The sequence below is a fragment of the Polyangium jinanense genome, assembly GCF_028435265.1.
Taxonomy (GTDB): Bacteria; Myxococcota_A; Polyangia; order Polyangiales; family Polyangiaceae; genus Polyangium; species Polyangium jinanense.
Window position 1 is genome coordinate 115,343 of the sequence record NZ_JAGTJK010000004.1, and the last position, 56,384, is coordinate 171,726.

51 protein-coding genes (2 of these 51 running past the window's edge) are annotated in these 56,384 nt (G+C 69.0%); 35 read left to right on the forward strand and 16 right to left on the reverse strand.

What is annotated here, in order from left to right; all coding sequences use genetic code 11:
- Together KEG38_RS11395 and KEG38_RS11400 are read right to left on the reverse strand one after the other, a co-directional pair.
- A protein-coding gene (locus KEG38_RS11395) for a B12-binding domain-containing radical SAM protein (protein WP_272419368.1) crosses the window boundary here: on the reverse strand, window positions 1-587 show its 5' end (the start). The gene continues 895 nt to the left of window position 1, outside the view; 587 of the gene's 1,482 nt are visible here — the first part of the coding sequence; it begins with the start codon at window positions 585-587; its stop codon lies beyond the left edge, outside the window.
- An 82-nt stretch (window positions 588-669) separates the two neighbouring features.
- A complete protein-coding gene (locus KEG38_RS11400) occupies window positions 670-3,051 on the reverse strand; it encodes a DNA internalization-related competence protein ComEC/Rec2 (protein WP_272419369.1) in 2,382 nt (793 codons plus the stop codon).
- A gap of 316 nt (window positions 3,052-3,367) precedes the next feature.
- Here KEG38_RS11400 and KEG38_RS11405 point away from each other — a divergent pair, with 316 nt between their 5' ends.
- From KEG38_RS11405 to KEG38_RS11435, 7 genes are all read left to right on the forward strand, one after another.
- Window positions 3,368-4,585 carry a S1 family peptidase gene (locus KEG38_RS11405; RefSeq protein WP_272419370.1) on the forward strand — a complete coding sequence of 406 codons (1,218 nt, stop codon included), beginning with the start codon at window positions 3,368-3,370 and terminating at the stop codon, window positions 4,583-4,585.
- Window positions 4,582-5,439, forward strand: coding sequence for an ABC transporter substrate-binding protein (locus KEG38_RS11410; RefSeq protein ID WP_272419371.1), 858 nt, complete (start codon window positions 4,582-4,584; stop codon window positions 5,437-5,439). The genes KEG38_RS11405 and KEG38_RS11410 overlap by 4 nt, the downstream gene beginning before the upstream one ends.
- A complete protein-coding gene (locus KEG38_RS11415; RefSeq protein ID WP_272419372.1) occupies window positions 5,436-6,197 on the forward strand; it encodes a TlyA family RNA methyltransferase in 762 nt (253 codons plus the stop codon). Before KEG38_RS11410 ends, KEG38_RS11415 begins: the two co-directional genes overlap by 4 nt.
- Before the next feature lie 110 nt (window positions 6,198-6,307).
- A complete protein-coding gene (locus tag KEG38_RS11420; protein ID WP_272419373.1) occupies window positions 6,308-7,522 on the forward strand; it encodes an ABC transporter substrate-binding protein in 1,215 nt (404 codons plus the stop codon).
- Window positions 7,523-7,543: 21 nt separating this feature from the next.
- On the forward strand, window positions 7,544-8,431 hold the full coding sequence (locus KEG38_RS11425; protein ID WP_272419374.1) for a branched-chain amino acid ABC transporter permease: 888 nt from the start codon (window positions 7,544-7,546) through the stop codon (window positions 8,429-8,431).
- 51 nt (window positions 8,432-8,482) lie between these two features.
- Window positions 8,483-9,061: a hypothetical protein gene (locus tag KEG38_RS11430; protein WP_272419375.1), complete on the forward strand. Its 579-nt coding sequence runs from the start codon at window positions 8,483-8,485 to the stop codon at window positions 9,059-9,061.
- Window positions 9,062-9,270: 209 nt separating this feature from the next.
- Window positions 9,271-10,305: a DUF4397 domain-containing protein gene (locus KEG38_RS11435; RefSeq protein ID WP_272419377.1), complete on the forward strand. Its 1,035-nt coding sequence runs from the start codon at window positions 9,271-9,273 to the stop codon at window positions 10,303-10,305.
- A gap of 97 nt (window positions 10,306-10,402) precedes the next feature.
- Here the strand turns inward: KEG38_RS11435 and sdhB are convergent, their stop codons facing one another.
- Genes sdhB through KEG38_RS11450 form a run of 3 tightly spaced genes read right to left on the reverse strand, consistent with a single transcriptional unit; the run spans window position 10,403 to window position 14,029 of the window.
- Window positions 10,403-11,191, reverse strand: a complete 789-nt coding sequence (sdhB, locus tag KEG38_RS11440) for a succinate dehydrogenase iron-sulfur subunit (RefSeq protein WP_272419378.1) — start codon at window positions 11,189-11,191, stop codon at window positions 10,403-10,405.
- Between the two features lie 2 nt (window positions 11,192-11,193).
- On the reverse strand, window positions 11,194-13,230 hold the full coding sequence (sdhA, locus tag KEG38_RS11445) for a succinate dehydrogenase flavoprotein subunit (protein ID WP_272419379.1): 2,037 nt from the start codon (window positions 13,228-13,230) through the stop codon (window positions 11,194-11,196).
- A gap of 13 nt (window positions 13,231-13,243) precedes the next feature.
- Window positions 13,244-14,029 (reverse strand): succinate dehydrogenase/fumarate reductase transmembrane subunit, encoded by a 786-nt coding sequence (locus tag KEG38_RS11450; RefSeq protein ID WP_272419380.1) that lies wholly within the window; start codon window positions 14,027-14,029, stop codon window positions 13,244-13,246.
- A gap of 62 nt (window positions 14,030-14,091) precedes the next feature.
- On the opposite strand from KEG38_RS11450, the gene KEG38_RS11455 reads away from it, so the two are divergent.
- The 7 genes from KEG38_RS11455 (at window position 14,092) to KEG38_RS11485 (ending at window position 21,918) form a co-directional block, all read left to right on the forward strand.
- Window positions 14,092-15,873, forward strand: a complete 1,782-nt coding sequence (locus tag KEG38_RS11455) for a type 1 periplasmic-binding domain-containing protein (RefSeq protein ID WP_272419381.1) — start codon at window positions 14,092-14,094, stop codon at window positions 15,871-15,873.
- A gap of 159 nt (window positions 15,874-16,032) precedes the next feature.
- Complete coding sequence (locus KEG38_RS11460) at window positions 16,033-17,532, forward strand: methyl-accepting chemotaxis protein (RefSeq protein WP_272419382.1); 1,500 nt, start codon at window positions 16,033-16,035, stop codon at window positions 17,530-17,532.
- Between the two features lie 62 nt (window positions 17,533-17,594).
- Window positions 17,595-18,797, forward strand: a complete 1,203-nt coding sequence (locus KEG38_RS11465) for a hypothetical protein (protein ID WP_272419383.1) — start codon at window positions 17,595-17,597, stop codon at window positions 18,795-18,797.
- An 11-nt stretch (window positions 18,798-18,808) separates the two neighbouring features.
- A complete protein-coding gene (gene tsaE / locus KEG38_RS11470) occupies window positions 18,809-19,291 on the forward strand; it encodes a tRNA (adenosine(37)-N6)-threonylcarbamoyltransferase complex ATPase subunit type 1 TsaE (protein ID WP_272419384.1) in 483 nt (160 codons plus the stop codon).
- A 35-nt stretch (window positions 19,292-19,326) separates the two neighbouring features.
- The gene (locus KEG38_RS11475; protein ID WP_272419385.1) at window positions 19,327-20,118 is read left to right on the forward strand and encodes an MlaE family ABC transporter permease; all 792 of its coding nucleotides are present in this window, start codon (window positions 19,327-19,329) and stop codon (window positions 20,116-20,118) included.
- A 2-nt stretch (window positions 20,119-20,120) separates the two neighbouring features.
- The gene (locus KEG38_RS11480) at window positions 20,121-20,813 is read left to right on the forward strand and encodes a class I SAM-dependent methyltransferase (RefSeq protein WP_272419386.1); all 693 of its coding nucleotides are present in this window, start codon (window positions 20,121-20,123) and stop codon (window positions 20,811-20,813) included.
- A 52-nt stretch (window positions 20,814-20,865) separates the two neighbouring features.
- Complete coding sequence (locus KEG38_RS11485; RefSeq protein ID WP_272419387.1) at window positions 20,866-21,918, forward strand: SMP-30/gluconolactonase/LRE family protein; 1,053 nt, start codon at window positions 20,866-20,868, stop codon at window positions 21,916-21,918.
- 7 nt (window positions 21,919-21,925) lie between these two features.
- Here KEG38_RS11485 and KEG38_RS11490 read toward each other — a convergent pair whose 3' ends face one another.
- Window positions 21,926-23,776, reverse strand: a complete 1,851-nt coding sequence (locus KEG38_RS11490) for an OPT family oligopeptide transporter (RefSeq protein WP_272419388.1) — start codon at window positions 23,774-23,776, stop codon at window positions 21,926-21,928.
- Window positions 23,777-23,887: 111 nt separating this feature from the next.
- On the opposite strand from KEG38_RS11490, the gene KEG38_RS11495 reads away from it, so the two are divergent.
- The 5 genes from KEG38_RS11495 (at window position 23,888) to KEG38_RS11515 (ending at window position 30,236) form a co-directional block, all read left to right on the forward strand.
- Window positions 23,888-24,610, forward strand: coding sequence for a hypothetical protein (locus KEG38_RS11495; RefSeq protein WP_272419389.1), 723 nt, complete (start codon window positions 23,888-23,890; stop codon window positions 24,608-24,610).
- 55 nt (window positions 24,611-24,665) lie between these two features.
- Window positions 24,666-26,288: a vWA domain-containing protein gene (locus KEG38_RS11500; RefSeq protein ID WP_272419390.1), complete on the forward strand. Its 1,623-nt coding sequence runs from the start codon at window positions 24,666-24,668 to the stop codon at window positions 26,286-26,288.
- 134 nt (window positions 26,289-26,422) lie between these two features.
- A complete protein-coding gene (locus KEG38_RS55485) occupies window positions 26,423-27,223 on the forward strand; it encodes an energy transducer TonB (protein ID WP_272419391.1) in 801 nt (266 codons plus the stop codon).
- A 328-nt stretch (window positions 27,224-27,551) separates the two neighbouring features.
- Window positions 27,552-28,961 carry an FHA and sigma-54 interaction domain-containing protein gene (locus KEG38_RS11510; RefSeq protein WP_272419392.1) on the forward strand — a complete coding sequence of 470 codons (1,410 nt, stop codon included), beginning with the start codon at window positions 27,552-27,554 and terminating at the stop codon, window positions 28,959-28,961.
- Window positions 28,962-29,516: 555 nt separating this feature from the next.
- A complete protein-coding gene (locus KEG38_RS11515) occupies window positions 29,517-30,236 on the forward strand; it encodes a hypothetical protein (protein WP_272419393.1) in 720 nt (239 codons plus the stop codon).
- 39 nt (window positions 30,237-30,275) lie between these two features.
- On the opposite strand, the gene KEG38_RS11520 is transcribed toward KEG38_RS11515, so the two are convergent.
- The 3 genes from KEG38_RS11520 to KEG38_RS11530 all read right to left on the reverse strand — a co-directional run bounded on the left by KEG38_RS11520 (window position 30,276) and on the right by KEG38_RS11530 (window position 32,446).
- Entirely contained in the window at window positions 30,276-30,689 is a 414-nt protein-coding gene (locus tag KEG38_RS11520) for a hypothetical protein (RefSeq protein ID WP_272419394.1), read from the reverse strand.
- Window positions 30,690-31,383: 694 nt separating this feature from the next.
- Window positions 31,384-31,680 (reverse strand): hypothetical protein, encoded by a 297-nt coding sequence (locus KEG38_RS11525; protein ID WP_272419395.1) that lies wholly within the window; start codon window positions 31,678-31,680, stop codon window positions 31,384-31,386.
- A gap of 457 nt (window positions 31,681-32,137) precedes the next feature.
- Window positions 32,138-32,446: a hypothetical protein gene (locus KEG38_RS11530; RefSeq protein WP_272419396.1), complete on the reverse strand. Its 309-nt coding sequence runs from the start codon at window positions 32,444-32,446 to the stop codon at window positions 32,138-32,140.
- A gap of 708 nt (window positions 32,447-33,154) precedes the next feature.
- On the opposite strand from KEG38_RS11530, the gene KEG38_RS11535 reads away from it, so the two are divergent.
- The 4 genes from KEG38_RS11535 (at window position 33,155) to KEG38_RS11550 (ending at window position 36,279) form a co-directional block, all read left to right on the forward strand.
- Complete coding sequence (locus tag KEG38_RS11535) at window positions 33,155-34,309, forward strand: NHL repeat-containing protein (RefSeq protein WP_272419397.1); 1,155 nt, start codon at window positions 33,155-33,157, stop codon at window positions 34,307-34,309.
- A gap of 205 nt (window positions 34,310-34,514) precedes the next feature.
- Window positions 34,515-35,006 (forward strand): flavin reductase family protein, encoded by a 492-nt coding sequence (locus KEG38_RS11540; RefSeq protein WP_272419398.1) that lies wholly within the window; start codon window positions 34,515-34,517, stop codon window positions 35,004-35,006.
- A 173-nt stretch (window positions 35,007-35,179) separates the two neighbouring features.
- Window positions 35,180-36,076: a universal stress protein gene (locus KEG38_RS11545; RefSeq protein ID WP_272419399.1), complete on the forward strand. Its 897-nt coding sequence runs from the start codon at window positions 35,180-35,182 to the stop codon at window positions 36,074-36,076.
- An 80-nt stretch (window positions 36,077-36,156) separates the two neighbouring features.
- A complete protein-coding gene (locus KEG38_RS11550) occupies window positions 36,157-36,279 on the forward strand; it encodes a hypothetical protein (protein ID WP_271929603.1) in 123 nt (40 codons plus the stop codon).
- Between the two features lie 33 nt (window positions 36,280-36,312).
- Here the strand turns inward: KEG38_RS11550 and KEG38_RS11555 are convergent, their stop codons facing one another.
- Window positions 36,313-37,143, reverse strand: coding sequence for a hypothetical protein (locus KEG38_RS11555; RefSeq protein ID WP_272419400.1), 831 nt, complete (start codon window positions 37,141-37,143; stop codon window positions 36,313-36,315).
- Between the two features lie 201 nt (window positions 37,144-37,344).
- Here KEG38_RS11555 and KEG38_RS11560 point away from each other — a divergent pair, with 201 nt between their 5' ends.
- Window positions 37,345-38,985, forward strand: a complete 1,641-nt coding sequence (locus tag KEG38_RS11560) for an ATP-binding protein (protein ID WP_272419401.1) — start codon at window positions 37,345-37,347, stop codon at window positions 38,983-38,985.
- Between the two features lie 9 nt (window positions 38,986-38,994).
- On the opposite strand, the gene KEG38_RS11565 is transcribed toward KEG38_RS11560, so the two are convergent.
- Window positions 38,995-40,215: a beta/alpha barrel domain-containing protein gene (locus KEG38_RS11565; RefSeq protein WP_272419402.1), complete on the reverse strand. Its 1,221-nt coding sequence runs from the start codon at window positions 40,213-40,215 to the stop codon at window positions 38,995-38,997.
- Between the two features lie 428 nt (window positions 40,216-40,643).
- Here KEG38_RS11565 and KEG38_RS11570 point away from each other — a divergent pair, with 428 nt between their 5' ends.
- Window positions 40,644-41,180, forward strand: a complete 537-nt coding sequence (locus KEG38_RS11570; protein WP_272419403.1) for a hypothetical protein — start codon at window positions 40,644-40,646, stop codon at window positions 41,178-41,180.
- A gap of 212 nt (window positions 41,181-41,392) precedes the next feature.
- On the opposite strand, the gene KEG38_RS11575 is transcribed toward KEG38_RS11570, so the two are convergent.
- Window positions 41,393-42,349, reverse strand: coding sequence for an AraC family transcriptional regulator (locus KEG38_RS11575; RefSeq protein ID WP_272419404.1), 957 nt, complete (start codon window positions 42,347-42,349; stop codon window positions 41,393-41,395).
- Window positions 42,350-42,513: 164 nt separating this feature from the next.
- On the opposite strand from KEG38_RS11575, the gene KEG38_RS11580 reads away from it, so the two are divergent.
- Entirely contained in the window at window positions 42,514-43,611 is a 1,098-nt protein-coding gene (locus KEG38_RS11580) for a Gfo/Idh/MocA family protein (protein ID WP_272419405.1), read from the forward strand.
- Here the strand turns inward: KEG38_RS11580 and KEG38_RS11585 are convergent.
- Window positions 43,608-44,591, reverse strand: coding sequence for an ArsA family ATPase (locus KEG38_RS11585; protein WP_272419406.1), 984 nt, complete (start codon window positions 44,589-44,591; stop codon window positions 43,608-43,610). The two genes, KEG38_RS11580 and KEG38_RS11585, sit on opposite strands and share 4 nt — an antisense overlap.
- Before the next feature lie 100 nt (window positions 44,592-44,691).
- Between KEG38_RS11585 and KEG38_RS11590 the strand changes: the two genes are divergently transcribed.
- The 4 genes from KEG38_RS11590 (at window position 44,692) to KEG38_RS11605 (ending at window position 48,784) form a co-directional block, all read left to right on the forward strand.
- Complete coding sequence (locus KEG38_RS11590) at window positions 44,692-45,468, forward strand: phosphoadenosine phosphosulfate reductase family protein (RefSeq protein ID WP_272419407.1); 777 nt, start codon at window positions 44,692-44,694, stop codon at window positions 45,466-45,468.
- 199 nt (window positions 45,469-45,667) lie between these two features.
- Window positions 45,668-46,327, forward strand: coding sequence for an HAD family hydrolase (locus KEG38_RS11595; RefSeq protein WP_272419408.1), 660 nt, complete (start codon window positions 45,668-45,670; stop codon window positions 46,325-46,327).
- A 34-nt stretch (window positions 46,328-46,361) separates the two neighbouring features.
- Window positions 46,362-47,987, forward strand: a complete 1,626-nt coding sequence (gene larAH / locus KEG38_RS11600) for an NPN-dependent hydroxyacid isomerase, LarAH14/15/16 family (RefSeq protein WP_272419409.1) — start codon at window positions 46,362-46,364, stop codon at window positions 47,985-47,987.
- Window positions 47,988-48,112: 125 nt separating this feature from the next.
- The gene (locus tag KEG38_RS11605; RefSeq protein ID WP_272419410.1) at window positions 48,113-48,784 is read left to right on the forward strand and encodes an HAD family hydrolase; all 672 of its coding nucleotides are present in this window, start codon (window positions 48,113-48,115) and stop codon (window positions 48,782-48,784) included.
- Between the two features lie 23 nt (window positions 48,785-48,807).
- Here the strand turns inward: KEG38_RS11605 and KEG38_RS11610 are convergent, their stop codons facing one another.
- Together KEG38_RS11610 and KEG38_RS11615 are read right to left on the reverse strand one after the other, a co-directional pair.
- Window positions 48,808-49,857 (reverse strand): aldo/keto reductase, encoded by a 1,050-nt coding sequence (locus KEG38_RS11610; RefSeq protein ID WP_272419411.1) that lies wholly within the window; start codon window positions 49,855-49,857, stop codon window positions 48,808-48,810.
- 55 nt (window positions 49,858-49,912) lie between these two features.
- On the reverse strand, window positions 49,913-50,545 hold the full coding sequence (locus KEG38_RS11615; RefSeq protein WP_272419413.1) for a hypothetical protein: 633 nt from the start codon (window positions 50,543-50,545) through the stop codon (window positions 49,913-49,915).
- A gap of 96 nt (window positions 50,546-50,641) precedes the next feature.
- On the opposite strand from KEG38_RS11615, the gene KEG38_RS55490 reads away from it, so the two are divergent.
- From KEG38_RS55490 to KEG38_RS11630, 3 genes are all read left to right on the forward strand, one after another.
- Window positions 50,642-51,904, forward strand: a complete 1,263-nt coding sequence (locus KEG38_RS55490) for an aKG-HExxH-type peptide beta-hydroxylase (protein WP_272419414.1) — start codon at window positions 50,642-50,644, stop codon at window positions 51,902-51,904.
- A gap of 8 nt (window positions 51,905-51,912) precedes the next feature.
- Window positions 51,913-52,392 (forward strand): hypothetical protein, encoded by a 480-nt coding sequence (locus KEG38_RS11625; RefSeq protein WP_272419415.1) that lies wholly within the window; start codon window positions 51,913-51,915, stop codon window positions 52,390-52,392.
- 63 nt (window positions 52,393-52,455) lie between these two features.
- Window positions 52,456-53,310 (forward strand): hypothetical protein, encoded by an 855-nt coding sequence (locus tag KEG38_RS11630; RefSeq protein ID WP_272419416.1) that lies wholly within the window; start codon window positions 52,456-52,458, stop codon window positions 53,308-53,310.
- Between the two features lie 33 nt (window positions 53,311-53,343).
- Here KEG38_RS11630 and purB read toward each other — a convergent pair whose 3' ends face one another.
- Window positions 53,344-54,645 carry an adenylosuccinate lyase gene (gene purB / locus KEG38_RS11635; RefSeq protein ID WP_272419417.1) on the reverse strand — a complete coding sequence of 434 codons (1,302 nt, stop codon included), beginning with the start codon at window positions 54,643-54,645 and terminating at the stop codon, window positions 53,344-53,346.
- Between the two features lie 131 nt (window positions 54,646-54,776).
- Between purB and KEG38_RS11640 the strand changes: the two genes are divergently transcribed.
- Complete coding sequence (locus KEG38_RS11640) at window positions 54,777-56,264, forward strand: serine/threonine protein kinase (RefSeq protein ID WP_272419418.1); 1,488 nt, start codon at window positions 54,777-54,779, stop codon at window positions 56,262-56,264.
- Window positions 56,236-56,384, forward strand: the beginning of a protein-coding gene (locus KEG38_RS11645) for a tetratricopeptide repeat protein (protein ID WP_272419419.1). Its footprint extends 808 nt past the window's final position; only the first 149 of its 957 coding nucleotides appear in the window; it begins with the start codon at window positions 56,236-56,238; the stop codon falls past the right edge of the window. The genes KEG38_RS11640 and KEG38_RS11645 overlap by 29 nt, the downstream gene beginning before the upstream one ends.

Genomic DNA, 56,384 nt, shown 5'->3' on the forward strand with positions numbered 1-56,384 from the left:
CCGGGCATGGAGGCGCCGTGGCGCGAGGGGACGAAGACGTGCGGGGTCTTCGCGAGCGCATCGAGCGCGGCCTCGCGCGAGGGCGTGTCGCGCAGGATTCGAAGAACCTCGACCGCGAGCGTGTCGGCTTCGCCCATGACGATGGCGTCGGCGAAGGCCGCGAGCGGCAGCGGGTTCGAGTTCGTCAGCGGGCCACCCGCGAGGATGAAGGGATCCCGCGACGAACGCTCTTCGCGGAGCGGCTTGATCCCCGAGGCTTCGAGCAGGCGCACGACGCCCGCGGTTTCGAGCTCGTAGGCGACGCTCATGGCGATCACGGGGTAGTCGCGGAGCGGGCGGAGCGACTCGTACGTGAGGGGGACGGCGCGCGGGCCGTGCTCGTCGTCGGGCAGGAACGCGCGATCCGCGGCCATGTCGGGCTCGTGCTGGATCGACTTGTAGACCTGCAAGAAGCCGAGCGAGCTCATGCCCGTGCGGTAGGGCGACGGGTAGGCGAGCGCGACGCGCCAGGGCGCGTGTTTGTCGAGGCGTCCGACCTCCTCGGCGAGGCGCCGCCGGATGGTCGCCACGGTGACGTCACGTGACATTCGGAAAGAGACTCCTTCAGCAGGCCCGGTGGCGCAAGCGATCCCAGCCGATTTCATCACGGAAACACCCGAGATCCCCGCGTCAGCGGGCGGAGGGGCGTGAGAGGTGCACGGCCTCGCCGTTGGTCTCCCAGACGACGTCGCCGCCCCGGTCGGTCCGGGCGATGGTGATGGCGCGCGCGCCGAGCGAGGCGAGGACGCCGGGGTCGGGGTGGCCGTAGCGGTTGCGCACGCCGGAGCAGACGAGGGCCACGCTCGGGCGAACGGCGTCGAGGAAGGGCGGCGTCGTCGAGGTGCGGCTGCCGTGGTGGCCGAGCTTGAGGAGATCGGCGCGGAGCGCGGCAGGGTGTTTTTGGATGAGCGCGCGCTCGGCTGCGGCCTCGGCGTCGCCGACGAGAAGCGCGGCGTGGCTACCGTAGGTGATGCGCAGGACGAAGGAGTTGTCGTTCGCGCTCTCGTCGGGGACGAACCCGGGGCAGGGGGCGAGGACTTCGACGGTCGCGCCGCCGATCACGTGTTTGCCGCAGAGCGTGTCGGGCCTGCGAATGGGAATGTTACGGTGGCGTAGGTTCGCGAGCATCGCGGCGTACGTCGGTCCGGCGCCGTGGTCCTCGCCCTGGCCCGTGTCCCAGAGCTCGCCGACGTCGATCGCGGGGAGCGTGGAGATGAGCCCGCCGAAGTGATCCGGGTGCGGGTGCGAGAGGACGACGATGTCGACGCGTTCTTTGCGGAGCGCGCGCAAGACGGGGAGCACGACACGCGCGCCCGTGTCGACGGGGCTTCCCATGAAGCCGCCGCCGTCGATGAGCATGGTTTTTCCGTCGGGCAGATCGACGAGGATCGAATCGCCCTGGCCCACGTCGAGGGCGCGCACGCGCAGCAGTCCTTTTGAGCTCCCAGCATATGCAGCGCACTGCTCCAGCACGAGGAGCGCGGCAAACCCGAGCGCGAGGGCGGTGCCGCGGCGAAGAGCGTCCTTTGCGAGGGCCGCCGCGAGCGCGGCGATGGCCACGGCCGCGAGCTGCGAAGGCGTGGGCGGCGGGAAGGTGACGATCCCGCCGAGATCACTCGTCACGCGGGCGACCGCGCGCACGGCGATGAGCGCGCCCGAGCCGAGGAGCGCCGCGCCACGCTCGACCGGAGGTGCCCATGCGAGCGCGGCGTGCAGGAGGCACACGGGCAGCGCCGCGAGCTCGCCGATCGGCGCGGCGACGAGGTTCGCGAGGATGCCGAGCAGCGGCAAGGAAGGCGTCATCATCGCGAGGAACGGCGTGCAGCCGACCATCGCGGCGAGCGTCGTGGCGATGGGGCGGAGCACGGCGCGGACGGGCGCGGGGCCACGCACGAGCCGTTCCGCGATGGGTCGATCGAGCCCGAGCAGACCCGCCGTCGCCGCGGCGGACAGGACGAACGACGGGTCGCTGCCGACGAGCGGGTCGAGGATCGCCGCGAGGAGGAGCGATCCGCCGAACGCGCGCACGCCGCTCGGGCGACGGCCGAGCGCGCGCACGAGCATCACGACGGAGAGCATGCCGGCGGCGCGTAGAGCCGAGCCGCTGCCGCCCGCGAAGTCTGCGTAGAGCCACGACGTGGGGATCGCGAAGGCCGCGGAGAGGCGACCGACGTCGAAGCGCGCCGAGAGCGGCGTGACGCGCAGGAGCAAAGCGCGCGCGGCGGCCGCGAGGCCCGCGACGGCGAGGACGAGGTGCGTGCCGGAGACCGCGAGCAGGTGGGACAAACCGCTGCGGCGGAAGGCTTCGTTGTCGGCCTCGTGAAGATCCGTCTCGCCGAGGACGAGGGCGCGCGCGAGCGGCTCGGCTTCGGGGTGGAACGTCGCCTCGATGCGGCGGCGCACGTGGGCGCGGGCGCGATCGATCCAGGTGGTGATGCCCTGGCCGCGAGAGACGCGTTCCAGATCGACGAGACCCCCCGACGCGGCGACGCCGCTCCGCGCGATGGAGGGACGCGGGTCGGGAAGGCTCTCGTTCAGGAAGAGATGGACCGGGGCGAGGTCCGCGACGAGACGCACGCGATCGCCACGCGCGAGATCCTCGGGCGCGCCGTGGAGCCGCGCGCGGAGCGGCTCGGCGAGCGAACCCCGTTCGCAGGCAGCCTCGAAAAACTCGACCTCGATGCGAGCCTGGCCGCGTTCTTCTTCCGGAGGCGTGGGTTCACGCTGCACCACCGGCGAACGCAGCACGATGGCTTCTCCTTCGCATCGACCTGGGGGCCCGAGCGCCTCGGTCACGCGCGCGTGCAAGGCCGCGGCCTCGTCGATCGCCGCGCGGGCACGCAGCGCGCCGAACGCAAGCACCAGCGCGAGGCCCACGAGCGCCCACCGTTCGAGGTGACGGCGCAAGAGGAAGAGCGAGATCACGGCCGCAAGCGCGGCGGGAAGTGGCGCGCGTGCCAGGGCGGAACCCGCCGCGAGCGCGAGAGCGGTGAGCAGCAGCTTGTCGGTCACGTACCGCGATGCAGCAATCGCCGGGCCGCCCTCGAATCGGCCGGAATTCCGCGCGATCGCTCACCCAAAACCCTGGCGCCGCCATGGCGGGCCCCGGCGCCCGCCACCTTGGCGAAGGCGCGTCACGCGCCCTCTCCCCTACGTGATGCAATCGGATTGCAGGATTCCGCGCCGCGTAAAACGCACGTGTCGCGCTGCATCGACGCACAGAGAACGCGTGCGCGTCCGGAGTCGCCTTCCTACAATGGCGCCTCCTTCGCGCGTGCTCTCCCGATGCATCGTGGTGCACGCGCCTGCCGCTCCCTGGAGGTCGCCGATGTCCCCGTGTCCGCCCCGCGCTCGTTTTGCCTTGTTGTTTGGCGCTCTCGCGCTCATCGCCGGCTGCGGCGACGTGTCGCAACCTGCGCCCGAGGGCGCCGTCGGAGAAGCGGAGCTCGACATCAGCGGCGGCTATGCGGATGACAAGGACACCGCGGTCGTCGGGATTTACGCGACGAACCTCGGCGGCATCTGCACCGGCTCGCTTCTCGCGCCGAACCTGGTGCTCACGGCGCGCCACTGTGTGTCGCAGATCAACAACAACGAAGGCACCGTCGAGTGCGGCGTCACCAAGTTCGCTCCCCCCGCCGCGCCGAGCAGCTACCTCGTCACGACCGGCCCCGAGCTCTCCCAGGATCCCTCCGTTTACCGGGCCACGAAGGAGGTCGTGCTCCTTCCCGCAGGCGACGACTTCTGCGGTCAGGACCAGGCGATCCTGATCCTCGCGGAGAACATCCCCGAGGCGGAAGCGAAGCCGCTCGTGCCCCGCGTCGACGAGCCGCTCGTCAACGGCGAAAAATACTCCGCGATCGGGTTCGGCGCGACGGACGGCGCGGGCAACGGCGCGGGCGCGCGTCGCCGCCGCGACGACCTCACCGTCACCTGCGTCGCCGACGAGTGCCCCGATTTCCAGGTCAAAACGACCGAGTGGATGGGCAACGCCGGCGTCTGCCAGGGTGACTCCGGCGGACCCGCGATCGACGCGAAAAACCGCGTGATCGGCGTGACCTCGCGCGGCGGCTTCAACTGCTCGACCCCGATCTACGGCTACGTGAAGGCGTGGGATCAGTGGATCAAGGACACGGCGATCAAGGCCGCGGAGATGGGCGGTTATCCCGTCCCGGCGTGGGCGAACGGCGCCCCCACGAACCCCGACTACTCGTACACGCCCGGCGACGCCTGCAATGAGCCCTCCGACTGCGCCTCGGGCCGCTGCGTGAACGACGGCAACGAGCAGTACTGCACGCGCCTCTGCAACGAGCAGGCGCCGTGCCCCGAGGGCTGGTACTGCGACAGCGACAGCAACGGCCAGGGTGTCTGCTTCAAGAAAGAAGGCTCGGCGTCGGGCGGCTGGGGCGAGGAGGAGGAGGGCCCGCAGCTCTCGAACGAGAGCTCCTGCAGCGTGAACGCCGATCCGACGAAGCCCGTGCCCTGGCGCGGCGGCATCTTCGCGCTCGCGCTCGTCGCGCTCGGTCTGCGGCGCCGCACGCGGTGAAGCGCCGCTCGTTCCATCTCGCGCTCGTCGCGCTCGCCTTCTCCGCGTGCTCACGCGGCTCCGGCAAGGACAAACCTCTTCGCGTCGTGTCGCTCTCGCCGAGCACGACGGAGACGATGTTCGCGATCGGGGCCGGAGGCTTGCTCGTCGGGCGCTCGCGGTACTGCGACTACCCGAAAGAAGCCGAGGCACTGCCCGTCGTCGGTGGCTACGCCGATCCGAACGTCGAGGCGATCGTCGCGCTCGCGCCCACGCTCGTCGTCGGCGCGCGTGGCCCCGCCGGGCCCGTGCTCGAAGAGGGGCTGCGCGCGCACGGCATCGACACGTTTTTCCCCGAGACCGAGTCGCTCGACGGCATCACGCGCATGATCGAAAAGCTCGGCCGCCGCGTGGGCCACGAGGCCGAGGCGAAACGTGTCGCGCAAGGCATCGAGGACAAACGCAAGGCGCTCGCCGCGCTCGTCGCCGGAAGGCCCAAGAAGCGCGTGCTGTTCGTGTTCGACGCGTCGCCCATCGTCGTCGCCGGCCCCGGCAGTTTTCCCGACGAGCTCGTGCGCCTCGCGGGCGGCGAGAACGTCATCACCCGCGGCGGCGCCTACCCGACGATCGGACTCGAGCATCTGCTCGCGCTCGATCCGGATGTCCTGCTCGACGGCGCCTCCGACATGCGCTCCACCAAGACGCTGCGCGAACGCGTCGAGAACGCCCCCGGCTGGCGCGAGCTCCGCGCCGTCCAGAAAGGCCAGATCCGCGTCGTCGGCTCTGACGTCTTGCGCCCCGGCCCCCGCATCGGTGATGGACTCTTCGCCGTCGCCCGCGCCATCCACGGCGAGGACCTCGCGCCACCCCCATGACCCGTTCGCCCGCCCGCGTCCGCGCCGATGCCCTCCTCGTCACCCTCGGCCTCGCCGAGAGCCGCGCCCAAGCGCAGGCCCTCATCATGGCCGGCAAGGTGACTTGTAGCGATGCGCGCGTGGACAAACCCGGCTCGCTCCTCGCGCCGGACGCACCTCTCCGCGTCGCCTCCCCGCCGCGCTTCGTCTCCCGCGGCGGCGACAAGCTCGACCACGCGCTCACGTTCTTCGTCGACAAGGGCCTCGACGTTGCCGGCCGCCGTTGCCTCGACGTCGGCGCCTCCACGGGCGGCTTCACCGATTGCCTGCTCCAGCGCGGCGCCGCGCTCGTCGTGGCCGTCGACGTCGGCTACGGACAGCTCGCCGAGAAGCTCCGTGCCGATCCACGCGTCGACGTCCGCGAGCGCGTGAACGCGCGCGAGCTCAGTCGCAGCGACTTGCCCGCGGGCGTCGACCTCGTCGTCGTCGACGCCTCGTTCATCGGCATCGGCAAGCTCATCGGCGCGATCGCGGCTTTGCTCGAGCCGGGCGCGGATCTCGTCGCCCTCGTAAAGCCGCAGTTCGAGGCGGGTCGGGAGGCTGTCTCGCGCGGACGGGGCGTCATCCGGGATGAAGAGACGCGGCAGGCCGCGATCGCCGCGGCGCGTCGGGCTGTCGAGGAGGGCGGGTTCGAGGTCGTTGCCGAGGTCGACAGTGCGGTTGCCGGCCCAAAAGGCAACGTGGAGCGGTTCGTCTGGGCGCGCCGTCGCGCCGGCTGATCCCGAGGCCGCGCGTGCTCGGGGCTGACGACATGCGGCGATGATGGTACTCATCGGCGCGGCACGGGCATCGCGCGGTTTTCGCGGCCCTTGCCGGCGAGGAGAGGTCGATGCTCGGACGACGGCGTTGGGTGATGGCGATCGTGGCCCTCGGCGTGAGCGCGCTGGGGCTGGCCGCGTGTTCCACCCAGAAAGACGCGCCGCAGAAGGATGCCGCGGGCAAGGATCCGAGCGTCCCCGCGGCGGCCGAGCCCTGGAAGGTCGGCGCGTACCTGAGCCTGTCGGGCGCCGAGACGCAGTTCGGCATCGAGACCAAGGAAGGCATCGAGCTCGCGGTCGACGAGGTGAACAAGAAGGGCGGCGTGAAGGGCCGGCCCGTGAAGGTCCTCTACGAGGACAACAAGTCGAACCCGCAGGAGACGAACAACAAGGTCCTGCAGCTCATCACGCGGGACAAGGTCGTCGCGCTGCTCGGCGAGGTCGCCTCCTCGCGCTCCACGATCGGCGGCATCGTCGCGAACAAGCACAAGATCCCGATGATCACGTCCTCGGCGACGGCGCCCGAGGTCACGCAGATCGGGCCCTTCGTCTTCCGCGTCTGCTTCACGGACGACACGCAGGGCCAGATGGGCGCCGAGTTCGTGGTGAAGACCATGGGCAAGAAGCGCATCGGGATCCTCTACGCTTCCGACGACGTCTACTCGTCGGGCCTCGCCGCGCAGTTCCGCGACGCGGCGAAGAAGCTCGGCGGCGAGATCGTCGTGGAGAAGAGCTTCATCAAGACCGAGACGAACTTCACCACGTACATCAACGAGATCCGCGACGCGAAGCCGGAGCTCGTCTACGCGCCGATCTACTACAACGCGATGGTCCCGATCGCGCGGCAGGCGAAGGCCGCGGGCATGCCGGGCAGCATGTTCGTCGGCGGCGACGGCTGGGACGCCGAGACGTTGCTCCAAGACGCGGGCGAGGAGATGGAGGGCGCGTACTTCACGAACCACTACGCGCCCGACGTCCCCTGGCCGAACGCGCAGATCTTCCTCAAGGCCTACAAGGAGCGCTTCAAGCGTGATCCGTCGAGCCTCTCGTCGCTCGGCTACGACTCGGCGCTGCTCCTCTTCGACGCCATGGGCCGCGCCAAGGGCGACACGCCCGAGGCCATCCGCGACGCGATCGCCGAGACCAAGAACTTCCAGGGCGCGACGGGCACGATCACCATCGACCCGAACCGCAACGCGGACAAATCCATCGTGATCGTGCAGATCAAGAACAAGAAGTTCACCTACTTCGCGACGGTGAACGACAAGGCGGCTGCGAAGCCCTGAGGCGAGAGGTCGGGTGATTCCATGGCCATGAAGATCCTCAACGCCCTGATCACGGGCCTCGCGCAGGGGTCGATGATCGCGCTCGTGGCCCTCGGCTACACGATGGTCTACGGCATCCTGAAGCTCATCAACTTCGCCCACAGCGAGGTCTTCATGATGGGCGCCTTCCTCGGCTTCTTCGGGATCACGGCGCTCGGGGGCAAGGACTCTCCGCTCGTCGCCGGCGTCGGCGGGACGCTGCTCGCCATGGTGTTCGCAGGTCTGCTCGGCATGCTCGTCGAGCGCATCGCCTACGCCCCGCTCCGCACGCGCGGCAAGGGCAAGGCGAACACCCGCATCACCCCGCTCGTCACGGCGCTCGGCATGAGCGTCCTGCTCCAGAACCTCGCCCAGCTCCTCTTCACCGCGCAGTACCGCGGCTACCCGCAGCTTTTGCCGATCGAGGACACGCGCAAGGTCATCTTCATCTCGGCCTTCTCCGTGATGGTCGCGCTCCAGTTCCTCGTGCACAAAACCTGGATGGGCAAGGCGATGCGCGCGCTCAGCGTGAACATCGAGGCCGCGCGCCTCATGGGCATCCGCACGAGCCGCGTCATTTCGATCACGTTCATCACGGGCTCGGTCCTCGCCGCGCTCGGCGCCGTTCTCTACTGCCTCGATCAGTCGCAGGTCTACCCCACGATGGGCGTCGTCATCGGCACGCGCGCCTTCGTCGCGGCCGTCATCGGCGGCATCGGCAACATCCCGGGCGCGATGCTCGGCGGCCTGCTCATCGGCATCATCGGCGAGATGACCAAGCTCACGGCGTACTCCGGCCTGCAGGATGTCCTGGTCTTCACGGCTCTCATCGCCGTCCTGCTCGTCAAGCCGACGGGGCTGCTCGGAAAAGCCTCGATCGAGAAGGTTTGATGCGCGTCAGGCCCTGACCGACGGGCCGCTTGCGTACTATCCTTGGCCCTGATGATGCGGCGCTTGATCCTCGCCTCCGTCTTCGTGCTCGGCGCCTGCGCGCCAGGCGCTCCGGCCAACTGGGTCCGCGGCGGCGCGATGCTCGACGTGCCCCGCGCACGCTGGGTCGTCGGCACCGCCGTCGTCGACGTCTTCCCCGACGGCCGCGTGACGCTCAACGAAACCGAGGAGCTCACCGTCGACCGCGGCGGGCGCGTCTACGATCCGAACAACGACCCCGTCGCGCTCCTCGAGCCCGGCGGCAAGCTCGTCGGCCCCGGCGACAAACTCCTCGGCAACGTCGGCATCCTGCACGCCTCGCAGGGCGACGAGCCGCACGCGTGGCTCAGCGTCATGCCCACGGGTGAGGTCGTCCGCTACGAGGACGACGGCGGACGCAGCTCGCTCGGCGTCTGGATCGGCTGCAACCAGACCTATCTGCAGCACCAGACGTGCACGCTCGTCAGCCATCTGCTCACGCCGCGCATCGTCGCGCAGTCGCGCAACGCGAATACGCTCATGCCGAATGGCCTGGGATATGGCCCCGGCGGTTATATGCCCGGCATGGGCTTCGGTTTGCCCTACCGTTGATCGCCCAGTTTTCCCGCCTGGAACGTCATCGTTCCGCGCAATCATCCGCGCCCCTGGGCCATCGAATCCGGCGCACGGGTGGAGTCCGGCAGACGTTGGGCTGACCCATCCTCCCAGGACGAACCTGCGACGCAGGCCTGGGAGGCGTGTGGGCATCGGGGGGGTTGTCGGCGCAGGCGGGCGACGCCTCCGGATCAATGGAGGTTCGGATGAACGTTCGTAACATGGTCCTCGCCTCGACTCTGGTGCTGGTCGGCGTGGTCGCCGCGCAGGCCTGCGGCGGGAGCGACGAGGGCGGCGGTGGGACGGGCGGGACCGCGGGCGCGGGCGGTGGAACCGGCGGGACCGCGGGCGCAGGCGGTGGAACCGGCGGAACCGGGGGCACGGGCGGGACCGGCGGGACCGGCGGTGCGGGCGGCGCGGGCGGGGCCGGCGGCATGGGCGGCGCGGGGGGCGCTGGCGGCGCGGGCAGCGGCGACGCGGGCGTGAAGATGATGCCGAGCCTGCGGTTCTCCCACCTCTCGCCGGACGCGTCGGCGGTCGACGTGTGCCTCTTGCCGGCGGGCGGCGCGAACGAGGGCGCCTTCGGTCCGATCTTCAAGCAGCGCTTCAACGACGCTGACGGCATCCGGTTCGGCGAGGTCTCCAAGTACGTCGACGTGCCCGAGGGCGACTACACGCTGCGCGTCGTCGCGCCTGGCGCGCTGAACTGCGACACCGCGCTCCCGGGCACGCAGGACGTCCCCGGGATCGAGGCACGCGGGGGCGAACTCGCCACGGTCGCGGCCGTCGGTCAGCTCGACGCGCCGGCGGGCGTGCACAAGTTCGGCGCGCTGCGCTTCCTGGACGACACGGAGCCGGCGTCGGGGAAGACGCGCGTGCGTTTCATCCACGCCTCGCCGGACACGGACGACCTCGACATCGGCACCGTCGACACGCAGGGCACGTTCGCGCCGCTCTTCACGGGCGTCGGGTATGGCTCGACGGGCCAGTCGAAGACGGGCAACTACGTGACAGGGGCGCCGTTCGACAAGGCCACGATCGCGACGCGCGTCGCGGGCCAGCAGGCGAACCTCTTCACGATCGCGGGCGTGATCATCGAGGCGGACCGCGTCGTCACGATCTTCGCGATCGGCAACCGCGCCGGCCAGCCCGAGCTGCTCCGGCTCCTGGTTTGTCAGGATGAATCACCCCACGCCCAGGGCGCGCCCGGCATGGCGACCTGCCACCTGCTGACGCCGTGAGGCCGGCCTAGCCCCCTCTCCCGCGAGGGAGAGGGGGTTGGGGGTGAGGGAATCGTTCCGCGGGAGAGGGTGAGGGGAGAGGGGAGAGGGCGTCGCTCTACTTGAGCAGCCACCCGAACAGGAGCCGCTTCGTCGCATCTCGCGACACCTGCGCGATCGAATCGACGAGCGGAATCTCCTTCGGACAAACCTCCACGCAGTTCTGCGCCTTCCCGCAGTCCTGCACGCCGCCTTCGCCCATGACCGTCTCCAGCCGCGCGTTCTTGTGCAGCGCGCCCGACGGATGCATGTTGAACAGCCGCACGAGGTTCAGCGCGAACGGCCCGACGAACTGCGTCGAATCGTTGTACTGCGGGCACGCCTCGACGCAGCACCCGCACGTCATGCAGCGCGAAAGCGGATAACGCTCCTGCTGCGCCTCGGGGCTCTCGCGTGGACCCGGGCCGAGCTCGTGCGTCCCGTCGATGTCGATCCACGCTTTGACCTTCTTCATGTCCTGGAACATGCGCTCGCGGTCGACGATCAGGTCACGCACGAGCGGGAACTTCGTCATCGGCTCGACCGTGATCGTCTCGCCGTTCGGCGCGATCTGGTCCACGAGCGCCGAGCACGCCTGACGCACGCGCCCGTTGATCACCATCGTGCAGGCGCCGCAGACCTCTTCGAGGCACGACGACTCCCACACGACCGGCGCGACGTCTTTCCCGTCGACCGTGCGCGGCTCCTTCTGCACCTGCTGCAGCGCGCTGATCACGTTCATCTGCGGCAGGTAGGGGACCTTGAACTCCTCCCACCGCTTCGTCTCCGGGAGATCGGGACCGTCCTGGCGCTTGACGCGCAGATGCACGAGACGCCCGGTGCCCTTCGTCGTGTCGCTGTTCGCCATGGTCAAACGCTCTTCTGCTGCTCCGAGGCAGCCGGTTGCTGGATCTTCCCGGTCGCGGCGGCGCTCGCGGCGCCGGCCTGCTCGTACTTGCGCTCGCGCGGGGCGACGAGGCTCGCGTCGACGGCGTCGGTCACGTGGATCGACTGCCCGGCGCACGTGTAGTCGAACTCCCGCAGGTACTTCACGGCGCCCTTCTGCTCGTGCTTCGCGAGCGTCGTGCGCATCCAGTCCGCGTCGTTCCGCTTCGGGAACGCGGGCTTGTAGTGCGCGCCGCGCGACTCGTCGCGGTTCTTCGCGCCCTGCGCGATCACGCGGGCGAGCACCAGCATGTTCTCGAGGTGCCGCACGAACTGCGCGCCCTGGTTCGCGCGCTGCGAGCCGTCCGGACAGGCGACCTTCTTCACCCGCTCGTCGAGCTCCGAGAGCTTGCCGAGGACCTGCTCGAGCGTCGCGTTCTCGCGCTCGATCGTCACGTCGCGCAGCATCATGTCGCCGAGCTCTTGGTGGAGCTTGTACGGATTCTCGGCGTTCTTTTCGTCCTGGTTCTGCTTGAGGATGCGCGTGTAGTCGTCCTGGCAGCGCTTCTCGGCCTTCTCGAAGATCGACTTCGGCAGGTCGAACGCGCTCTTCGCGAGGCTCTTCTGGTAGCTCGCGACCGACGGGCCCGTGACCATGCCGCCGTAGATGCACGAGAGCAGCGAGTTCGCGCCGAGCCGGTTCGCGCCGTGGTACTGGTACTCGACCTCGCCCACCGCGTAGAGCCCGGGGATGCTCGTCGCGTGGTTGCGCGGCGAGCCCGCCTTCAGCGATCCACGCGCGTCCTTCTCGAAGTCGACCCACAGGCCGCCCATCGAGTAGTGCACGGCGGGGAAGACCTTCATCGGGTTGTGATACGGGTCGGTCCCCGCGAACTTCTCGTAGATCTCGAGGATGCCCGCGAGCTTCGCGCGGAGGAACTTCTCGTCCTTGTGCGTGAGGTCGAGGTAAACCTCGTTCTCGTTGCGACCGGTCTTCGGGTTGAAGACGCCGCGCTTCTCGTGGAAACACGTCTTGAAGATCGCGCGTGACGCGATGTCGCGGGGCACGAGGTTGCCGTAGCCCGGGTACATGCGCTCGAGGATGTAGTCGCGCTCCTTCTCGGGGATCTCCTTCGGATTGCGCTGATCCTTCGCGTCCTTCGGCACCCACACGCGGCCGCCCTCGCCGCGCGCGCTCTCCGAGATGAGGCGGAGTTTGTCCGCGCCCGGGATCGCCGTCGGGTGCACCTGGATGAACTCGCCGTTCGCGTAGACCGCGCCCTGCTGGTAGACCGACGAGGCCGCGGTCCCGGTGCAGATCACGCTCATCGTCGAGCGGCCGAAGATGATGCCGCAGCCTCCCGTGGCGAGCACGACGGCGTCGCCCTGGAAGTACTTGATCTGCATCGTCTTGAGGTCCTGCGCGATGCAGCCGACGCACGTGCCGCTGTCGTCGAGCACGGCCTGCAAGAAGTCCCAGAACTCGAACTTGCGGACCATCTTCTCGCCCGGGATCGACACGCCGTGCTCGTCGACGACGTCGGCGATCTCGTAGCGGCGCACCTGCTCGTCGAGGGCGTAGAGGAGCTGCTGCCCCGTCGTCGCGCCCGCGAACGCCGTGCGGTGGAAGAGCGTGCCGCCGAAGCGACGGAAGTCGAGCAGGCCTTCGGGCGTGCGGTTGAAAGGCACGCCCATGCGGTCGAGCATGAACACGATGCCCGGCGCCGCCTCGGCCATGCCCTTGACGGGCGGCTGGTTCGCCAGGAAGTCGCCGCCGTAGGCCGTCTCTTCGAGGTGGATCTGCGGGCTGTCGCCTTCGCCCTTGGTGTTGACGGAGGCGTTGATGCCGCCCTGCGCGCACACCGAGTGCGAGCGCTTCACCGGGACGAGCGAGATCAGGTCCACCGGGACCTTCGCCTCGCAGAGCTTGATCACCGTCATGAGGCCCGCGAGGCCTCCGCCGACGACGACCACCCTTCGAACCTTGCCCCCTTCGCTCCGGATCGTGCTTTTCGCAGCCATGGTGCTTGAAACCTCAATCGATGACCGGCCCGACGGAGGCGGGCTTCTGCGTTTGCTGGAGGATGTCGACGCACGTGCGCGCGTCCGAGCCCCCCTTCTTGCCGAAGATCTTGTCCTGCACGGAGGAGCCCGTGGCGAAGTAGATCGCCGTGTTCGCGCCGAGCAGGAAGATCGCGACGCCGAGCACCCCGAAGACGGCCGCAGCCATCTGCTGCGAGCGGCGCGACACCGTCACGCCCCACGAGAAGCAGAAGCCCCAGAGCCCGTTCGCGAAGTGAAAGACGCTCGCCGCGATGCCGAGCACGTAGAGCAGCCCCACGACCGGGATGCCCTTCACCGTCGCCGACATGTTCTGGCAGAGCGCGGGGTAGAACTGCTCGGGCGCGAGCTTGCCCGCGAGCTTCTTGCCCCAGTACTCGTAGAGGTGGAACGCGATGAACGCGAAGGCCATGAGGCCCGTGACGCGCTGGAGCGTGAAGGCCCAGTTGCGCGTGGTCTTGTACTTCGAGACGTTGTACTTCGCGTCGAGCGCGAGCTTGATCCCGTAGCCCGCGTGGAAGAGCAGCGGCAGGAGGATCAGTCCCCACTCCGCCACCGCGAGGTACGGCGTGTGCGTGATCTCCGAGACCGCCTTGTCAAAGGGCTCCTGTCCCTGGAGCGCCTTGGCGTTCGTCCACAGGTGGAACACCATGAACGCGCCGACGGGCGCGACGCCCGTCAACGAGTGCAGCTTGCGCAGCAGAAACGCGCGGCGGTTCTGCGCGAAGAGTGACTGATCGGCGAGCGCTGCTTCGGACACGAAAGGACCTCGTCGTCTTGCGGGCGACCGGCGATGTATGGGACTCTAGCCAGGACGTCAAGGTGGCGCGATCTTTAGGTAACTCGCTCGGCCGCTCGGCCAGGGTGCTCGCAGGGCTGGGTTTGGCCGCCCTTGGCGCGGGAGCGTGTGGTGGATCGCGTAACGACGCCGTCGCCCCCACGGTGCCGCTGTCGTCGTCGATCGAGGCGCAGACCGAGCTCCGCAACATCGAGGCCTCGTTCGCCCAGTCGAGCCGCGCCGAACGTCAGGCCCTCGAAGACCGCCTGCTCGCCTTCCAGGCGCGTTACCCCAAGGACGCGCTCGGCCCCGTGGCCGACGTGATGCTCGCCTGGATCGCGCTCGAACGTGGCGATCTCAACCGCGCCACCGAGCTCTCGTCCCGCGCCGAGACGCAGACGAAAGCCGTCGGCACGACCGCGGAGCTCGCCCGCATGATCCAGGGCGCCGCGCTCCGCCGCTCGGGCAAGGCCGAGGCCGCGCTCGGCAAACTGCTGCCGCTCCTCGGCAAGCTCATCGACCCGCACGCCCGGACGTTTCTGAACGAGGAGGCGACCGCGAGCGCGATCGGCGCGAAGCACCACGGTCAGGCGATCGAGCTGATGCTCGTGTGGCTGCACGAGGCGTCGCTCGAGGAGCGCGTCGAGGTGCGCTCGAAGCTCGCGGAGCTGCTCGCGAGCATCCCGCCGGCGTCGCTCGCGCCGATCCTCGAAGAGCGGCGCAAGAAGCACCCGGAGCCGTTGAACGAGGAGCTCGAGGTGCAGAAGACGCTCGTCGAGAGGCTCTCGGACGCGGCGATCTCGGCGCGGGACCAGCAGCTCGCGCGGCGGCTGCTCGGCGCGGCGATGCCTCTGCTCGGGACGGGCGCCGACGAGATCGCGGAGCTCGCGGCGGGCGCGGGCGGGGCGCGCGTCGAGGCGCCGACGCTCGGGCTCGTCTTGCCCACGCGCAGCCTCGAAGCGCGGCGGCGGGGCACGCAGGTCGTGAGCGGGGTGATGTTCGGCCTGGGGCTACCAGGATCGCAGGCGCGGCTCGTGACGCGCGACGACCTCGGGCGCGACACGGGCATCGAGGACGCGCTCGAAGGGCTCGGCGCGGACGGCGCGGCGATCATCATCGCGGGCGTCGATCGGGAGGAGGCGACGATCGCGGCGAAGTTCGCGGAGCGCGAGTCGATCCCGGTGGTGCTCCTGCATCCACCCGCGCCGGATGTCGCCGATTCGCCGTTCGTGTTCGTGGTCGGCGAGGAGCCGGAGCGGGTGCGCAAGGCGCTCGTGGGAGCGTTGCCTCCGAAGGGGCAGGTCGTGTGGATCGGCGACAAGGGCAGCGTGGACATGGCGCGGGAGGAGGCGTTCGAGTGCACGCGCCTGCCGCCGTCCTGGCGCGGCATCGGCGGCGTTGCGGTCTACGGGAGCTGCGTGTCCGACGTGCTGCTCGCGACCTCGGGGACGAGCGTGAAGGCCGCGGTGGGGCTCGACCTCGGCGGGGTGAGCTTGCCGAAGGGCACGTTCGCGGCGACGGCGGGGGTGTATCCGATCGATCCGCGGGCGCCGGGGCGGGAGTCGCTTTCGGCGTGGATGCGGGTGCACCCGGATCCGCCGAGCCTGTGGGCGGGGCTCGGGCGGGACGCGGCGGTCCTGGCATGGGTGGGCGTCGAGGGGTTGCCTACGCAGGGGACGCGGGAGCCGAAAGAGGTGAAGCGTCGGCGGGAGCAGGCGGCGACCGCGCTCGCGGCGGCGGAGCGGGAGTTGTGGACGACCGAGGCAAAAGGGTTTGGCGGGGCACGCAAGCTCGCTCGGTCGATCGGGGTACGCGAGGTGCGGTGAGGCCTCCGTCGAGGCACGGACGTCTTCCGTGTCGGGCTGTGCGCGTCAATGCCTTGACGTCTTCCCTATCGATCGGCGCTTTCGTAACGTTGCGGTTTGCTCGTGCAGCGGCTGGGAGGCGTTTGGCCTTCGAGCCTGCAGGGTGCGGGAAGGCGCGCAATGAAGCGATCGTGGACCATCGGTCAGCAGCTCATTCTGGGATTTGCCATTCCGCTGATCGTGCTGGGTGTACTCGGGCTCTCGTCCTACCGCCTGAACCAGCAAATGCGGCAGGCGAGCGCGTGGGCCGCGCACGTGCAAAAGGAGATCGACGCGTTCACCGTGCTGCTCGTCGATTTGCAGGACATCGAGGGCGGGCAGCGGGGATACGTCATCAGCGGGACCGACGAGTTCTACCGGAGCTACGAGGAGGCGCGCGGGCGCTACAAGACGCACCTCCAGCGTGTACGCGAGCTCGTCGGCACCTCGAACCCCGAGCAGGCGCGGCGGCTCGACGCGCTCGAACGCGTCGTCGGCGAGCGCGTCGCCTTCTCCGACCAGAACCTCCAGATCCGCAAGGCCGAGGGCCTCGCGGCCGCCATCGCGCACATCGGGACCGGCAAGGGCAAACGCCTGACCGAGGATGTTCGAGGCATCATGGCCGACATCAGCGCCGCCGAGAACGCGACGCTCGAAGCGCAAACGAACGAGGTGAATCGCGCCTCGATCGCGCTCGATCGAATGCTGGGCGTGGGCACCACCTTGGCGATCGTCGTCGTGGGGTTCGGCGCAATCCTCATCGTTCGCCGGCTCGACCGGCAAATCGGCGACTCGGTGCAGCGCATGCAAAGCGCCGCGGCGGAGCTCGAAGCGGCGGCGACGCAGCAGGTGCGGGGGTCGAAGGAGCAAGCGTCCTCGGCGTCGGAGGTATCGACCACGGTGCGCGAGCTGGCTGTCACGGCGCGGCAGGTCTCGGAGAGCGCACAACGTGTGACGCGCATGGCGAACGACACCGCGCAATCGGCCCGCGGGGGCGATCATGTGCTCGCGACGGCGCAGGAATCGATGGGAATCGTGCAGCGTCAGGTGCAGGAAATCGTGGGGCGCATGCTCGACCTCGGGCGCAAATCGCAAGAAATCGGGACGATCCTCGATATCATCAACGAGCTCAGCGAGCAGACGAACATCCTGGCCATCAATGCGACGATCGAGGCGGTGGGCGCCGGCGACGCGGGTCGTCGATTCGGCGTGGTGGCGAGCGAGATTCGGAAGCTCGCCGATCGCGTGGGGGCCTCGACGAAGGACATTCGCCGGCTGATCGACGACGTGCGCGGCGCGGCGAACACGACGGTGATGGCGACGGAGGACGGCGCAAAGGCGGTCGATTCCTCGACGCGGCGCTTCGGCGAGGTGGCGGAGAGCTTGCGTCGCATCATCGATTACGTGAACAGCACGGCCGAGGCGGCGCGGGAGATCGAGCTGTCGACGAAGCAACAAACGACGGCGATGGAGCAGGTGAGCAGCGCGGTGATGGAGGTGGCGCAGACGGCGCGCGAGACGGAGGCGAGCTCGGCGCAGACACTGCAAACGGCGTCGGAGGTGGTGGCCATTTCGGAGGGGCTGCGGCAGCTCATCGAGCGGGGAGGGGCGGGGGGTGGGGGGATCGTGGCGGCGGTGTGAGGGGATTTCCCGTAATATCCCCCTCGCCCCCCCGCCCGAGCCGCGGTACATCCATCCCTGGCATGCGTCTCCGCGCCCCCGCCTTCTCCCTCGTCCCCTTGCTCCTCCTTTCGGCGGCACCTGCCCTTGCCGATCGTGTCGTCGTCCTTCCTTCGCAGGGCAGCGCGACGCCGGCGGCGCGCCTCGGGCTCGATCAGGAGGTCATGCGGGGGGCGGCATCGCTCCGCCATTCCATCGCGTCCGAGGTCGAGACCCAGGCCGCGCTCGTTCGCATCGCCGACGGCACCGCCGATACGCCCGAGGAGTACGCCTCCATCGCCAATATCCTCCGGGCGAACTGGGTCCTTTCCGCGCGCGTCGAGCCGGCCGCCACCACCACCCGCATCGAGATCGCGGCCTACCTCGCCACCCTCGGCCGCGTCGAGTCCGTCGCCCGCGACGTCGACCCCCAGAAACAAGACGCCCAGGTCCAGGAGATGCTCGCCGTCCTCATGCGCCCCGAGGGCGTCGGCGCCTCTGCTCTTCCTTGGGAGCAAGCCCTCCCGCCGCCTCCGCCGCCGCCCCCCATCCCGCCGCCGCCCTCGGCTCCGCCGCCGCCTCCGCTTCCGCCGTTCGGCACCCCGCAAACCCCCTGGAACATGGGGCAATTCATGCCCCCGCCGCCTCCGCCGCCGCCCCAGCCGGCGCCGAAGAACGAGGTCCTCATGTCGTACCTCGGCGGCTCCCGACAAACCGTTTGGCCTGCCTACACCGCGGGCAAACCCGTCTTCCTCAGCGCGCTCATCGGGTTTTCCGTCGCGGCCTCCTCCGGAGAGCGCGCCACGGGCAGCGCCGCGGCCTTCGTCGGGGCGCTGCGCGGTGGCTACGCGATCGGCGAATCCGGGTTCGAGCTCTTCGCCGGCCTCTCGGGCAACCTCGCCGGACCCTCCGCCTTGTGGATCGACCTCGGCGGCCGATGGCTCTTTTCCCCCACCGTCAAGACCGCGCCCGACGGCCGCAAGGAGGGTTTTTCCTTTCACGTCGGCCCCGAGCTCGTCCTCGGCCCCTTCGTTCGCCTCGGCAGCACCGTCACCGCGCCGAACGGCGTCACCTACGAGGGCCGCAGCAGCACGCATTTTTCCTTCGGCGCGGCCCTCGACCTCGTCCTCGGCATCTCGCCCGCGCTCCGCATCGACGCCCAGCTCGGCAACCTCCGCTTCGTCCCCACGGAGGACGGCACGATCGTGCTGATGGGCGCCACGATCGGCACGACGTACCGGTTCTGAAGCGAGGCGCCTTGGCCACGATCGTCCCGCTCCCCACGCGCCGCGCCACGATTCGCCTCGCGCGGGCTGTCGCCGCCGCGCTCCTGCCGGGCGACCTCTTGATCCTCGCGGGCGACCTCGGCGCGGGGAAAACCTTCTTCACGCGCGCCCTCTGCCGCGCCCTCGGCGTCCCCTCGGCAGAACCCATCACGAGCCCCACCTTCACCCTCGTCCACGAGCACGCGGGCAAGCTCCCGATCGCTCACGCCGACCTCTACCGCATCGCCGATGAGGACGAGCTCGCGCACCTTGGCTTGCGGGATCGGCGTGGCGAGGGCGCGGTCCTCGTCGTCGAGTGGGGCGCGCCGTATGCGGCGGCGCTTGGTGGGGATGCGCTTTCCGTCACGTTCGAGGTTCGGGCGGATGGGACGCGGCGGGCGCGGATCGAGGCGGATGGGGCTCGATCGGCGACGCTCCTCGCGGCCGTCTCGAAGGGGCTCGGCATGTCGGCCTGACGGGCGCCGGACGGCCGTGATAAAGAGGTCCTCGCGTGGACGACTCCGAACCGAAGCTCTTGCAGCGGATCCTCGATCCCGTGCTCGGCTTCTTCGAGAACATCGGGACCACGGTGAGCCTCACCCTCCAGACCGTGGCCTGGCTCTTCCGCCCTCCGTTTCGGATCGGCCAGATGCTCGCGGCGATGGATTTCATCGGCTTCCAGTCGACCTTCCTCGTCGGCTTGACGGGCCTCTTCAGCGGCATGGTCGTCGCGCTCCAGTCGGTCTATGCGCTCAAGCAGTTCAGCGCCGAGGCCAACGTCGGCGGCATCGTGGCGGTTTCGCTCATGCGCGAGGTCTCGCCCGTCTTCTCGGCGCTCATGATCACGGCGCGGGCGGGCAGCGGCATGGCGGCCGAGCTCGGCAACATGCGGGTCACCGAGCAGATCGACGCGATCACCACGATGGGCGTGAGCCCGGTCCAGTACCTCCTCTCGCCGCGGCTGCTTGCGGGCGTCACGATGGGCCCGCTCATGTGCATGCTCTATTCGACGATCGGCATGGTCGGCTGCTACCTCGTGGCCGTCGCCTTGCTCGGCGGCGACTGGGGTTTTTTCTTGCGCAGCATTCACGACTTCGCCCGCCCGCGTGACCTCTTCATGGGCCTCATCAAGGGCTCGGTCTTCGGCTTTTTGATCACCTCGATCGCCTGCCGGCACGGCTACTTCGCGTCGGGCGGCGCGCGCGGCGTGGGCATGGCGACGACGCGCGCGGTCGTCGAGAGTTGCGTGGCGATCCTCGTGGCCAATTACATTCTCACGCAGGTCATGCTGGGAGACATCTAGGAATGGAGAGGACGCACGAGCACGCGACCGAGGGCCTCGACGTCGAGGCGCTGAACGACAAGCTCGCTCGCGAGCACCCGATCGACGCCTACTACGAGCGCTCGATCCTGCCGATCCGGCTCATCGAAAAGGGCCGCCTCGCCATCATCCGGCGCTTCATCGGGCCTGCCGACGGCCTCGACCTCGCCGAGATCGGCTCCGGCGGCGGCCATGTCCTCCGCATGTTCCCGCGCGCTCGCATCACCGCGATCGACGTCTCCGACGTCTTCCTCGACACGGCCCGGAAAAACCTCGCCGGGTACGACGCGCGTTTCTTGAAGGGCGAGGTCGACAAGATGGACCTCCCGCCGCGCTCCTTTGATCGCATCATCTGCACCGAGGTCCTCGAGCATTGCGTCGACCCGCGTGCGATCCTCGGTGCGATCGCGCGTCTTTTGCGACCCGAGGGCGCGGCGGTCATCACGATCCCGAACGATCCGCTCATTCTGGGCTTGAAGGGCTTCGTCCGGCGCACGCCCGTCGGCTGGGCGCTGCGCGACCGCATCGAATGGGGCGGCGACCGCTACCACCTGCATACGTGGACGCCCGGCGAATTCGGCCGCTTGCTCGAGGAGTTTTTCCGGGTCACCCACCGCGCCGCGTCGCCGTCGGATTTGCTCCCGATCCGGGCGTGCTTTCGTTGCGTGCTCCGGTAGCGGAGCGATTCACCCCTTTTCGTCGCGCGCCGTCGCCGCTAGGATCATCTCCATGCTGAAACGCGCGATTTCCTTGGGCTTGATCACCACGACCCTTCTTCTCGCCGCCTGCAGCGACGGCGGCTCGAACACGAGCGGCTCCGGCGCCGGCGGCAGCGGCGCCGCGGGCGGCACCGGGGGCACGGGCGGCACGGGTGGCAGCGGCGGCACGGGCGGCACCGGGGGCAGCGGCGGTGCCGGCGGCGGCGGCGGCAGCGGCGGCGCCGGCGGCGCAATGGAGGTCGATCCGCTCGTCGGGATCGGGACCGTCGAAGAGGTCCAGGGCAATTTCATGTTCACGGAGGGCCCGCAATGGAACCCCGCGACGAAGACCCTCCTCTTCACCGATATCCCCGCGAATCGCATCTACGAGCACACGCCGGGCGGCGACATCACCGTGTTCCGCGAGCCCAGCGCCAACACGAATGGCCTCGCCATCGATCCAAATGGCCTCCTCGTCTCCTGCGAGCACAGCGGACGGCGCGCCTCGCGGGAGCTCGCGAACGGCACGCTCGCCTCCATCGCCGATGCGTACGAGGGCAAGAAGCTGAACAGCCCGAACGACGTCATCGTGCATTCGAACGGCACCGTGTATTTCACGGATCCGCCGTACGGCCTCGCCGATCCGGGCCTCAGCGAGCTCGGCTTCTACGGCGTCTTCCGCGTCTCGCCCGGCGGCGAGATCTCGCTCGTCGCCGACGACATGGAGCGACCGAACGGCATTGCGCTCTCGCCGGACGAGAAGACGCTTTACGTCGCCGATACCGCCACCCGCGAGCTCCGCGCCTGGCCCGTGAATGCCGACGGCTCGCTCGGGACCGGGACCAAGCTCGTCACCACGAGCCCGGGTCCTGACGGAATGGCCGTCGACGCGAAGGGCAACCTCTTCGTCACCACGTCGGTCGGCGTCGAGGTGTACAGCCCCGCGGGCAAGCTTTACGGCGCCATTGCGGTCCCCCAGCAACCCTCGAACTGCGCGTTCGGCGGTGAGGACAAGAAGACGCTCTACATCACGGCCCGGACCGGCCTCTATCGCGTGACGCTCCAGGGCGCCGGCATCTACTGATTCCGCGTCACGTTCGCCCCGCCGCCCAGATCGCCACCGCCACGCCCATCACGCTCTCGCCGGCGACGAACCCCGAGGCCGTCGCGATCGTGTAAAGCTCGTCCCTTTTCGGGAACTTCCACGCCAGGACCGCTGCGATCGCGGCGCCGAGGAAAAGGGTAAAACTCGTCGACGCGGGCAAAATGAACGCGAGCCCGATTCCCAGGGGCGACGGCACCCAGGCGGCGAAACGCTTCGGCCCGAGCTCGCTCGCGATCGTGCAGACCACGGCGAATCCCGCCGCGATCGCCATGGCCAGCGACGCGGGCTCGGGCAGGCCGGCAAACCCTCGCGTCAAGAGCTCCGCCGTCCCTTTGAACATCTGCACGCCCGGAGCGGGGTATTTCGTGCCGAGCAGCTCGAGCGGAAACGCCTTTGCAAAGACCAGCGCCGTGGCGAGCCCGCCCGTCACGAGCCCGAAGAGCTGCGCGAGGAGCTGCTTTTGCGGCGAAGCGCCAAGGAGCCGGCCCGTCTTGAGGTCCTGCATCATGTCGCCGCAGCTATTCGCCCCCGCGTTCGTGAGCCCCGCCGCCATCAGGCTGGCCTGCGTATGGCCGCCCGTGAGCACGGCGAAGAGGAGCTGCGTCACCATGGCCATCGGGCCGATCGGATTGACGTCCGTCTCGCCCATCGTCCGCGTCCCCACGAGCGCGAGCGCGCCCGCGAGCACGATCGCCAGAAGCGTCGTCGCCGGGTGCAGGCCGAACACGAGCCATTGCACCCCGATCGCCAGCATCACCGCCGCGGCGAGGCCCCAGGCGAACCAGCGCCGCGGCACCTCCACGTCCTCCCGGAGCACCTCGCCCGACGCCTTCGCGCCCATCGCACCGCCGAGCGACCGGAACGCCGTCGCGATCGATCCCCCTTTGAGCGCAAACGACACGAGCCCGCCCACGACGAGCATCGCCACGCCCGGCCAAACCGTGAAACCCACCGCGTCGCCATAGAGCGTCGGCGCATTCGGCGTGGGCGTCACGAGGCCGCGCCCGAGGGCCCAGGGGACGACGAAGACCCAGCAAAGCGTCGCGCCGGCGGCCATCCACGCCGTCGTCCGCAGCCCGACGAGCGCGCCCGAGCCGAGCGTCATGAGCGACACGTCGAGCCCCATCGTGAGCCGCGCCAAACCCATTCCGCCGAGGCTCGCGAAGGCGAACGGCACCGCATCCGGGACGAACCCGAGGCCCCCGCGCGCGAGCCCGAGCGCCGCGCCGATCGCGGTCGCGGCGAGCAATGCGACGGCCTTCTGCTTGCCGCCTTCGCCCTCGCCGTGCAGCGCGAGCGTCGTCTGGGCTGCGGCGATGCCCGACGGGAACTTCAGGTTTTCGCGGTTGATCATCTGCCGCTTCAGCGGGATCGCGAAGAGCACCCCGAGTAGGGCGGCGGAGACGAGCCACGTGGCGATCTCGAGGATCGAGAGCCGCCGGTTCGTCACGATCATGAGCGCCGGCACGGCCGTCACCATGCCTGCGCCGGCCATCGCGGCCGCGGCCGAGGCGGCCGTCTGCATGGTGTTGTTCTCCAGCACCGTGAACGCGGGCCCGGATGCGACGGCGCGAAAGAGTCGGAAGACGAGCCACGCCGAGAGCGCCGCGGTGATCGAGGCGCCGTACGTGATGCCGATCGTGAACCCCGTGTACAGGTTCGCGGCGGAGAGGACCGAGCCGATCACGCACCCGCTCACCACGGCTCTCCACGTGAATTGCGGCTCGAGGGGCCGGTAGACCTGCGCATACCAGGCCTCGTCCGAGACCCGCCCGTGCACGTCCGCAGGCTCTTCGCCGTGCGGTTCGTTCGTGACGTCTGCGGGCAGGCTCGACATGGCAAGCATCGTCCCAGCGGGGGAGGGGCGAGGTCAAGGCCAGCAGGGATCCGTCCGGTTTACAACCCTTTCGGATGTGATTTTTCCTGCGGACGTCCTAAACTCTCGGACATGCTTGGAAATAGAACGGCTTCTCTTGCTTCGGTTTTTCTGGTCCTCGCCCTCGCCGCGTGCGCGGGGCAAACCTCGGGCGGCGCCGGCGGTGACGGCGGCGCTGGTGGTAGCGGCGGCAGCGGCGGCACCGGCGGCGTCGGCGGTAGTGGCGGCACCGGCGGCACCGGCGGCACCGGCGGTAGCGGCGGCGCTGGTGGTAGCGGCGGCGCCGGCGGTGGCGGTGGCAATGCGGCCTGCAACGGAGGCGGATCGTCGACGCTGCCCGGCGTTTCCATCGAGTTCACCACGATCGATTGCACGTATACCCTCGCCGAGGCGGCCGCCGGTATCGGCATCCATTACAACATCCAGGTGGCGGCCGACCTCCCGAGCGTTTACCCTACCCCGCAGGACAACGGCTGCGGCGAGCCTGGCCCGAGTGGCCTCATTCCCTTCGAGGTGCTCTCCGGCAACAACAACAAGTATTGCCTCTGCGACGTGGGCATCTGCCCGGCCCCAAACGATACGCCGAACGCCGTCCCCGCGGGCACCTACCCGAGCACGTTCTTGTGGGACGGGGTCAACTGGACCGGGCCGTCCGATTTCAACAACCCCAAAGGTCAGCCCTTCCCGCCCGGCGATTACACGCTCACGGTGAACGCCATCGGCGAGTACGACGAGGCCGGCACGAAGAAACCCTTCACAGTCGAGGGAACGTTCCTCGTGCATCTCGTACCCTGAGCCGAAAGATCGAGGCGGCCGGGAACTTCCGGCCCCGCCCGCGCTCGGATCGGGCATGTCGATCCGCCGGTTCGCTCCCGCCTTTCTCCTCGCCCTCGCTGCTTGCGCCAAGTCCCCTCCGGGCCCCGAGGCCGCCTCGCCCCAGGCGCCCGCGCCCAAGACGATTGCCAAGGCCGCGCCGCCCGTCGACGAACCCCTCACGCCTCCCGTCGTCCAGACCGACGCCCCTCCGCCCGTCGCCGTCGCGCCCGTCCCCGACGAGCCGCTCGAGGCGCCCGTCGATACGCGCCACGGTCCCGCGGTCAGCGCGAAGGGATCGATGTGGGGGGAGGCGGTCATGGACAAGAAAGGAGCCGGTGGCCTCGGTTTGTCGGGGATCGGCGAAGGCGGCGGCGGGCGCGGGGAGGGCATTGGCCTCGGTACGATCGGCACGATTGGACGCGGCGCCGGCACGGGGACGGGCGCGGGGTTCGGATCGGGCCACGGAAGGCTCGGCGGCTCGCATGGCGTGGCGGCGGGCGTGCGTGTGGGACCGGGCGGCCTCGGCGCGTCCGCGCAATCTCCGGGCGGCGTGCGCACGGGGGAATGGGACGACAACGCGAACTACCGCGAATTCGCCCGCTGGCTCGGCAAGGAGCGCGCCCCGGGCGCCGCGACGATCGACCTCTCTTCGCGTCGCTTCCTCGTCGTGCGGGACAACGCGGGCAAACCCGTCCCGAGCTGCCCCGTCGAGGTGCGTGATTCCGCGGGGACGACGCTCTCGCTCCGCACGACCGCGAATGGCCGCGCCCTTCTGTTTCCGCGGGCCGAGGGCCTGAAAGGCCCGGATCTCGTGGCCACGGCGCGTTGCCAGGGTGAATCCGTCGCGAGGACGACCACAATCTCCGCGGGTGACGGCGTCGTCGACCTTGTCCTCGCGGGCGCGCGTGTCTTGCCGGAGGCGCAGACCATCGACGTCGCGTTCGTCCTCGACACGACCGGCTCGATGTCCGAGGAAATCAACGCGCTGCGCGACACGCTGGAAAAGGTGGCCGGCGCGCTCTCCACGATGAACGTCCGCCCGCGCGTGGGCCTCGTCGAGTACCGCGACCGCAGCGACGAATACGTGACCCGCATGCACCAGATGACCACCGACGTCGCCGGTCTGCAGGCGCGGATCGCGACGATCTCCGCGGGCGGCGGCGGCGACACGCCCGAGCACGTGAACGAGGCGCTGCGGGTCGCCGTGCGCAACCTGCGTTTCCGGCCCGAATCGCTCGCGCGCCTCGTCTTCCTGATCGGCGACGCGCCTCCGCACCTCGATTATGCGCAGGACGAGGGGTATGCGGGCGCGATGAAGGAGGCGAGCCACGCGGGGGTGCAGGTGTATTCGATCGCGGCCTCGGGCATGGACAACCTCGGGCAGGTGGTCTTCCGGCAGATCGCGCAATACACGGGCGGCACGCACATGTTCGTCCTGCGCGGCGGGGCCGGGCCGGAATCGGTGGGCGGCGGGGATCCGCGCTCGAGCTGCGGCGGGACGCACACGGATTACACGAGCGGGAACCTGGACGCGCTGATCCTCGGGAAGGTGCGGGGGGCGATCGCGGCGCGGGACGCGGACCCGATGCGGATCGCGGGGCTGCATCAGGATGAGAAGGACCGGCCTTGTGATCAGCGGATCGTGATGGCGCGGTGAGCCGCTTGCGCAGTTCGCGCAAGTTGCGCAATTTGTGCGACTCGCGCAAGATGCCGCCTGCCACCTGAGCGGCGCCACGGCCGCCTGGGGGGGCGCGCTGGGCTGGCCCGGCGCGTGCAAGCAGGGGCGAACCGGTGGATCACGGACACCTGAGCGCTGGCTGGTTGGTCGCGGCGACCGTCGCGCATGTGGTGCTGCTCGGCGCGGGATTCGTCCGCGACGAGAGCGGCGCCATCGTGCGCGACATGCGCGAGGCGATCCGGGCGCAGCTCGTCGCGTTCGAGATCCCGATCGAGGCGCCCCGGCCGACGCCGCCCGAGGAGCCTCCGCCCGAGCCGCCCGCGCCGCCCGCGGAGCCGCCGCCGCCTGCTCCCCAGCCCGTGGCGATACGCGCGCCGGCGCCTCCGCAAAACGATCCCCCCGAGACCCCGCCGAGCGAGGTCCCTGAAGAGCTCCCCACCCCGATGGAGGCGCCGCCGGTGCTGGTGCAGGAGAGCGGTCCGCCCGATCCTTCGGCGGTCACGTTCGTGACCGGCGACGGCGCCGGTACCGGTCTCGTCTCTACGTTTGGCTCCGGGTTTCGTCCGGTGCGCCATACGGGCCTGGGTGGCGGCGCGCCGCCCCGCCGCCCGTCGCCGCCGCCGCCGCCCGATTTGTCCCGGCCGGCGTCGCTCTACGGCGACCGCGCGTGGGACTGCGACTTCCCGCCCGAAGCCGAAGCGGCGGGGATCCGGAATGCGCTGGTGGTGCTCCAGATCGTCGTGCGGGCCGACGGCCGCGCGCAGAAGGTCGAGGTGGTGTCCGATCCGGGATACGGCTTCGGGGCCCAGGCGAGGTACTGCGCGGCGCAGCATCATTATCGGCCGGCGCTGGATCGGGCTGGACAGCCGACCCAGGCGTCGCTCGGTCCGGTCCGGATCCGGTTCGTTCGCTGAGGCGTCGGGCATTTCATCTTCGTGGGCAGGGGGAGGGGCGCGCGGCTCATTTCGACGAGGAGGCCCCTTCGTCTCCCCGCCCCATACGCCCATGCGAGCGGCTCGGAAAAACCTCGTCGAGCACGCTTGTGCCGCCGGAGACGCATCGGCTAGAACATCGATCGGTTTGACAACCGCTCGATGTTCTAGCCTTCTTTCGTCCCGAGGGGGACGCCTCGCGTCCCCCTCTCGTCCGGGCAAAGCCCGGCCGATTCACCCCCCGAGGCGAGCTCGCTTCGCGATCTCGCAGAGCGCCGAACAGTTCGGCGCTCTAGGATGCGCCCCTCCCATGGCCCACTCCCTGGCCACCACCGACAACGAGTTCGAAGGCGCGACGCATGCGGCGACCATCGGCGTCCTCGTCTTCGTCCTCCGTTACGAGGACCTCTGCGCGGGGGACTCCGTGGCTTTGCATCCGCTCACGCACGACGGTGCAGGCTTCGAAATCGGGCGAGCCTCCGAGGTCCGGCCGCCCGCAATGGAGGGAAAAACCTTTCTCCTGCCCGACCGCTTCGTATCGCGCGTGCACGCCCGCGTGGTTCGTCGTGACGGCAAGGGCTTCCTGGAGGACGCCGGAAGCAAGCTCGGCACGTTCGTCCGCGGCGAGCGCATTCAGGGGCCCGTCGCCCTCGCGGACGGGGACGTCGTGGAGATGGGACAGTCGCTCTTCGTGTATCGGCTGGTCGACGAGCCGACGGCCGTTCGCATGATGACCCATCGCGCGGGGTTCGCGTTTGGTCCGACGCGCACGCTTTGCCCCGAGGTCATGCGCCTGGCGGTCGACCTCGATCGCCTTGCGCGCTCCGACCAGCCCATCCTTTTGCTCGCCGAGACCGGCGCCGGCAAGGAGGTCGCGGCGCGGTACGTGCACGACAGGAGCGGCCGCGCGGGGCCCTTCGTGGCCGTGGATTGCGGCGCCATTCCCGAGCACCTCGTCGAGGGAGAGCTTTTTGGTCATCGCCGCGGCGCATTCAGCGGCGCGCACGAGGAGCGCAAGGGCCGCATTCGCAGCGCGGAGGGGGGCACGGTGTTCCTCGACGAGATCGGCAATCTGCCCGGGACCGCGCAGGCGAGTCTGCTCCGCGCCATTCAAGAGAACGAAGTGACCCCCGTGGGCGCCGACCGGGGGCAGAAGGTGGACGTGCGGTGGATGGCCGCGACGAACGTGGACGTGTTCTCCGAGAAGAGCGGCTTTCGCGCGGATCTCCGGGAGCGGCTCGCCGGTTACGTCGGCATGCTGCCGCCGCTGCGAAAGCGCCGCGAGGATCTCGGTGTGCTGGTCGCGCACCTGCTCGCGCGGCGCGGCGTCGAGCGGGCGTCGATCACGCGGGCGGCGGCGCGCGCGCTCTTTTTGGGGGATCTGCCGGGCAACGTGCGCGAGATCGAGCGCAGCCTCGGGAGTGCGTGCCTGCTGATGGGGGATGGGCCGATCGATTTGCAGCACCTGAGCGCCCTTCGAGCGCGCGCGGCGAGCGAGAAGGAGGAGCCGGCATCGGAACCACCGGGCGTCGAGGCGACGGACGAGGTGCGGCGCAACAAGGCGCGCCCGCCGCGGGAGAGGATCGAGGCGGCGCTCTTCCGGGCGAAAGGATCCCAGGTGGAGGCGGCGCGTCTGCTCGGGGTGCACGAGCGGCAGTTCGCGCGGTGGATGGATGCCTACGGGATACCGCGGCCACGGAAGGGCCCTTCCGGCGGGTGAGGCGATGTCCCGCGAGGGCGGGATGGTTCTCCGGAAGGACACAGTCGCTCGCGCGAAGGACACAGCCGCTCGCGCGAAGGACACAGTCGCTCGCGCGGAGGGCACAGCCGCTCGCGCGGAGGGCACAGCCGCTCGCGCGGAGGGCACAGCCGCTCGCGCGAAGGACACAGTCGCTCGCGCGAAGGACACAGTCGCTCGCGTGAAGGACACAGTCGCTCGCGCGAAGGACACAGTCGCTCGCGCGAAGGACACAGTCGCTCGCGCGAAGGACACAGTCGCTCGCGCGAAGGACACGACGACTCGCGTCGACGGCACGGTGGCTTCCCGCTCTGCCGCATAGACTGTCCGGACAGTTCTGGACAGTTCCGGACAGTTCCGGACAAATCCGGACAATTTCCCCCGCGCCGCCGCGTCCCGCCTGGCTCCCGAGCCGCACTCGACGCTTTTCCGCTGGGATTTGCCGCGTCCGTAGCCGCGCCGATGATTGGCATTCCTCGTGCACTCGTGCGGGCCGACCCGACGCCGTATCTCACCCGCGTCGAGGGAGGAATCCTCATGAATATGGCTCTGATCGTGAAGGACACGTTGCCCCGGAAGAACTTCTCTGCCATCAGCCAGCTCGGCCACAAGGCCTTGAACCTCGCGCTCGGGCATGCCGCCGCGCTCGGTCCGCGGCTGTCGCCAGGTTTGGTCGAGGGCCTCGTCGCCGACGTGGAGAAGCTCGGCGACGTCGTTCCCAGCGCGAAGCAGGCGCGGAGCGAGTCGGTCGCCGCGACAAGCGCGCAAAACGTCGCACTCGCGGAGGGGCACACGCGTGTGCGGCAGGTCCGCGCCGCCGTCCGTCGCGCCAAGGCGCCCGCCGATGTGAAGCGCGGGTTTGGGGTCGGCCGGAGGACGAGGCCACATGTCGTGTCCGACGTGAAAGCCGCAATCCAGCAGATCCTCGACCGCGCCAAGGAAAAGCCGGCCGAGGCCGAGGCGCTCGGCATCGTGAAGAAGGACCTCGACGGCCTCGCGCTCTCGCTCGCCGCGATCACGGACGCCGATACGAAGCAGGAGCAAAAACGCGCGAGCGCGCCGCTCACGACGCAGCAGCGGAACCGGATCGGGAATCGGATCCTCGCCGCGGTCGCGCGGATCGAGGGCGCCGGGCGGCTGGAGTTCGCGAACGATCCCGTGAAGCGTGCGACCTTCGAGGCGCTCGGCGCACGGCCGAGGATCAGGCGCAAGGTCGACGCCGGGAGCGGGACGACGGAGGTGGTGGTGTCGGGCTGAGGATTTCGTAGATCCGATCACCGACCCGCCGCGGCGCGTTCAGCCGCGCGCCTGCTCCACCGGCACCCATTCGTCACCCTTCCGGATCCTATAAGGCCGGGAACTCCCGTCCGGCAGGCGCTCATCCAGGGCGCTTGGCGCACCGGCATCGTCTTTCCACAGCAGATACACGTCGCCGCACCCACAGACCAAGGCATCTTTGCCATCACGGACGGCGGGGTTGTATTCGTCTGCCGTGCACCGACCGGTTTTGCAGCGAGGAAACCGGTTTCGGAAACGCTTGCGTGCCCGGAGTGCGCGCGGGGCGATCCACAGGATGGCCATCCCTGCTGCGAGGCCCACCAGCATTCCGGGTGGGCCACCGTCCCTGCCAGCCACGACGAACCCGACCCCTCCGCCGATGCATCCGCACAGCTGGAGCCAGATCAGAACGGCGAAGTGCACCAAGGTCATGAGGTCGGCTCCAAAAGCGGACGGCGCCCGGCTCGACACACCGAGCCTGACGCAAGACAACGCGCCCGCAAGTCAGCCCGAACCATCGAGAACAGTCGTGACTGATCGCCGAGCCCAGGGCCGGATCCACGCCTCCCTGCCAAGCCCGCACGCCCCCCCGACCGCCTCGCCACCCAGCTAAAACCACCCTCCAGTGCAGCGCGATGGCCATCGACGCCGCCGAGCTTCGTAGGGTCCTCGGGAGATTCAACGTGCCGGCATTACACACCGTTGCGCTCGGGGGTCATGCACGCAACGAGGTTTGTCGGCGGGCTTGCGCACCGCGATGTTGCCGTGTAACGTCGAGGTCATGGTTCGTCTCGGCAAATTTTTTGTTTGTCTCGGTTCTGTGATATTGGGCGTCTCTGCGGCGATCGCGGGGTGCGAGGGCGGCGACATTTTCATCGGCAGCAACTGCATGCACGACGGCGAGCAGCTCCTCGATCCTGCTTGTTGCCCCTGTCCTCTGCCGGAAGATTGTCCCGACGGCCCCAAGCCCATCCCTGCGGGTTGCCCGAACGCGCCCGCTCCGGATGGAGGAACGGACGGCGGCGACGGCGGGATGTTCGAAGACGCAATGGTTATACTGTGGGACGGACCAATGCGAGCTTGACTGAGCCAGTGAAGCATTCGGGGTTGAGCATGCGACATCGACTCAGGGGGCGCCCTCGCACGCATCGAAGAAATGGGGCCGCAGCGTGTCGCAGAGCAAGCGCTGATCACGACAGCATCCGATGCAGGTGATGCTCGCCTTTCGTTTTTCGCAACTCTGGTAGCAGCTCTCCGCGGGCGTGTTGCACTCTTCACGGAGAGGCGGGATACCGCCATCGAACCCGTCGAAGCGTCCCTTTCGCTTTTCTCCAGAAGGGCAGCCGGCTCCGAACACCAGAATAAGCCCTGCGGTCAGGATCGTATGAATTGTCTTCATCACGTAAATCGTGCGACCAGCCATTGCCTGGTTCATCCGTCGGACCGGTTCACTCCTTGTTCAGGCATTCGTAGAAGCTGTAGTCTTCCCTGTTGTCGCACGACCTGGCGGCGCTCTCGCAGCAGAGGGTGCAACCCAGCCCCATATCGGCCTCGTAACAACTGTTACGGCAAGCAGAAAGCTTGTAAGTGCAGTGTTCCCGTTGCGGGCCTGCGTCGTCGGCGTCGGGGGTGGTACGTGAGCAACCGCTAAGGGCCCCCCACCGTGCTCATGGCGACCAGCAGGAGTAGGGCGTAGATGTTCCTTGCGCTCATTCGCGTCATATACCTACTGCTCCGGCAGGCGACAAGATTCAGGAGCAGTCTACGGTGCCGGAGCAGCCGCGAGCGCGGCGGCTCTACCTGCCGAGGCACCCTGACCCTTGACAAACCCGCGACGGTTTGCTGCAGCCTGGCCACAAGCTAAACCACGCGTCTCCCGCTCAATCGAAGAGCGGCTTGCGCCCGTGGTCGTGGCCGAGCGTGTAGAATAGGTGGAGACCCACGCTCCCGACGAGCGGGCTCACCTGCCAGAGGGGCGCGCCGCCGCCGTGCAAACTCGGCTGCGAGATCGTCTTCAGCACGTCGAGGTACGCGCGCATGTAGATGCTCGTGGTCAGCCGTAACTCGTAGCCGGCGCGTACCCCGGCGGTCGAGAACCAGCTTTCGTTATCGGCCGGGTAGGTCAGCGTGCTCGTGGCCTCCCGATCGGCACGGTACCCCTGCGCTTCGAGTCTCGCGGATGCGTACACGCCGCAGCCCATGAAGCCGCGGCGCTCGTAGCAAAGCGCGATCGGTACGATGAAGCCGTTCCATTCGACCAGCGTGAACCTCCGCCGGCTTTCGCCAACCGCCCCAGAGGATTTGCGTCTCGAACAGGAAGACGAACGGCGAGCGGCGGATGCCCACCGAGATCGCTGTCATCCCCGTCAATCCAGGGCCCACGCCGTACGATGCGCCCGCGCCGGCTCCGATGAAGAAGTTCGTGAACAGACGGGTCTCGGACGGGGGTTCTCCGGCTGCACTCGATGAGCCCTGCGGCTGGGGCGCAGGCGGCGATGGTTCCGCGTTTGCCAGCGAGGGCCCGGCTGCGCTGCATGTCGCGATGAGAACCAGCATCGCCCCGAGGTGCCGCGGATAGGAGCTCATGTCTCGTTTATATCCTGCGCACGACGGCTCAGGTTTCGAAATCGGGCGAGCCTCCGAGGTCCGGCCGCCCGCAATGGAGGGAAAAACCTTTCTCTTGCCCGACCGCTTCGTATCGCGCGTGCACGCCCGCGTGGCGAGGCTCCCGGCAACTCCCGCACTGCGCTCGGCGTCCTGTTTTGGCGCAGCCTGACACATGGCTTACATCCGCGGCAGGGCGAGCAAGGCTCAACGCGCCTTTGGCGAAGGGCACAAACCTTGCCAGCGCTCAGCGCTACGCGCGGAGAGGCACCGTTCGGTGGTGGAGGTCGTCGATGATGCAGCGAAGCATTCAGGCCGTATGGGTAACTCTGTTGGCGATTGCCAGCGTGGCATGCGAAGCGAGCGTCGTTGGGGGCGGCTCTGGGGCCGAAAGGAGCGTCGATTTGGGCACCCCTGGGGCCGGGGGTTCCGCTGGTGGCGGGGGGATGGGCGGCACAGGGGGAATCGGTGGGACCGGCGGCGGGATCATCGAGGAATGCGATGACGCTGGTCACTGCCTGGAGATCCTGGCCACTGGACTCAACTCCCCAGATGCGATTGCCGTGGATTCCGCCAACGTATACTGGACGTCGTTCTTCGATAACACGGTGATGAAATGCGCCGTCACCGGGTGTGGAGGCGCTCCGACGGTGCTGGCCAGCGGACAGCCGCATCCGAAGGTCATCGCGCTGGACGATACCAGCGTGTACTGGGGGACCCTTGGAAATCCTGGCGGGGACGGCTCGGTGATGAAGTGCGGGCTCGAGGGGTGCGCAGGTGCACCGGAGTCCCTCCTGACGAATGTGAACGTGGGCGATATCGCGGTGCAGAATGCGCAACTCTATTTGACCGAAATCACGCCGCAGCCTGGCGGGGCCGGCCTGCTCCTGCGCTGTCCCACGAGCGGCTGCGCCAACACGCCCATCGAGCTCGCCCAGGTGCAGGGCGTGCCCTCCGGACTTGCTGTCAGCGGAACGAAGCTGGTGTGGGGCGCGATCGCCATCGCCATGGAGGCCGAAGTTCCGAGCACCGTGATGACCTGCGATTCCAACGCCTGTACGCCAGCAGCTCTCGCCTCGACATCGGCAATCCACGTGCGCCACATGGCCATGGACGCGGTGAACGTCTATTGGACCAACGCGGACTTTTCCGTCATGAAATGTCCCCTCACCGGATGTGGCAGCCAGATGCCCATCACGATGGCCTCTTTTGACGGGCTCGACATCCCGCACGCGATCGCCACCGACGGTGTGAACGTATACTGGACCGTGGTCGCCATGGGCGGCACGCCGGCCGTGATGAAGTGTCCTGTGGGCGGCTGCGAGAACGGGCCTATCACGCTCGCAGTCGGTCCCAAGATCCAAGGGCCCGCCGGCATTGCCGTGGACGCGACGCACGTTTACTGGACGGACTCCGAGGCTGGTACGGTGATGAGGACCCTGAAGTGACCGCCCGTTGTGCGTGCTCATAGCCCGCGCCGCGCGCCTCGCGCGGCATCGGCGCAGAGCTCACCCAGGCAGCACGCAGCCCGAACCATCGAGAACCGTCGTGACCGATCGCCGAGCCCAGGGCCGGATCCACGCCTCCCCGCCAAGCCCGCACGCCCCCGAACCGCCTCGCCACCCAACAAAAACCACCCTACAGTGCAGTGCGATGGCCATCGACGCCGCCGAGCTTCGCAGGGTCTTCGGGCAGTTCGCGACCGGCGTCACGGTCGTCACCACCCGCCACGAGGGCGTGCCCCAGGGCATGACCGCGAACTCCTTCACCTCCGTCTCCCTCGACCCGCCGCTCGTCCTCTTCTGCGCCGACAGACGCGCTCGCTCCGGCATGCTCGTCGGCACGGCCGGCTGCTTTGCCATCAACGTCCTCGCCGAGGAGCAGCGTCACCTCTCCGACCTCTTCGCCGGCAAGGGCACCGACGAGCAGCGCCGGGCCCTGCTCGACGAGATCGGGCAAGGCGCCGTCACCGGCGCGCCCATCCTGCAAGGCGCCCTCGGCTGGCTCGATTGCCGCCTCGAACGCGCCATCGACGCCGGCGATCACATCGTCTACTTCGGCGAGGTCGTGGCCGCGGGCGCAGGCGATCCCGCTTCGCCCTTGCTCTACTTCCGCAGCGGCTACCGCCGCCTCGACCAGCTCTGACCCCTTCGCGCCCGTCGCGGTCGCACCTCGTTTGTCCCCGACGAACGCGGCGCGCGGGGCGGGCGGCATGGCCTCGCTCGCTCTCGCGAGCGACCTCGTCGACCTGGAAAGGTGGCCGTTGAACAGCGCCGGCCGACCCTCTAAGGTACCCGCGGATCCGGCAAGGAGAGCGCATGGCCCTGGGTGATGTGGTCTTGGTGGCGACGGACCTGAGCGAGTCCGCCGACGAGGCGATCAAACTCGGACACGAGCACGCGCAGCGAGCGGGCGGCAAGCTCGTCGTCTGTCACGTCGTGCACGAGGTGTTGCGCTCCGCGCCCCTCTTCCCGCAGGCGATCCAGGCCGACATGGAGGCCGTGATCCACGCCGAGAGTCACGCCGCCGCGGCGGTCGAGGATCGCGTCAAGGACCTGACCGGCCGTCCGAGCAACGGCTTCGAGGTGCGCATCGAGAGCGGCGGCGCCGACGCCTCGATCCTCCGCGTCGCCGAGGACGTCGGCGCCACGCTCGTCGTCACCGGCAGCCGCGGCCTCACCGGCATCGCGCGGCTCCTGCTCGGCAACGTCGCCGAGCGGATCGTGCGGTACGCGCACTGCCCCGTGCTCGTCGCGCGCCCGCACAAGCGGACGAACAAGATCCTCGCAACGACCGACCTCTCCGAGCTCTCCCAGCCCGGCGTCGCGCTTGCCGGTCAGGTCGCCGCGGAGCAGCGCGGCGCGCTCACGGTGCTGCACGCGCTCGACATCCTGCCGTCGCCCGCGTTCGGCTTCACCGTGCCCTTCGGCGGCGCGCCCGTCATTCCCCCGCCCGAGCTCATCGAGCAGATGCGCGGTGCGGCGGACGGCGTGCTCGTGGGCATGACCGAGCGGCTCGGGATCAAGGCCGAGCGACGCGTGATCGAGGGAGATGCCGCCACGGTGGTGATCCGGACCGCCGAGGAGCTCGACGCGGAGCTCGTGGTGGTCGCGACCCATGGCCGCACGGGCCTTGCGCGCGTGGCGCTCGGCAGCGTGGCCGAGAAGATCGTAAGGGGAGCTCACTGCTCCGTCCTCGTTGCTCGCTCACACTGACGTCCGCGGTTGACGCAGCGTCGCGCCGGTGTCACGGATGGGACCGCGCCGGCGCCCGCCGGCCGCGTCTGGGAGGCATCATGGCGACCGATTCATCGAACGAGAAGGCCCCGACCGAGGACTGGAGCGTGCCCATGCTCCTCGGGCTCGCGGTCGTGGTCCTCGGCGGCTTCTTCGTGTTCATCAACGCGATCTCGCCCTGAAGAGCGGGTGTTCCCCGCTCTCCGGGGAGACCGTCATTTCAAGAAAAACCCGACCGACAGCTCCGCGTTCCAGCGGATGTCGCCGATGATCCCCACCTCGCCGGTGACGGACGCGAAGAACCACTTGCGCACGTGCGCCCGCGCGCCCGCGCGACCCGAGAACGCGAAGGTCATCGCTCCGTAATCGGCCTTGTAGCCGTCGATCGCGAGCTCGGTGTCCACCCAGTGGATCCCGCCGAGCAGGTCCGCGAAGATCGCGACCTTCGTCCACGCGTACTCGCCGCCGATCCCGAACCGCAGCTCCTTCGCCGACAGCGACTGCACCGTCACCGTGCGCGGCGTGCCGCTCACGTTGTAGACCGCCGTCGAGTCGCTCACCTTGTAGGTCGGGAACGGCACGTCGAAGCCCACCGTCATCCGGATGTGGCTCATCACCAGGCGCAGGTCGTAGCGGAGCCCGAGCACGGTCGCGGCGTCGAAGGGCGCCTTGACGAACGGCTCGACGAGCCCGCCGCCGCCGATGCCCTCGGCCGTGCCTTCCTCGAACTTGAACGACGTCTTCGAGTAGGAGCGCTGTCCCGCGAGGAAGCCCATCGTGAACTCGAAATGGTCGCCGTTGGCCCAGCCGTCCTCCTCGGAGTCTTCCTCGACCGAGGGGGGCGGCGGCGTGGGGCGCTCCGGCACCTCGAGCTGCCTCTGGGGCGGCGGCGTGGGCGGGGGCGGCGCGGCCACCTCCAGCGGGTCGGCCTTCTTCTCGCCCGGCGGCAGCGGCTCCGGCGAGGACTCCTGCGCGAACGCGGGCGCGGCGAGGCCGACGAGGACGAAGGTGGTGAGGGACAGGACGAACGTAGAAGAGCGGCGCATGCGGAGCGGTTCCTTCCAGGGCGCATCGTACCCGAGTTTTCGAAGACGCAACACCATCGAGGGACACGGCGTGAGGCCGCCCATGCAGGAAGATTCCCATGCTGGGTCGCCGAGCGATTGCCATTTGCTACCAAAGTCGCATTGACTCGGTCGCACGCGTGCTCGATCATCGATAGTCCCCGCTACAGAAACGGAGGGACCATGATGACCCAGCAAGACCCATGGATGCGGCTCGCGGACGAGGCGCTGGCAGGGCAGGGCGCGATGGAGGCGGAGCAACGGTTCCACGACCTCCTCGAGCGCCTCCCGGCCGCGGCCTATACCTGCGATTCGCAGGGGCTCATCACGTTCTTCAATCGGCCCGCCGAGAAGGTCTGGGGGCGCGCCCCGAGGCTCCGTCACGAGCGGGATCGTTTTTGCGGCTCGTTCCGCCTGTTCACCCCCGAAGGAAAGCCCATCCCCCACGACGAGTGCTGGATGGCTCGGGCGCTCAAAACAGGCGAGCCGCACAACGGCTTCGAGATCGTCATCGAGCAGCCGTCCGGCGCGCAGGTCGTCGCGCTGGCGCACGCCAATCCGCTGCGGGATCGTCAGGGCCATTTGATCGGCGCCGTCAATGTCCTGGTCGACATCACCGATCGAAAACGCGCCGAGCAGGAGCGCCGCGAGCTCGAGACCCGGGTGTTCCACGCGCAAAAGCTCGAGAGCCTCGGCGTCCTCGCGGGCGGGGTCGCGCACGATTTCAACAACCTGCTGACGGTCATCACCGCGCAGGCGACGCTCGCCCTCGCCGAGGCTTCGCACCCGTCGCCGCTTTCGTCGATGCTTCAGGAGATCATCATCGCCTCGGAGCGCGCCGCCGATCTGGCCCGTCAAATGCTGGCGTATTCCGGCCGGGGCACGTTCGTGAACCAGCATGTGCGGCTCGATGCCGTCGTGCGCGAAATGGCCGTGCTCCTCCGGACCATCGTTTCCAAGGGCGCGACGCTGGAGCTCGATCTGTCGCGGGCATGCGTCGACGGAGACGCGACCCATTTGCGGCAGGTCGTGATGAACCTGATCACGAATGCCTCGGACGCGCTCGCGGGAAAGCCCGGCGTCATCCGGATCCGCACCGGCGTGCAAAAGCTCTCGGCGCCCATGCAATCGGCCTGCATGGCCGAGCCCATTCCACCCGGCGATTATGCCGTCGTCGAAGTCGAGGATTCGGGCGAGGGGATGAGCGAGTCGGTCCTCGCCCGGATCTTCGATCCGTTTTTCACGACGAAGGTGGGGGGCCGGGGCCTCGGCCTCGCCGCCGTGCTCGGCATCGTCCGCGCGCATCACGGCCTCGTCGACGTGACGAGCCAGCCGGGGCACGGCACGCGGTTCACCTTGCTCCTTCCGAGCGCCGTCGCTCACGCGTCCGTCATGCCCCGCGCGAACGACGCACCTTCGTCCTGCAGCAATGGTTCGTGCGGGACGATCCTCGTCGTCGACGACGAGGACGCCGTGCGTCGCGTCGCGCTGCGCGTGCTCGAGCGCGCCGGCTACCGCGTCCTGCTCGCCGCCGGCGGTCGCGAGGCGCAACGGCTCTTCCGCGAGCATCGCCACGAGATCAGCGCCGTCGTCGCCGACCTGACGATGGGCGAGATCGGCGGGATCGAGCTCATCCGCTCGCTCCGCGCGGTCGACCCGACCGTGCCCGCGCTCCTCATGAGCGGCTACAGCAGCGAGGACGCGGCCTCGATCTCGGCGCTCGGCGTGCCGTTTCTCGCGAAGCCGTTCACCGCGAACATGCTTGCGACCACCGTACGCGAGGTGCTCGCGGAGCGAGGCGGGGGCGGTATTTCGGCGGCGTAAGGATCGCGATCACGCCTTCCGGCCAGGCACCGTCGCGCGCGCCCGCGCCGCGGCCTCGCGTTGCGCGACGACCGCCGCCGACTCCTCCACGCGGTAGGTCGCCGGCGCGCGCAGGTACGTCACGGCCTCGGGCAAGGTCGCGCGGGCCGCGATCGATCGATCACGCCCGAGCGACGGCGCCTCCGGCCGCTCCAGCGCGCGGCCTTGCCGCACCCGCGGACGCGACAGCGGCGCGAGCGTCGTCGCCCCGAGATCCTGCGGCGAACGCATCCGCTCCGCCATCAGGTGCACGACATCCGCGACGAGCCTCCCCGCGTTATCCGTGTACCGCACGACCATCTTCCGGCCCGGCCGCGGCGCCGCCTCGTCGCCGAGATCCGCGGGCGGAATGGCCCACGCGCCGCCTTGCTCGAGCGCCACGAGCTCGCACCGCATCGGCAGCGCCCGCGCCTCCGCGTCGTCGAGCCCCCGCGCGATCCACCCGCCCGCGCGCCGTCCGCGCCGCTTCGCCTCGATCAGCATCGCCTCCTCGTCGTCGCCCGCGCCGAGGTCGGCGAGGTCGTCCGTATCGAGCGCGCCCCAGCCATCGACCGAGGTCGTCTCGAGCGACGGCCCCGTCGGCCCGAGCACGAGCCCCGGGCTCGCGCGGAAGGGCACGCCAAGCGCCATCGCCGCGATCACGTTCGTCGTGGCGCTCGCTCCGCCCACGTACGCCGCGCGCGCGACCCGCATCGACGCCTCGGACCCGGGTGCGTGCGCGCTCGACCCATCGATCACCGGATCACCCGCGGCCGCCTGGTGCAGCCGCGCCGTGCGTGTGGCGATGGCCGTCGCGCGCCGCGCCGCCGCGCGGAGGAGCGAGGCGAGCAGCGACGCTTCGAGGAAGGGCCCTTCCACCGTGGCGATCGGCGCGCCGGGGAAGGCGATCGTGCCGTCGGGGACCGCGTCGAGATCGATCGCGGGCACGAGGTGCGCGAGCCTCTGCGCGAGCGCGTCCGAGAAGCCGACGAGGCTTTGCGCGGCGGCGACGGCGGCGGGATCGACGAGCGGCCGACCGAAGAGCTCGAGCGAGCTTTCCAGCCCGGAGACCACGAGGAAGCCTGTGTGGGGCGGCGCGGCGCGAAACGAGAGCTCGAAGCTCGCGCGGCGATCGGCGAGCTTGGCGGCGAGCAGACGATCGGCGTCGAGCAGCGCGCGGCCATCGAGGAGCAGGGGACTGCGGTGCGGCATCCCTCCAAAAGGCCGCGCTCGTCCGCTCTTGTCAACCTTCGCCCTTGCTTTGCCTGGCCTCGCGGTCGAGGTCGTGACGCGGGTCCCGGGGCGACGTCCAGCCCCGCGCCATGCAAGGAGGCGTCGTACCAGCCTGGGTTCTGCTCTCGTGGGATGCCCTACGCCGGTCCACGGCGGACCTGAAAGGCTGCAATCCGCATGCCTTTCACAACTGCAAGGATCACTCCGGTAGGTTGGTGCAAAGCGACGAAAATTCGTCACGAAGGGCTTGGCCCATAGGTTGCTCTATCTACGGACAGAGCGCCTGCTCCGGTCCCCCCCCCCGCCGTTGAGTAGGCGCTCTTTTTTTTGTCTCGCGGCATCGTTGCTCCGCGAGGGCTTCGCTCTGTCGCGACGCGCTATGTTCGGCTCTGGAGACGGAGGAGCAGATGCGCGACGCGTGGACGGGGTGGAGAGGCGTGGCCGTGCTGGTCCTGGCCCAGGCCGCCGGGTGTCTCTCGCTCTCGACGGGTGACGGCGGAACGGGCGGCACGGGCGGGCAAGGCGGCGGCACGGGTGGCCTCGACGGCGTGCCAGGCGGCGGCGGCGCCGGCGGCACGGGCGGCGACGAGAGCGGGGCGGTCACCGCGTCGTCGTCGAGCGGAGGCTCGTCGAGCAGCGGCGGCAGCGGCCTCGGCCAGGCGTGTATCGAGGCGTCCGAGTGCCTGAGCGGCATTTGCGCCGACGGCGTGTGCTGCGACGTGGCCTGCGATGGCGTCTGCATGTCGTGCGCTCGGCCGAGCAGCATCGGCACCTGCACGAAGCTGCCCGCGCAGGAGGAAGATCAGGACGGGTCCTGCGCGATCACGAGCGCCTGCGACGGCAATGGCGCCTGCAAGCTCAAGAACGGGCAGCCGTGTACGCAAAACGGCGAGTGCCTGAGCAACAACTGCGGCGGCGGTAGCCCGAAGACCTGCGTGCCCTGAGAGGGTGTTCCACGGGCGTTGTCGGCCCCCCCAGAACCTCACCCCCCGACCCCCTCTCCGCGCTGCGGAGAGGGGGCGAATAGCGCTGGATCGAGCCGGAAACTCCCTCCCTCTCCACACAGTGGAGAGGGAGGGTTGGGGTGGGTGAGGTCCGGAAGTCGAGCGGATACCTGTGGAACACCCTCTGAGGGCTTTTTCCTTCGGCGAGGTCGTTACCTCGGTCCCGCAGCGGGCACGGCGTCGCCTTCGCGCGCCTTGAGCCGACGTCGGAAAGCGCCGGGCGTCTCGCCCAGGTGTCGCTTGAAGGCCTTCACGAAGGCGCTGTCGGTCTCGTAGCCGACCGCTTGCGCGATGGCGGTCGTGGACCTGTCGCCGCCCGCCATGAGCTGCGTCGCCCTGTGCATGCGCCAGCGCGTCAGGTAGGTCAGCGGCCCCTCGCCGACGACGGCCTTGAAGCGCGCCGCGAACACCGAGCGCGACATGCTCGCCAGATGCGCGAGGCTCTCGACCGTCCAGGGTTTTTCCGGGTTCTCGTGCAGGCGTTGCAGTACGACGCCAATCTGCGCGTCGGTCAGGGCGCGCAGCCAACTCGCTTGCTCGATGGGCAAGGACGCCACGTGCGTGCGTAGCGCCTGGACGAACAAGACCTCCGAGAGCCGGCTCGCCACCGTCTCGTAGCCTGGCTGCTCGGCCTCCATCTCCGAGGCCACGAATTGCAACGTGGATTCGAGCCACCGCGCGGCGACACCTCCGTCGCCCTTCACGTGGATCAGCGGCGGCAAGCTCGCGATGAGCGGGTCGAGCGACGTGCCTTCGAAGAGGAAACAGCCGGAGACGAGCGTGGTCGGCGCGCCCGCGCCGCCATGATGCACGAGCCCGCCACAACGCCCGCCGCGTATCGCATAGATCTCGGCGACCGGCATGGGCCGCGTCCCCGGACAATCCCGGAGGACGTGGGAGCTTCCGCCGAGAAGAAACACAAAATCCCCTCCCGAGAGCGGGATGCGCGCGCCGTCGACCTCGAGCAGGCAGCTGCCGCGCGAGACCGCATAAAACAGAGCGTGCCCGGGCTTGTCGACGCGCATGCCCCACGGCGCGCGCATCTCCAGCCGTCCGTACACCTTCGTCCGCAAGTGAAGCCCGCGCAGCACGTCCGCGAGAACGTCCATCGTCCCTCCGTGACGGACGATCGAACCACAAAAACGGACGTGGCGCCAATGATCGTCCGCGCCTTTGGGATTACGGTCCCTCCCAGGCCATTCGATGCGAGAGGGGGCGGACGAGCGCTCGGTCCCCGGGCACGGGTGCGCCCGAAAGAAGGGATGGAGAGATCATGAGCAAGACGGGGACGTCGAACAAGATTCGCGTGGGTATCGTGGGAGCAAACCCGGACCGGGGCTGGGCATCCCACGCGCACCTGCCCGCGCTCAAAGCGTTATCCGCTTTCGAGGTCACCGCGGTGAGCACCACCCGGCAAGCGAGCGCGAACGAGGCCGCGCGCCGCTTCGGCGTGCCCCACGCCTTCGACCGCGTCGAGCCCCTGATCGAGCACCCGGACGTGGATCTCGTGGTCGTCTCCGTCCGCGCGCCCTTGCACGCGGGGGTCGTGCGCGCCGCGTATGCCGCGAAGAAGCACGTCTTCTGCGAATGGCCCCTCGGCGTCTCTCTGGCCGAGACCGCCGATCTCGCGCGCCGCGCGGAGTCCGCCGGCGTCCGTACGTTCATCGGCGTGCAGCGGCGCTTCGCTCCGGGCGTGCGTTACCTCCGCGATCTCCTGGCCGAGGGGTACATCGGCAAGCTCCGCTCCGTCACGCTCCACATTTCGGTGCCCCACCTCGGCCCGCGGGTCCCCGAGGCCCTCGCGTATACGACCGACGCGAAGAACGGCGCGAACGTGCTGTCGATCATGACCGCGCATTACCTCGATACGGTGTTCGCCGCGGTGGGCGACGTAAAGAGCGTCTCCGCGGTGGTCGCGCGCCAATTCGACCAGGCGACGGTGATCGAGACGGGCGAGACGCTGCCCATTACGGTGCCGGACCAGGTGCTCCTCAGCGGGACGCTGCAGAACGGCGCGGTTCTGTCCGCGCACATCGAAGCCGGCAAGCGCAATGGCGGGGAGATCTGGGCGACCTTCACGGGCACCGAGGGCGACCTGCGTTGGTCCCACGATTTCACCGTCTCCGGCGCGCGCGGCGACGGCCAGCCGCTCGAGCCGCTGCCGATCCCCGAGCGATATCGATCGCCCGCCCAGGGGGATCTGAACGACGACGCCTATCAAACGGCGCATCTCTACACGGCCCTCGCGAAGGATCTCGCGGAAGGGACCGAGGTCGTCCCGACGTTCCGGGATGCCTGGAAGCTCTACCGGTTGCTCGACGGCCTCGCGGAATCCTCCGCGACGGGCCAGCGCTTCGATTGGAAGGGTTAGAGCAGCTTCGCGAGGAGCTTCGTCCCCTCGACCGTCGAGGCCTCGTCGAAGAGGTGCGGCAGGTTGATCTGCGGCAGGTCGATCTCCTTCGCGAGCCGCGAAAGGCTCTCGGCCTGCACCTTCTCCCGCACCGCCCGCCGCGCCCCCGCCACGAGCGCGCTTTCCGCCGTCCCATCCGTCCGGTTCGGCGCGTCGATCTCGAGCAAGGACACCTCCCGCGCGAGCCGGTCCCGCTCGTCGGCCGAAAAGAGCGGCGGGAGGACCGCGTTCACCACGAGGCGCAGGACGGGCAGGGTGAGGTCCTTTTTGATCGCGTCGACGAGCTCGATCGTCTCCTGCGCCGGCATCTCCTCCGGCAGCGTGACGACCACGATCCCGCTCCGCGTCGGGTCCTGGAACATCGCCCACGCCTCCTCGGCGTCGCGGCGCAAGACGCCCGGCGGCACGACGTCGAGGATCACCTTTGGCACGCGCATCATGTCGAGCCCGTGGCCCGTCGCCGGTGCGTCGAGCAGGACCACGTCGAAGCGCGGCCGCCCGTCGGGGCCGAGCTCCGTCGTGTGAAACCACGCCTTGCCGAGCATCGCCCACTCGTAGAGGCCGGGCACCGCGCGGAAGAAGGTCTTCGTGTAGCGGTTGTCGAAGACGGCGTGCGCCACGGTGCGCACCTTGAGGACCATCTCCCCGTACTCGGTGAGCGCCTTCTCGGGCGAGATGTTCACGGCCCACACGCCCTCGGCGACGGGCATGATCTCGTCGCCGATCGGCTTCGTCCCGAGGATCGCCGAGAGCCGCTCCTTGGTGTTGCAGAGAGCGACGAGGACCCGCTTGCCTTCCCGCGCGAGCGCTACCGCGAGGGCCGCGGAGAACGTCGTTTTGCCCACGCCTCCTTTGCCCGTGACGAAGAGGAAGCGGCGCCGCCCGAGGTCATCGACGAGCCGCCCCGGCGCGCGGCCTTGCGAGGGAGAAGAAGGGGGCATGCGATCCGGCGATCCTCTAGGCGACGAGGAACGGAAAGGCAACCGGCTTCTGCACGCCGGAGGCCGGCGACCCGAGCCGCGCTCTGCTACCACGAGGGACATGCGCGTCACCGAAGCGGGCCTCGAGGCCCTGAACGGGCGCCTCGCCGGCGCCGCGCCGCTCGATGTCCTGCGTTTCGTGCACCAAACGTTCGGCCCGCGGGCCGCGATCCTGACGAGCATGCAGCGCGCCGGCACGTGGCTCTGCCGGCTCGCCGACCAGGCCGGGCTCGATTTCGACGTGCTCTTCGTGGACACGGGCCTCCTGCACGAGCAGACGCGCTCTGCGCGGGACGAGCTCGCGCGGACGCACCGGAACCTCCGGGTGATCACGCTCTCGCCCGCCCGTACGTTCGCCGAGCAGACGGCCGAGGAGGGGCTTTTGTACCTCTCGGTCGAGGGCCAGGAGCGCTGCTGCGACCTGCGCAAGACGGCGCCGCTCCACGCGCTCCGGGGCCGCTACGACGCGCTCGTCTCGGCACTCCGGCAGGGCGAGGGCGGGGCGCGCAGCAAGGTGCGCTCGGTGGGGCTCGACCTCGCGATGGGCGCCCTCCGCGTCCACCCGCTCGCGCACGTGACGAACGAGGAGCTCGATCGGGCCATCGCCGCCGATCCCGGCGTCGTCGTGAACCCGCTCCACGCCATGGGTTTTCGGACGATCGGCTGTTTTCCCTGCACGACGCCGGTCCTGCCCGACGAAAGCGAGCGCGCCGGCCGCTGGCGGCATTTGGCGAGCGTGCAGTATTGCGGGATCAATCCAGTGGACCGCGGCGCGGCCGAGGGCGCGATCGAATTGGACGATCGTTATGCCGAGGCGCTGTCCGGGCCGGCGACGTAGGCGGACAAACACTTCCTGCGCCGCCGATCCGCCAACTCGGCCTCCCTGTCAAGAGCCTCCATGGTGTGGGATTACGCTCCTTGCTGGGTCGCGAAAGCACGAGGAGAGGGCCGAGCGGACCGAGAAGTTCGGCGCGAAGCTTCTTTCGCGCCACCTTGTACTTGACGAGAGGCCTTCCAGAGGTGATTCCGGGACGCAAATGGCAGCGAGCTACTTCGACGTGGACGGCACGCTGATCCGCACGAACCTCGTCCACCCCACGCTCTATTACGTCCTGAACCAGAACACGCCGCTGCACAGCCTCGCGAAGCTCGGCGGGGCGCTGGTGAAGGCCCCGTGGCTGGCGTGGGCGGAGACGCGGGACCGACGCATCTTCAACGAGCTGCTCTTCACGTCCTACGGCGGGATGAGCGAGGACCGGCTCGTGGGGCTCGCGGTCGAGACGTTCGAGCGCGTGATCAAGCCCAACATCTACCCCGGCGCGCGGGACCTCGTGCAGACGAGCCTCGACAAGGGGCACGACGTGGTGATCGTCTCGGGCGCGCTCGACTTCCTGATGCGCCTGCTCGCCGAGCACCTCGGCGCGACGGACGTCATTGCAAACCGCCTCGAGATCAAGGACCGCTTTGCCACGGGCAAGCTGCTCCGCCCCGTGGTCGCGGGCCCCGAGAAGTCGCGGCTCATTCGCGAGCACGCCAAAAGCCGCGGCCACGACCTCGACGAGTGCTTCGCTTACTCCGACAGCTACTCGGACGTCCCCATGCTCAGCATCGTCGGCCACCCGGCCGCCGTGAACCCGGACAGGAAGCTGTCCCTGCTCGCGAACGCCTACCACTGGCCCATCATCCACGTCGACTGAAGCGGGCGGGATTGCCGCCGAATACGAGAATGCCATGAGCCATCCCTGTGTCGTGACGATCGACAGCCGCAGCGCACCCCGCGTCCTCTTCTCGGGCGACAGGCTGGTCGAGGTCGACCTGCCGACGGGCAGCCGCGTCGTCTACCCGAAGCCCCCGCTCAAGCCCCTGAAGGACGTGGACGCGGCCATCCGGTACGCGATCAACCACCCGTACAACTCCGAGCCGCTCTACGCGAAGCTCCGGCCGGGGATGAAGGTGACGATCGCGATGGACGACATCTCGCTGCCGCTGCCGCCGATGAAGCGGCCGGACATTCGCGAGCGCGTGCTGACGATCGTGCTCGACCTGCTCGCCGATTACGGGGTCGACGACATCGAGATCATCATCGCGACGAGCGTGCATCGCCGCATGAAGGACTGGGAGATCCGGCACGTCGTCGGCGACAAGATCTTCAACGCGTTCTGGCCGAAGAAGCTCTACAACCACGACGCCGAGAACCTCGCCAACATGAAATACCTCGGCACGACCGAGGAGGGCGAGGACGTCGAGCTCAACCGGCGCGCCGTGGAGAGCGACCTCATCATCTACGTGAACCTGAACCTCGTGCCCATGGACGGCGGCCACAAATCGGTCGCCGTGGGCCTGTGCGGATACCGGAGCCTGCGCGCGCACCACAACCCGCGCGTGATGCGGCAATGTTATTCGTACATGGACCCGAAATCGTCGGCGCTGAACACGAGCGTCGTGCGTATGGGGCGGCTCGCGAACAAGAAGCTCAACGTCTTCACGATCGAGACGACGATCAACAATCGGATGTTCGATACGCCGCTCGAGTTCCTCGCGAAAAACGAGGATGATCTCTCGCGGACCGAGCGAAACGCGCTCCAGGCGCTCCGGTTCACCCTCGACAAGCTGCCGCAGCCCGCGCGTCAGGCGATCTTCCAGCGCGTGCCCTCGCCGTTCGGCGTGACGGGCGTCTTCGCTGGCGAGACCGAGGCCGTGCACGAGCACACGCTGCGGAAGAGCTTCGAGCAATACTGCGTGCCGGTCGTGGGGCAGAGCGACATTCTCATCACGGGCATTCCGTTCATCAGCCCGTACAACGTGAATTCGTTCCTGAACCCGCTGCTCGTGCAGGTGATGGCGAACGGGTATCTCTTCAACCTGTATCGCGGCGCGCCGATGGTGAAGAAGGGCGGCACGATGATCATCATGCATCCGTGCACGGACCTCTTCGACAACGAGCACCACGCGCCGTACATCGAGTTCGTGCACCGCGTCCTGCCCGAGACGCGCGACGCGATGGAGCTGCACAAGATCTGGGAGCCGAAATTCGCGAAGAACCCGGCCTACATCGAGATGTACCGGTACGGCCACGCCTATCACCCGACGCACCCGTTCTTCATGTGGTACTGGGGCGAGGCGGGGCGGCAGCACCTCGGTCGGGTGATCGTCGTCGGCGCGGACAACGAATACATCCCGCAATTGCTCGGCTGGGAGACGGCGCGGACGATGGACGAGGCGCTGCGAATGGCGAAGCAGACCGCGCCGCCGAACCCGGACATCATGGCGCTGCATTGCCCGCCGATCTTCATGGCGGATATGTCCGTGGAGAAGCAGCGCGCGCCGCTTTCGGCATTGCCCGAAGGGCAAGGCTGAGAGACGCCCTCCCCCCCGATCTCCCTCTCCGACCGACCATCGCAGAGCCGGCCCGGCGGCACGGGCTCGACCATGACCCGCCTCCGCCGGCGCCCGCCAAGCCGCGATCTGCGCTAGGGTGACGCATGCTCGAGGTCCTCCGTGCTGCCGTCTTCGATATGGATGGCACGCTCGTCGACAACATGGCCTTCCACAATCGCGCGTGGGAGATCGTCTCGGAGCGACTCGGCGTGCCGACCAAGGCCGAGCGTTTTCAGCGGGAATTTGCGGGAAAGAAGAATGAGGAGATCTTTCCCGAGCTCCTCGGGCGGGCGGTGCCGCCGGACGAGCTCGCGCGGCTCGCCGAGGAGAAGGAGGGGCTTTACCGCGCCACGTACCGCCCGCACCTCGCGCTCACGCGCGGGGCTGATGCCTTCCTCGAACGGCTGCGCCGCCGCGGCGTGCGGCTCGCGATTGCGACGGCGGCACCGCTCGGCAATCGCGATTTCGTGCTCGATGGGCTCCGTCTCCGCGAGCGCTTCGAGCGCGTGGTGGGCGCCGAGGAGGTAACGCGCGGCAAGCCGTCGCCCGACATTTTCCTCCGCGCAGCGCAGGATCTCGGCGTCGCGCCGGCGGCGTGTGTCGTATTCGAGGATGCGGCGAACGGCGTGCGCGCCGCAAAGGCGGCGGGGATGGTGGCGGTCGGGATCACCACCGCGACGACGGCCGAGGAGCTACGCGACGCCGGCGCCGACTGGACGTCCGCGGATTTCGCGTCGCTCCCGGCGGCGCTGCTGGAACGGCTCGGGATCGTGTAGCCCGAGCGGGCGAGGAGGCTTCTTCAGCGCGGGCGCGTCACGGCAGGCAGGTCGATGTCGTCTGCGCGATCGCCGTAGATGATGCCGCGAATGCGGGGCGAGCCCAGGAAGTCGTGCGGGAAGCCGAGGTCGATCCGGCTGACGTCGTTCAGGCGGCGGAGCTGGTCGTCATTGAGCGTGAAATCGAGGCCGGCGAGGACGTCCTTGATCTGCGACGCCTTGCGCGCGCCCACGATGGGCACGACGTTCGCCCCGCGCTGACGCACCCAGTTCGTCGCGACCTGGGCCGACGTCTTGCCGAGCTCGTCCGCGATGGCGTCCACGGTCTTCGCGATGGCGAGGTTTTTCGGCGAGAGACGCTGCTCGTTGCCGGCGGCGCGCTTCGTATCCTCGGGCGCGCCGCCGCTGCGTGAATACTTGCCCGTGAGCACGCCGCCGCCGAGCGGCGCCCACGGCGTCAGCGTGATGCCGAACGCCTCGGCCATCGGGATGAGCTCGCGCTCCACCGTCCGCTCGATCAGGCTGTATTCGATCTGGAGCGCCGCGAACGGCGAAAGACCCCGCAGGATCGCCACCGTGTTCGCCTGCGAGACGACCCACGCGGGCGCGTCCGAGATGCCGATCGAGAGGACCTTGCCCGCGCGAACGAGGTCGTCGAGGCCCCGCATGACCTCCTCCACGCCCGTCGTGAAATCCCAGGCGTGCACCCAGAGCAGGTCGATGTAATCGGTCCCAAGCCGTCCGAGGCTCTTGTGGACCGCCTGGACCATGTTTTTGCGCGAATTGCCCGAGGCGTTCGGATCCCCGTTCGCCGTCGTGAGTGTGAACTTCGTGGCGAGCACCCAGCGGTCGCGATTGCTGGCGATGATCTTGCCGCAGATCTCCTCGGTATGGCCCTCGTGATACTTGTTCGCCGTGTCGAGGAAATTGCCTCCGGCCTCGGCGTATGCGGCCGCGACCTCGATCGACGTCGCCTCGTCCGCCCCGAACCCCCACCTGTCGCCGAAGCTCATCGTGCCCAGGCACAGCTCCGACACCTTGATCCCCGTTCGACCCAAGAGCTTGTAACGCATGCTTCCTCCCGCGGATAGCGGATCGGGACGTGCGTACGCAGGCCCGAGGGCGAAATCAAGGGGGCAGCCGGTTTTTGGCTTCCCGTCGTTCCTTCGCGTACCCGATCCCCACGCGGACCCCCACGAGGGCGATCGCCGCGAGGCCCGCGCCGGCCATTCGCATCGAATCGAGCGCGAGCCCGAAGATGAAGAGGAGCAGGCCGAGCGCCACGCCGAGCAGCGGACCCTTGATGCGTAATGCGCGCTCGGCCTTCACCATCGCCGTGCTTGCCGTCTCGAAGCACGCCTTGCAGCGCACGCCGTCGACCGCGACACACGAATCGCACAGCGGGACGCGGCAGATTCCGCAGGCGAGCTTCGCGTCGGCCGCCGCCCCCGGGTCACGATAGCCACCCCTGCCGCCCGGATGCACCTCGCAGACCGTGTCCTTCTTCGGCTTTCGCTGCGGGATCGGCTCCTCCGAGGGCGGCACCTTCACGCCGTCGATCCAGAGCTCGCTCCGCGCGACGTCGAGGTTCCGCACGCGCCGGAGGAGCACGCCCCGCTTGCCGATCTTCAGGGGAAAATCGCCGAGCTCGTGCGTCGGGATCTCATTTTCGCGCGTCTTCTCCTCGTCGACGAAGATCGTCAGGAAAGGCTCGCGGACGTCGACTTGTACCCGATGTTTCCCGATGGACCAGCCGGACATGCGCTCCTGCTTACCACGCCGCTGCCGCGGAATGAAGCGGCGCGCCGCGCGCCTTCTTGCTTGTCGCCCCGCACCCTCCTCGCCCACAATGGCGCCGTGTCTCCTGCCCTCGCCACGCGCCCGATCGAGCCTCCCGAGGACCTCACGATTCCGGCGTCGGGGTCGGAGACCGCAAAAGGCGTCCTCTCGCGTGCGCTCGGTCGCCTCGTGCCCGAGCTTCTCGGCGTGGGGCAGGGTCTCGCGCTCTCGGCCGAGGCGCGCGCCGATCTCGCGATTTTTCAGGCGCTCACACGCGAGGTCGCGCGGAAGAACCCTGGCTCGCTCCCGAGCGTCCTCCGCCGCACGGCGATGGGAACGCTCGTCCGGTGCCTGCGCACGCCGCGGCCCGATTCCGAGGCGCTCCTCCGCGAGCTCATCGGGGTCTTTCTCTTGCACCTCGCGCGCGCCTCCGCGCTCCCGCGGGCCATTCGGCAAAAAGCGCCTCCGAGGCAGCTCGTCTCCACCACGGCAGGTATTTCGATCGGTTTGCCCGAGGAAACGCGCGCCGTCGTGTTCGAGAACGAGGGAAAGATCGTCGTCGAGCGCGCGGACGGCGCCAAAACGCTGAGCCTTCAGGCGCTCGAGGCGCAGCCGCCGGGATATTCCGAGACGCGCGCGGGCGTGACCGTATCGCGGCCGTTTTTTCCGATCGATGGGGGCACGCTGCTCGCGCTCGTGGACACGAATCCGCTCGCCATGGTCGAGGCGCACCCCGACAAGGAGGGCAATGCGATCGATCTCGGCGGCAAGAGCGTGACGGAATGGACGCGATCACTCTCCGAGGCGCTCGGTCTCGTGCGGGAACACCTGCCGGACCTGCGGGGCGAGATCGATCTTTTCGTGCAGCAGATTGTGCCCGTCGGATACCACGACGAAAAACATCTATCCGCGTCGTACCAGGAGGCGATCGGGACGATTTATATGTCCCTGCATCCGAGCCTCATGACGATGGCGGAGGCGGTGATCCACGAATTTTCGCACAACAAGATCAATGCGCTCTTCGAGATCGATCCCGTGCTCGAAAATGCGTTTTCCCCGCTCTACACGTCGCCCGTGCGGCCCGATCCGCGGCCGCTCCACGGCGTCCTGCTCGCGGTCCACGCGTTCTTGCCCGTCGCGCGGCTCTACGAGCGCATGATCGAGGCGGGGCACCCGCTCGCGAAGGCGCCGGGCTTCGTGGAGCGATTCGCGCGCGTCCGGCAGATCAACGCGGAGGGCGCGGAGGTGATCCTCGAAAACGGAAAGCCAACCCGCGTGGGGAAAGCGGTGCTCGACGAGATCCGGCGCTGGCACGATCACTACAAGAAAATGGACGCCTGAGAGGCCGCGTGCGTCCCGACGAACGCTTCCTCCGCGATACGTTCCGGGAGCAACTCGCGCGCCTGCGTTCCTTGCGGGTCGATCTGCGCACACTCGGGCCGCGGGCCACCGAGGAGCACGCGGCGCGCCTCGCCGAGGAGTTCGTCGAGCCAGACCGGAGCTTTGCGTTTCGGCGGGCGCTCGAAGGGAAAGGCGGGGCGGTCGACTTCGAAAAATGGCTGCGGCAGGACCGGCTCTCGCCGCGGGAGATGCGTGGCTGCCTCGAATGGCTCGCGGCCGGCGCCGAGGAGCTCGTTTGCGTGCGGTTCGATCGGCGCGCCGGGTTTCCGGCCGTGACGCTTTTGGTGCGCACGCTCGACGAGACCTGGGCGTGCTCGTGGCCCGGCGTGTACGTGCATTTCGCGGCGGGACGAGCGCTCGCCGTGACGGTGCATTACGAGCTGTTCCAGTGTGATCTGCGCATCGCGATGGGATCGCCTTATCGGTAGGAGCGCCTCGACCCCACGTCGACCGCTGTTCCTTTTCGCTTCCGCTTCGCATACGATCACGAAATGAAAAAGGATCTCCTCCTCGCCCTCGTTCTTTCGCTCATCGGGTGCGGCACGAGCTCCGACCCGATGACCCCCATCGACGGCGGCGTCGGCGACGCGGAGACCGGCGGTGACGCGGGCGGTGACGCGGGCGACCCGTGCTGGGCGAATCAACCCGGGCCCGACAATACCGGCGTTCCCAAGGGAACGATCCTCACCCCGAGCGGATCGATCCAGGTGACGACCAACGGCGCGATCGTCGAGGACCTCGACATCCAGGGCGAGGTCCAGATCCTCGCCGACGACGTCACGATCCGGCGATGTCGGATCACGAGCGGCGACTACTACCCGATTCGCTACTTCGACAACGACAACAAAGGTCTCGTCGTCGAGGACACCGAGATCATAGGGACGAGCGCAGACGTCACCGCCGGGCTGTCTTTCTCGAACTACACCGCGCGCCGGGTCAACGTCCACGGAAGCGCCGACGGCTTCAAGGCGGACGAGAACGTGCTGATCGAGGATTCGTGGATTCACGACCTCGGCAATTATCCAGACCAGCACAACGACGGCGTCCAGTCGACCCATGGGCTGAACGTCCATCTCCGCCACAACCGGATCGAGGGCGCGAGCAACGCCTGCGTCCAGACCGGCGACGAGAGCGGCGATACGACGGACCTCCTGATCGAGTGCAACTGGCTCTCCGGCGGCGGCTATTCGCTCAACCTGCGGGGCAAGATGCCGACCGGGATCAAGGTCCTCCGCAACCGTTTCAAAGGCGACTGGGGGTACGGGCCGTGGACGATCGACGATCCGAATCCGACTGTCGTTGGCAATGTCAACGACGCCGACGGGACGCCGATCGAATATCCGTGAAATCCACCGGCGAGGGGGGCCGGGACAGCCTCGTCAGGGCGCCGCGATCGCGCGGTCGACGATGCCGGAGACGTGCGAGAGCGCGTGTTCGAGGTCGAAGCATCGATCGAGCTCGGCCGCCGAGAGGCGCGCGCTCACGTCCGGATCGGCCCCGAGGAGATCGCGGAACGTGCCCTCGCCGGCGAGCGCCTTCATCGCGTTGCGCTGCACGAGCACGTAGGCCTCCTGTCGCGGCAGGCCGTACGAGACGAGCGCGAGCAGCACGGCCTCGCTGAAGAAGAGCCCGCCCGAGAGCTCGAGGTTCTTCCGGAGGTTCTCCTCGCGCACGACGAGGCCGTCGACGAGCGAGCTCGTGCGCTCCAGCATGAAGCCGAGCGTGGTCGTCGCGTCGGGCGCGATCATGCGCTCGACCGAGGAGTGCGAGATGTCGCGCTCGTGCCAGAGGACGACGTCTTCGAGCGCGGGCATGGCCGCGGCGCGTACGATGCGGGCGAGACCGCAGAGGTTCTCGCTCAAGATGGGGTTTCGCTTGTGGGGCATCGCGGACGAGCCCTTTTGCCCCTGGGTGAAGCGCTCCTCGGCCTCGGCGACCTCGGTGCGTTGCCAGTGCCGCACGTTCGTCGCGAGCCGCTCGATGCCCGCGGCGACGAGCGCGAGCGCGTTGAAGAACGCGGCGTGACGATCCCGCGGGACGACCTGCGTGGCCACGGTTTCGGGGCGCAAGCCGAGCGCGGCGAGGGCCTGGGCTTCGATCTTCGGCGAGAGGTGCGCGTAGGTGCCGACCGCGCCGGAGATCTTGCCGACCGCGATCTCGCTGCGCGCTTCACGCAGGCGCGTGCGGCCGCGCTTCATCTCGGCGAGGTGGCCCGCGAGCGCGAGGCCGAAGGTGATGGGCTCGGCGTGGATGCCGTGGCTCCGGCCGATCATGGGCGTGCGGCGATGCTCGTCGGCGCGGCGCGAGAGCGCGACGATGAGGCCGTCGAGCCGCTCGAGCAAAAGGTCGGCGGCGCGGACGAGCAGCACGGCGAGGCTCGTGTCGAGCACGTCGCTCGATGTCATCCCGCGGTGCAGCCACCGCGCGTCGGGCCCGGCGAGCTCCTCGACGTGCGTGAGGAACGCGATGACGTCGTGCTTGACCGTGCGCTCGATTTCCTCGATGCGCGCCGGATCGAGCTTGAGGTTTTTGTCACGAAGCGCTCGGGCCACGCCGACGGGCACGAGGCCTTCGGCTTCCATCGCCTCGCAGGCGGCGAGCTCGACGTCGAGCCACACGGCATAACGAGTCTCGGACGACCAGAGCGCGGCGAACGCGGGCGGGGTGTATCGCGGGATCATTCGCCGCGAAAGCTGGGAGAAGTCGCGCGCGCCGTCAAGCGGGCCGGGCCCGAGCGGCGCGGCAGGAAAGGCGACGGGCTCGGCCGGGCCGTGCTAGGCTCGGCTTGTACTTTTCAGGGGGCCATCGCTCCATGAGCACCGAGAAAATCCAGCCCGGCCTCGTGATCGCTGGCCGCTACCGCGTGGTCAAGCAGCTCGGCGAAGGCGGCGTGGGGGCCGTGTATCTCGTGCAGCACGTCCACACCGACGAGCGCCTCGCGCTGAAGGTGCTGCACAACGAGACGCTCTCCGATCCGAGCACGATCGAGCGGTTCCGCACCGAGGCGCGCGCGCCGGCGCGCATCGACAGCGACCACATCGTGCGCGTGACCGACGCCGACGTCGCGCCGGAACTGAACGGCGCGCCGTTCCTCGTGATGGAGTTCCTCCGCGGGAAAGACCTCTCCGGCGAGGCGGAAGCGCGGCAGAAGCTGCATCCGAAGGAGGTCGTGCTCTACCTGCGGCAGGCCGCGCGCGCGCTCGACAAGGCCCACGCGATCGGCATCGTGCACCGCGATCTCAAACCGGAGAACATCTTCCTCACGGTGCGCGAGGACGGCACGCCTTGCGTAAAACTGCTCGACTTCGGCATCGCGAAGCTCACGGGCGCCGCGTCGAGCGCGATGGGTGCGCACTCGAAGACGAAGACCGGCGCCGTGTTCGGCACGCCGCTCTACATGGCGCCCGAGCAGGCGCGGGCCCAGGCGCAGCTCATTGGACCTCATACGGATGTCTGGGCCATCGGCCTCATCGCCGCCCGGCTCCTCCTCGGCTTCGATTACTGGCAGGCCGAGACGATCAGCGATCTCGTCGTGCAGATCGTGGTCGACCCGATCCCGCCGCCGTCGCAGAAAGGCAGCCCCTTCGGCGCGGCGTTCGACGCGTGGTTCTTGCGTTGCTGCAGCCGTGACGCCTCGCAGCGCTTCCGCACGGCCGGCGAGACGATCACGCAGCTCGCGGCCGCGCTCGGCGTCGTCGAGGGGCCCGCGCTCGTGCTCGAAGTGACGGAGATCCTGCAGCAGGCGCGCGCGGCCGAGGGGGCGCCGACGAACACGGTCGCCGGCGCGCCGATGCCGATCGCGCCGCAGCCCGAGAACCCGCGGGCCCTGACCCCGATGGGCGGCGACGCCATCTCGCCGCAGACGGCCATGGGCGCGACCGTGCTCGCCGCGTCGACGGCGGTTCCCGTCGCGCAAACGGGGCGCCCGCCGAATGCGTCGAGCAGCAAGGCCCCGATCTTCGCGGCGATCGCCATTGCGCTGATCGGTATCGTCGGGGCCGCGGTGATGTTTGGCGCGAAGAACAGCGGCCAAGATCCAAAACCGGAAGCGGCCGCCGCCGAGGCCGCGCCTTTGCCCTTGCCCACGCCGACCCCGAAGGCCCCCGTGGCCGCCGATCCGCAGGCGTTGGTCGAGCCGGCCGCGGCGGTGTCGGTCGAACCCGCGGCCGCGCTGCCCGCGGTCTCCGCGAAGCCCGCCGCGCCCCCCTTGCCCCCCGGCCCGGGCCGCACGAAGCCGGTGCCGACCGTAACCACCAAAAAGAAGCCGAACGATGACGACCTCATGTCCGGTCGCCGCTGACTTCGAGCGGCGTCGCTCTTTTCGTTTCGTCGCCCCGGTCCTCGCCTTCGCGGCGCTCTCGCTCGGCTCGGCGCCGGTGCTCGCCAATGATCCGGCCGCGGCCGAGGCGCTTTTCCGGGT

What these genes read in the sequence shown, in the direction of transcription:
- KEG38_RS11595 (WP_272419408.1), top strand. Translation starts at nt 45,668, where the DNA reads ATGGCAGCGAGCTACTTCGACGTGGACGGCACGCTGATCCGCACGAAC.
- KEG38_RS11610 (WP_272419411.1), bottom strand. Translation starts at nt 49,857, where the DNA reads ATGCGTTACAAGCTCTTGGGTCGAACGGGGATCAAGGTGTCGGAGCTG.
- KEG38_RS11615 (WP_272419413.1), bottom strand. Translation starts at nt 50,545, where the DNA reads ATGTCCGGCTGGTCCATCGGGAAACATCGGGTACAAGTCGACGTCCGC.
- KEG38_RS11545 (WP_272419399.1), top strand. Translation starts at nt 35,180, where the DNA reads ATGGCCCTGGGTGATGTGGTCTTGGTGGCGACGGACCTGAGCGAGTCC.
- KEG38_RS11535 (WP_272419397.1), top strand. Translation starts at nt 33,155, where the DNA reads ATGATGCAGCGAAGCATTCAGGCCGTATGGGTAACTCTGTTGGCGATT.
- KEG38_RS11515 (WP_272419393.1), top strand. Translation starts at nt 29,517, where the DNA reads ATGAATATGGCTCTGATCGTGAAGGACACGTTGCCCCGGAAGAACTTC.
- purB (WP_272419417.1), bottom strand. Translation starts at nt 54,645, where the DNA reads ATGATCCCGCGATACACCCCGCCCGCGTTCGCCGCGCTCTGGTCGTCC.
- KEG38_RS11575 (WP_272419404.1), bottom strand. Translation starts at nt 42,349, where the DNA reads ATGGACGTTCTCGCGGACGTGCTGCGCGGGCTTCACTTGCGGACGAAG.
- KEG38_RS11540 (WP_272419398.1), top strand. Translation starts at nt 34,515, where the DNA reads ATGGCCATCGACGCCGCCGAGCTTCGCAGGGTCTTCGGGCAGTTCGCG.
- KEG38_RS11490 (WP_272419388.1), bottom strand. Translation starts at nt 23,776, where the DNA reads ATGTCGAGCCTGCCCGCAGACGTCACGAACGAACCGCACGGCGAAGAG.
- KEG38_RS11420 (WP_272419373.1), top strand. Translation starts at nt 6,308, where the DNA reads ATGCTCGGACGACGGCGTTGGGTGATGGCGATCGTGGCCCTCGGCGTG.
- larAH (WP_272419409.1), top strand. Translation starts at nt 46,362, where the DNA reads ATGAGCCATCCCTGTGTCGTGACGATCGACAGCCGCAGCGCACCCCGC.
- KEG38_RS11605 (WP_272419410.1), top strand. Translation starts at nt 48,113, where the DNA reads ATGCTCGAGGTCCTCCGTGCTGCCGTCTTCGATATGGATGGCACGCTC.
- KEG38_RS11640 (WP_272419418.1), top strand. Translation starts at nt 54,777, where the DNA reads ATGAGCACCGAGAAAATCCAGCCCGGCCTCGTGATCGCTGGCCGCTAC.
- KEG38_RS11590 (WP_272419407.1), top strand. Translation starts at nt 44,692, where the DNA reads ATGCGCGTCACCGAAGCGGGCCTCGAGGCCCTGAACGGGCGCCTCGCC.
- KEG38_RS11435 (WP_272419377.1), top strand. Translation starts at nt 9,271, where the DNA reads ATGAACGTTCGTAACATGGTCCTCGCCTCGACTCTGGTGCTGGTCGGC.
- KEG38_RS11585 (WP_272419406.1), bottom strand. Translation starts at nt 44,591, where the DNA reads ATGCCCCCTTCTTCTCCCTCGCAAGGCCGCGCGCCGGGGCGGCTCGTC.
- KEG38_RS11500 (WP_272419390.1), top strand. Translation starts at nt 24,666, where the DNA reads ATGTCGATCCGCCGGTTCGCTCCCGCCTTTCTCCTCGCCCTCGCTGCT.
- KEG38_RS11465 (WP_272419383.1), top strand. Translation starts at nt 17,595, where the DNA reads ATGCGTCTCCGCGCCCCCGCCTTCTCCCTCGTCCCCTTGCTCCTCCTT.
- KEG38_RS11415 (WP_272419372.1), top strand. Translation starts at nt 5,436, where the DNA reads ATGACCCGTTCGCCCGCCCGCGTCCGCGCCGATGCCCTCCTCGTCACC.
- KEG38_RS11560 (WP_272419401.1), top strand. Translation starts at nt 37,345, where the DNA reads ATGATGACCCAGCAAGACCCATGGATGCGGCTCGCGGACGAGGCGCTG.
- KEG38_RS11555 (WP_272419400.1), bottom strand. Translation starts at nt 37,143, where the DNA reads ATGCGCCGCTCTTCTACGTTCGTCCTGTCCCTCACCACCTTCGTCCTC.
- KEG38_RS11550 (WP_271929603.1), top strand. Translation starts at nt 36,157, where the DNA reads ATGGCGACCGATTCATCGAACGAGAAGGCCCCGACCGAGGACTGGAGC.
- KEG38_RS11570 (WP_272419403.1), top strand. Translation starts at nt 40,644, where the DNA reads ATGCGCGACGCGTGGACGGGGTGGAGAGGCGTGGCCGTGCTGGTCCTG.
- KEG38_RS11405 (WP_272419370.1), top strand. Translation starts at nt 3,368, where the DNA reads ATGTCCCCGTGTCCGCCCCGCGCTCGTTTTGCCTTGTTGTTTGGCGCT.
- KEG38_RS11630 (WP_272419416.1), top strand. Translation starts at nt 52,456, where the DNA reads ATGAAAAAGGATCTCCTCCTCGCCCTCGTTCTTTCGCTCATCGGGTGC.
- sdhB (WP_272419378.1), bottom strand. Translation starts at nt 11,191, where the DNA reads ATGGCGAACAGCGACACGACGAAGGGCACCGGGCGTCTCGTGCATCTG.
- KEG38_RS11580 (WP_272419405.1), top strand. Translation starts at nt 42,514, where the DNA reads ATGAGCAAGACGGGGACGTCGAACAAGATTCGCGTGGGTATCGTGGGA.
- KEG38_RS11430 (WP_272419375.1), top strand. Translation starts at nt 8,483, where the DNA reads ATGATGCGGCGCTTGATCCTCGCCTCCGTCTTCGTGCTCGGCGCCTGC.
- KEG38_RS11510 (WP_272419392.1), top strand. Translation starts at nt 27,552, where the DNA reads ATGGCCCACTCCCTGGCCACCACCGACAACGAGTTCGAAGGCGCGACG.
- KEG38_RS11520 (WP_272419394.1), bottom strand. Translation starts at nt 30,689, where the DNA reads ATGACCTTGGTGCACTTCGCCGTTCTGATCTGGCTCCAGCTGTGCGGA.
- sdhA (WP_272419379.1), bottom strand. Translation starts at nt 13,230, where the DNA reads ATGGCTGCGAAAAGCACGATCCGGAGCGAAGGGGGCAAGGTTCGAAGG.
- KEG38_RS11525 (WP_272419395.1), bottom strand. Translation starts at nt 31,680, where the DNA reads ATGGCTGGTCGCACGATTTACGTGATGAAGACAATTCATACGATCCTG.
- KEG38_RS11495 (WP_272419389.1), top strand. Translation starts at nt 23,888, where the DNA reads ATGCTTGGAAATAGAACGGCTTCTCTTGCTTCGGTTTTTCTGGTCCTC.
- KEG38_RS11425 (WP_272419374.1), top strand. Translation starts at nt 7,544, where the DNA reads ATGGCCATGAAGATCCTCAACGCCCTGATCACGGGCCTCGCGCAGGGG.
- KEG38_RS11460 (WP_272419382.1), top strand. Translation starts at nt 16,033, where the DNA reads ATGAAGCGATCGTGGACCATCGGTCAGCAGCTCATTCTGGGATTTGCC.
- KEG38_RS11480 (WP_272419386.1), top strand. Translation starts at nt 20,121, where the DNA reads ATGGAGAGGACGCACGAGCACGCGACCGAGGGCCTCGACGTCGAGGCG.
- KEG38_RS11485 (WP_272419387.1), top strand. Translation starts at nt 20,866, where the DNA reads ATGCTGAAACGCGCGATTTCCTTGGGCTTGATCACCACGACCCTTCTT.
- KEG38_RS11565 (WP_272419402.1), bottom strand. Translation starts at nt 40,215, where the DNA reads ATGCCGCACCGCAGTCCCCTGCTCCTCGATGGCCGCGCGCTGCTCGAC.